46 protein-coding genes and 2 riboswitches (1 of these 48 running past the window's edge) are annotated in these 57,671 nt (G+C 37.4%); of the genes, 7 read left to right on the top strand and 39 right to left on the bottom strand.

All coding sequences use genetic code 11. The annotated features are described in order from the left end of the window. Positions 1-47, top strand: partial view of a tetratricopeptide repeat protein gene (locus tag ACWZFG_RS02370; protein ID WP_309320253.1) — the final stretch only. It extends 571 nt beyond the left edge of the window; the window shows 47 of its 618 coding nt (coding positions 572-618); its start codon lies off the left edge, out of view; it ends in the stop codon at positions 45-47. Positions 48-175: 128 nt separating this feature from the next. Continuing rightward, positions 176-937: an SDR family NAD(P)-dependent oxidoreductase gene (locus ACWZFG_RS02365; protein WP_147669873.1), complete on the top strand. Its 762-nt coding sequence runs from the start codon at positions 176-178 to the stop codon at positions 935-937. A gap of 72 nt (positions 938-1,009) precedes the next feature. Here the strand turns inward: ACWZFG_RS02365 and ACWZFG_RS02360 are convergent, their stop codons facing one another. The 29 genes from ACWZFG_RS02360 to ACWZFG_RS02220 form a co-directional block, all read right to left on the bottom strand. Continuing rightward, positions 1,010-1,738 carry a TIGR03915 family putative DNA repair protein gene (locus tag ACWZFG_RS02360; RefSeq protein ID WP_177504923.1) on the bottom strand — a complete coding sequence of 243 codons (729 nt, stop codon included), beginning with the start codon at positions 1,736-1,738 and terminating at the stop codon, positions 1,010-1,012. Then, positions 1,735-1,908 (bottom strand): hypothetical protein, encoded by a 174-nt coding sequence (locus tag ACWZFG_RS02355; RefSeq protein ID WP_455576983.1) that lies wholly within the window; start codon positions 1,906-1,908, stop codon positions 1,735-1,737. Before ACWZFG_RS02355 ends, ACWZFG_RS02360 begins: the two co-directional genes overlap by 4 nt. After that, complete coding sequence (locus ACWZFG_RS02350) at positions 1,896-3,053, bottom strand: putative DNA modification/repair radical SAM protein (RefSeq protein WP_455576982.1); 1,158 nt, start codon at positions 3,051-3,053, stop codon at positions 1,896-1,898. The genes ACWZFG_RS02355 and ACWZFG_RS02350 overlap by 13 nt, the downstream gene beginning before the upstream one ends. 112 nt (positions 3,054-3,165) lie before the next feature. Then, complete coding sequence (locus tag ACWZFG_RS02345; protein ID WP_177504921.1) at positions 3,166-3,909, bottom strand: ABC transporter permease; 744 nt, start codon at positions 3,907-3,909, stop codon at positions 3,166-3,168. After that, a complete protein-coding gene (locus tag ACWZFG_RS02340; protein WP_177504920.1) occupies positions 3,909-4,748 on the bottom strand; it encodes an ABC transporter ATP-binding protein in 840 nt (279 codons plus the stop codon). The genes ACWZFG_RS02345 and ACWZFG_RS02340 overlap by 1 nt, the downstream gene beginning before the upstream one ends. Positions 4,749-4,841: 93 nt before the next feature. Further along, a complete protein-coding gene (locus tag ACWZFG_RS02335) occupies positions 4,842-7,973 on the bottom strand; it encodes an efflux RND transporter permease subunit (RefSeq protein ID WP_455576981.1) in 3,132 nt (1,043 codons plus the stop codon). Then, entirely contained in the window at positions 7,973-9,115 is a 1,143-nt protein-coding gene (locus tag ACWZFG_RS02330; protein ID WP_455576980.1) for an efflux RND transporter periplasmic adaptor subunit, read from the bottom strand. Before ACWZFG_RS02330 ends, ACWZFG_RS02335 begins: the two co-directional genes overlap by 1 nt. Before the next feature lie 348 nt (positions 9,116-9,463). After that, positions 9,464-11,452 (bottom strand): TonB-dependent receptor plug domain-containing protein, encoded by a 1,989-nt coding sequence (locus ACWZFG_RS02325; RefSeq protein ID WP_455576979.1) that lies wholly within the window; start codon positions 11,450-11,452, stop codon positions 9,464-9,466. Beyond that, positions 11,449-12,900 carry an outer membrane protein assembly factor BamB family protein gene (locus ACWZFG_RS02320; RefSeq protein ID WP_455576978.1) on the bottom strand — a complete coding sequence of 484 codons (1,452 nt, stop codon included), beginning with the start codon at positions 12,898-12,900 and terminating at the stop codon, positions 11,449-11,451. Before ACWZFG_RS02320 ends, ACWZFG_RS02325 begins: the two co-directional genes overlap by 4 nt. Positions 12,901-12,910: 10 nt before the next feature. Continuing rightward, on the bottom strand, positions 12,911-13,795 hold the full coding sequence (locus ACWZFG_RS02315; RefSeq protein WP_177504915.1) for an energy-coupling factor transporter transmembrane component T family protein: 885 nt from the start codon (positions 13,793-13,795) through the stop codon (positions 12,911-12,913). Then, positions 13,743-15,446, bottom strand: a complete 1,704-nt coding sequence (locus tag ACWZFG_RS02310) for an ABC transporter ATP-binding protein (RefSeq protein ID WP_455576977.1) — start codon at positions 15,444-15,446, stop codon at positions 13,743-13,745. The genes ACWZFG_RS02315 and ACWZFG_RS02310 overlap by 53 nt, the downstream gene beginning before the upstream one ends. Beyond that, positions 15,446-17,107: a hypothetical protein gene (locus tag ACWZFG_RS02305; RefSeq protein ID WP_455576976.1), complete on the bottom strand. Its 1,662-nt coding sequence runs from the start codon at positions 17,105-17,107 to the stop codon at positions 15,446-15,448. Before ACWZFG_RS02305 ends, ACWZFG_RS02310 begins: the two co-directional genes overlap by 1 nt. Before the next feature lie 63 nt (positions 17,108-17,170). Next, the gene (locus tag ACWZFG_RS02300; RefSeq protein ID WP_455576975.1) at positions 17,171-21,007 is read right to left on the bottom strand and encodes a cobaltochelatase subunit CobN; all 3,837 of its coding nucleotides are present in this window, start codon (positions 21,005-21,007) and stop codon (positions 17,171-17,173) included. An 18-nt stretch (positions 21,008-21,025) separates the two neighbouring features. Next, positions 21,026-24,739 (bottom strand): cobaltochelatase subunit CobN, encoded by a 3,714-nt coding sequence (cobN, locus tag ACWZFG_RS02295; protein ID WP_455576974.1) that lies wholly within the window; start codon positions 24,737-24,739, stop codon positions 21,026-21,028. A gap of 33 nt (positions 24,740-24,772) precedes the next feature. After that, positions 24,773-25,543: a carbon-nitrogen hydrolase family protein gene (locus ACWZFG_RS02290; protein ID WP_455576973.1), complete on the bottom strand. Its 771-nt coding sequence runs from the start codon at positions 25,541-25,543 to the stop codon at positions 24,773-24,775. Between the two features lie 34 nt (positions 25,544-25,577). Next, a complete protein-coding gene (locus ACWZFG_RS02285; RefSeq protein ID WP_455576972.1) occupies positions 25,578-26,582 on the bottom strand; it encodes an ABC transporter substrate-binding protein in 1,005 nt (334 codons plus the stop codon). After that, entirely contained in the window at positions 26,572-30,291 is a 3,720-nt protein-coding gene (cobN, locus tag ACWZFG_RS02280; protein WP_455576971.1) for a cobaltochelatase subunit CobN, read from the bottom strand. The genes ACWZFG_RS02285 and cobN (ACWZFG_RS02280) overlap by 11 nt, the downstream gene beginning before the upstream one ends. A gap of 261 nt (positions 30,292-30,552) precedes the next feature. After that, positions 30,553-32,475, bottom strand: coding sequence for a TonB-dependent receptor plug domain-containing protein (locus ACWZFG_RS02275; protein ID WP_455576970.1), 1,923 nt, complete (start codon positions 32,473-32,475; stop codon positions 30,553-30,555). 130 nt (positions 32,476-32,605) lie between these two features. Next, positions 32,606-32,782, bottom strand: a riboswitch (cobalamin riboswitch). A 74-nt stretch (positions 32,783-32,856) separates the two neighbouring features. After that, positions 32,857-33,900, bottom strand: coding sequence for a radical SAM protein (locus tag ACWZFG_RS02270; protein WP_455576969.1), 1,044 nt, complete (start codon positions 33,898-33,900; stop codon positions 32,857-32,859). Beyond that, on the bottom strand, positions 33,878-35,134 hold the full coding sequence (locus ACWZFG_RS02265) for an ABC transporter ATP-binding protein (protein ID WP_455576968.1): 1,257 nt from the start codon (positions 35,132-35,134) through the stop codon (positions 33,878-33,880). The genes ACWZFG_RS02270 and ACWZFG_RS02265 overlap by 23 nt, the downstream gene beginning before the upstream one ends. Further along, entirely contained in the window at positions 35,134-36,171 is a 1,038-nt protein-coding gene (locus tag ACWZFG_RS02260) for an iron chelate uptake ABC transporter family permease subunit (protein ID WP_177504904.1), read from the bottom strand. The genes ACWZFG_RS02265 and ACWZFG_RS02260 overlap by 1 nt, the downstream gene beginning before the upstream one ends. A 15-nt stretch (positions 36,172-36,186) precedes the next feature. Then, entirely contained in the window at positions 36,187-37,146 is a 960-nt protein-coding gene (locus ACWZFG_RS02255) for a TIM barrel protein (RefSeq protein WP_177504903.1), read from the bottom strand. 62 nt (positions 37,147-37,208) lie between these two features. Beyond that, positions 37,209-37,970 (bottom strand): TonB family protein, encoded by a 762-nt coding sequence (locus ACWZFG_RS02250; RefSeq protein ID WP_177504902.1) that lies wholly within the window; start codon positions 37,968-37,970, stop codon positions 37,209-37,211. A gap of 2 nt (positions 37,971-37,972) precedes the next feature. After that, positions 37,973-38,383, bottom strand: a complete 411-nt coding sequence (locus ACWZFG_RS02245; RefSeq protein WP_177504901.1) for an ExbD/TolR family protein — start codon at positions 38,381-38,383, stop codon at positions 37,973-37,975. Beyond that, the gene (locus tag ACWZFG_RS02240) at positions 38,370-39,002 is read right to left on the bottom strand and encodes a MotA/TolQ/ExbB proton channel family protein (protein WP_177504900.1); all 633 of its coding nucleotides are present in this window, start codon (positions 39,000-39,002) and stop codon (positions 38,370-38,372) included. Before ACWZFG_RS02240 ends, ACWZFG_RS02245 begins: the two co-directional genes overlap by 14 nt. Before the next feature lie 241 nt (positions 39,003-39,243). Next, positions 39,244-40,374: a methylmalonyl Co-A mutase-associated GTPase MeaB gene (meaB, locus tag ACWZFG_RS02235; RefSeq protein WP_177504899.1), complete on the bottom strand. Its 1,131-nt coding sequence runs from the start codon at positions 40,372-40,374 to the stop codon at positions 39,244-39,246. After that, positions 40,367-42,550 (bottom strand): methylmalonyl-CoA mutase, encoded by a 2,184-nt coding sequence (scpA, locus tag ACWZFG_RS02230; RefSeq protein WP_177504898.1) that lies wholly within the window; start codon positions 42,548-42,550, stop codon positions 40,367-40,369. The genes meaB and scpA overlap by 8 nt, the downstream gene beginning before the upstream one ends. Continuing rightward, positions 42,550-44,718, bottom strand: a complete 2,169-nt coding sequence (locus ACWZFG_RS02225) for a methylmalonyl-CoA mutase family protein (protein ID WP_177504897.1) — start codon at positions 44,716-44,718, stop codon at positions 42,550-42,552. The genes scpA and ACWZFG_RS02225 overlap by 1 nt, the downstream gene beginning before the upstream one ends. A 345-nt stretch (positions 44,719-45,063) precedes the next feature. Further along, positions 45,064-45,241: riboswitch (cobalamin riboswitch) on the bottom strand. Positions 45,242-45,365: 124 nt separating this feature from the next. Continuing rightward, positions 45,366-45,683 (bottom strand): SLC13 family permease, encoded by a 318-nt coding sequence (locus ACWZFG_RS02220; protein ID WP_177504896.1) that lies wholly within the window; start codon positions 45,681-45,683, stop codon positions 45,366-45,368. A 633-nt stretch (positions 45,684-46,316) separates the two neighbouring features. Between ACWZFG_RS02220 and ACWZFG_RS02215 the strand changes: the two genes are divergently transcribed. From ACWZFG_RS02215 to ACWZFG_RS02200, 4 genes are all read left to right on the top strand, one after another. Continuing rightward, on the top strand, positions 46,317-46,505 hold the full coding sequence (locus tag ACWZFG_RS02215) for a ferritin family protein (RefSeq protein ID WP_177504894.1): 189 nt from the start codon (positions 46,317-46,319) through the stop codon (positions 46,503-46,505). Positions 46,506-46,680: 175 nt separating this feature from the next. Beyond that, on the top strand, positions 46,681-47,250 hold the full coding sequence (locus tag ACWZFG_RS02210) for an NUDIX hydrolase (RefSeq protein ID WP_177504893.1): 570 nt from the start codon (positions 46,681-46,683) through the stop codon (positions 47,248-47,250). Then, complete coding sequence (mutY, locus tag ACWZFG_RS02205; RefSeq protein ID WP_418626996.1) at positions 47,237-48,286, top strand: A/G-specific adenine glycosylase; 1,050 nt, start codon at positions 47,237-47,239, stop codon at positions 48,284-48,286. The genes ACWZFG_RS02210 and mutY overlap by 14 nt, the downstream gene beginning before the upstream one ends. 212 nt (positions 48,287-48,498) lie before the next feature. Next, positions 48,499-49,887: an amino acid permease gene (locus ACWZFG_RS02200; RefSeq protein WP_418626995.1), complete on the top strand. Its 1,389-nt coding sequence runs from the start codon at positions 48,499-48,501 to the stop codon at positions 49,885-49,887. Between the two features lie 322 nt (positions 49,888-50,209). Here ACWZFG_RS02200 and ACWZFG_RS02195 read toward each other — a convergent pair whose 3' ends face one another. Together ACWZFG_RS02195 and ACWZFG_RS02190 are read right to left on the bottom strand one after the other, a co-directional pair. Beyond that, complete coding sequence (locus tag ACWZFG_RS02195) at positions 50,210-50,881, bottom strand: NAD(P)/FAD-dependent oxidoreductase (protein ID WP_177504891.1); 672 nt, start codon at positions 50,879-50,881, stop codon at positions 50,210-50,212. A 108-nt stretch (positions 50,882-50,989) separates the two neighbouring features. Further along, a complete protein-coding gene (locus ACWZFG_RS02190) occupies positions 50,990-51,586 on the bottom strand; it encodes a DedA family protein (protein WP_177504890.1) in 597 nt (198 codons plus the stop codon). 303 nt (positions 51,587-51,889) lie between these two features. On the opposite strand from ACWZFG_RS02190, the gene ACWZFG_RS02185 reads away from it, so the two are divergent. Next, entirely contained in the window at positions 51,890-52,168 is a 279-nt protein-coding gene (locus tag ACWZFG_RS02185) for a hypothetical protein (protein WP_177504889.1), read from the top strand. 150 nt (positions 52,169-52,318) lie between these two features. On the opposite strand, the gene ACWZFG_RS02180 is transcribed toward ACWZFG_RS02185, so the two are convergent. From ACWZFG_RS02180 to ACWZFG_RS02145, 8 genes are all read right to left on the bottom strand, one after another. Beyond that, positions 52,319-52,720 carry a bacteriohemerythrin gene (locus ACWZFG_RS02180; protein WP_177504888.1) on the bottom strand — a complete coding sequence of 134 codons (402 nt, stop codon included), beginning with the start codon at positions 52,718-52,720 and terminating at the stop codon, positions 52,319-52,321. A gap of 57 nt (positions 52,721-52,777) precedes the next feature. After that, positions 52,778-53,005 (bottom strand): (2Fe-2S)-binding protein, encoded by a 228-nt coding sequence (locus tag ACWZFG_RS02175; RefSeq protein WP_177504887.1) that lies wholly within the window; start codon positions 53,003-53,005, stop codon positions 52,778-52,780. A gap of 722 nt (positions 53,006-53,727) precedes the next feature. Beyond that, entirely contained in the window at positions 53,728-54,216 is a 489-nt protein-coding gene (locus tag ACWZFG_RS02170) for a hypothetical protein (RefSeq protein WP_455576967.1), read from the bottom strand. Positions 54,217-54,435: 219 nt separating this feature from the next. Then, positions 54,436-55,032 carry a hypothetical protein gene (locus ACWZFG_RS02165; protein ID WP_455576966.1) on the bottom strand — a complete coding sequence of 199 codons (597 nt, stop codon included), beginning with the start codon at positions 55,030-55,032 and terminating at the stop codon, positions 54,436-54,438. A gap of 7 nt (positions 55,033-55,039) precedes the next feature. Continuing rightward, a complete protein-coding gene (locus ACWZFG_RS02160) occupies positions 55,040-55,360 on the bottom strand; it encodes a hypothetical protein (RefSeq protein ID WP_455576965.1) in 321 nt (106 codons plus the stop codon). Further along, the gene (locus tag ACWZFG_RS02155; RefSeq protein WP_455576964.1) at positions 55,344-56,645 is read right to left on the bottom strand and encodes a hypothetical protein; all 1,302 of its coding nucleotides are present in this window, start codon (positions 56,643-56,645) and stop codon (positions 55,344-55,346) included. The genes ACWZFG_RS02160 and ACWZFG_RS02155 overlap by 17 nt, the downstream gene beginning before the upstream one ends. 145 nt (positions 56,646-56,790) lie before the next feature. Further along, positions 56,791-57,030 carry a hypothetical protein gene (locus tag ACWZFG_RS02150; RefSeq protein WP_455576963.1) on the bottom strand — a complete coding sequence of 80 codons (240 nt, stop codon included), beginning with the start codon at positions 57,028-57,030 and terminating at the stop codon, positions 56,791-56,793. Positions 57,031-57,042: 12 nt separating this feature from the next. Then, a partial coding sequence (locus ACWZFG_RS02145) for a hypothetical protein (protein WP_455576962.1) occupies positions 57,043-57,671 on the bottom strand: 629 nt, incomplete at its 5' end.

Here is a 57,671-nt window from a genome sequence, read left to right as displayed (position 1 = left end):
CTGCAAAAGATATGTTAAAACGTCTCGGCATAGAGCCTGAAAAATAATTTAAAAATTTGCATTTTTATTCAGATTATAATAAGCTTTGTTCATTTTAAAATTCATAAACTCTTCTTATATAGACCATACTAATATAAAATAAAAATTTACATTTGCTATATTTAGGAGGCTATCTATGTCTGAGTTTACGAATAAAACAGTATTAATTACAGGTGGTGCACGTGGCCTTGGGTTTGGTATTGCAAGTGCATTTGCCGCCGAAGGAGCAAATCTTGTATTAACAGATATTATCCAAGATACTTTGGAAACTGCACAAAAAAACCTTATACAAAAATACAATGTCAAAGTATTCACAGCAAAGGCTGATGGCAGTGATGAAACTGCAGTAAAAACTACCATTGATAAAACAATTCAAGAATTTGGTTCACTTCATGTCCTCGTTAATAACGCCCAAGCTTCAAAGTCCGGCTTAAGCTTTGTCGATCACAGTAAAGAAGATTTTGATTTAGCTATTTATTCTGGACTTTATGCAACTTTTTTTTATATGAAATATGCATTTCCATATTTAAAAGAGACAAAAGGAGCTATTATCAATATGGCCTCTGGTGCCGGAATGCATGGAAGCCCTGGACAAACCTCTTATGCGGCAGCCAAAGAAGGTATTCGTGCATTATCACGCGTTGCAGCGAATGAATGGGGCGAATATGGAATTAACGTAAATGTCGTTTGTCCTTTAGCCATGACTGAACAACTGGCTAAATGGAAGGAAGAATTCCCTGAAGCCTATAATAAAAACATTAAAAATATCCCGATGAAAAGATTTGGTGATCCTCAAGAGGATATTGGAAGAACCTGTGTATTTCTTGCTAGTTCTGCCGCCAGTTATATCAGCGGCGAAACAATTTCTGTCCAAGGAGGTTCTGGACTCAGACCTTAAATAATTTTTTCTATACGCAAATACCCCTAAGTATGCAAGAGCAAAAGTAACCTTGCACACTTAGGGGTATTTTTATTGAAACTCTGTCATACAACCCCAATATCGTTTGGGCATCATTGTCATCTGGCACCGTGGATTGTGACGACCTTCAATTTCAATCGTTTTAAAAAACAGTTTCCATAATTCGCGCATTTTTTCTTCCTGTTCATCAATTTTGGGTAAATCTAATTTTTCAATCGGAATCAGCTCTACCTTATGCGGTTGGTAAATCAATCCCATCTTGTGTACTTTATCATAAATTAAAAATTTTTCTTCTGGATAACGTTCACAGAAGTGATTCGCTAACATAGGCAACACAAAATTTTTCGGTTCAATTTCACTAATTAAAACATTTCCATAAACTGAAAAGCGAATAAAGCCTTTAAACAAATGGCTTTCCCTCTCCAGATGCCGAACGGCTTTAAAGAGCGTATGAACAACCTCGTGTGTTAACATTTTCATCACGCTAGCACCATAACGATAACCCAACCGAAGAAATAATAAAATATAGCGTTCTTTGTGCGGCAAACAAGTAAGAAAGGCTTGCCGGATAAATCCGTTTGCTGCTTTGCCTAGCTTCGTCGGAATGGATTTTTCCACACGTTTTGCCTTCGCCAGTTCAGTTTTGACATAAGTCATTGGCAATAAAGGAATACAGGCTGCATCGGCTAAAATGATATCTTCCGGAATCTGTTTATCTTGATAGCTTTTAAATACACAACATAAAAATCCATCATAAGTGCCGTCATAACTATAAATCATCGGAGTAAGCCCGCCCCTTCAAATCCACCCGGCAACGCCGGCAAAGATTCAAACAAGGACAACTGCACTCGATCTCCTTGCAAAGGAAACTGTTGACGGTACTGCTGTAATACTTTTGTAGAAACTAAAGATTTCATCATCAGCTGAGGAGAAATCTTCACATCTTCCACTTTTTCCCTTTATACGAAATAAAATACTTTGCCCGTTTTAAAACAACCCCAAGTTTTTTTAATCCCTCAAAGGTAATTGCCGTCGTCTTACGCGCGGTAATAATTCGCTTTGCACTTACTACGCCAATTCCAGGGACTCTGATTAAATCATCTATCGACGCACGATTGATATCTACAGGAAAATGATCGAAATTCTGCAATGCCCAATGACTTTTCGGATCAAGATATGGATTAAAGTTCGGCTGCTCAACCGTTAGTAATTCCTTTGCTGAAAATCCATAAAAACGCAATAGCCAATCTGCTTGATATAAACGGTGTTCACGCCAGAGCGGTGGCTGGCTCTCCACTGCTGGAAGTAATCTGCTATGATTTACCGCTCGATAAGCAGAAAAATATACGCGTTTTAATTGATAAGATTTGTATAAACTCTCTGTTAATTGGACAATCTTCCAATCTGTATCTTGCGTTGCGCCGATGACCATTTGTGTACTTTGCCCTGCCGGTACGAAGTGCGGTACATGACGATACCTCACTAGCTCCCGTTTATGCTCACTCAGCCGTCCGGCAATATAGCCCATCGGCTTTAATATAGATTGCTTCGTTTTATCCGGCGCCATCAATGCTAAACTAGCTTGAGAGGGCATTTCGATATTTACACTGACACGATCTGCTAGCAATCCCAATTCTGCCAACAAAGCTTCATCCGCACCGGGGATTGCCTTTGCATGAATATAACCAGAAAACCGATATTCACTTCGCAAAATCTTCAGTGTCTCAATCAAGCGTTCACACGTATAATCAGGGCTTTTTATGATTCCGGAACTTAAAAATAAACCTTCAATATAATTCCGCCGATAAAACTGAATCGTTAAATCCGCCAATTCCCGCGGTGTAAAAGTTGCTCTTGGGATATCATTGGTTCGCCGATTGATGCAATATTGACAATTGTAAATGCAGGCATTGGTCATCAATACCTTAAGCAGAGAAATGCATCGTCCATCACCGGAAAAGCTGTGACAAATTCCACAAGCAGCTGCACTACCGATTTGCCCTTGCCCTGCTTTTCGATTCACACCGCTCGAGGTACAAGATGCATCATATTTTGCTGCATCTGATAGTATTTTCAACTTTTCAAAAACATCCAAAGCAACCACTCCTTTTTTCTTTTATTATAAAACAGAACATTTGTTCTTGTAAAGATGAAAAAAATAATGTAACAAGCGCGTAGCTTATCACATTATTTTTTCTTTTCAATTACTATTTTCGGATTCGATACATCGTCCATATGCCGATTCCTAATAAAACAATCATATACAAAAACAATACAAGAAGCGAGATTTCTGACACTTGTCCTTGCATTGCTAAACTGCGCAACGCTGAACTTGTATGGGTAAGCGGTAATAGCATTAAGAAGTAGTGAATCACTTCCGGCAATTTATCCGTTGCAAAAAAAGTTCCACATAAAAATGACATTGGCAGCAATACATACGTATTAAAGCTTCCCATATCTTCGTGTGAATCTATGAGCATTGCCGCAACAAAACCAAGGGCTGAAAAAATAATACAATTGATGGTAAGTACAGCAAGGAACATCCCTGTAATCTGAAAATGTGCGCCAAAGATATAAGCTAAGGCAATAATGATAACAGAAGAAATAAGTCCGCGTACGACGCCTGAAAGTACTTTCCCAATAACGAAAGCAATGGGCCGAATTGGTGCAACAAGATATTCTTCTAAACTTTTATGAAAGACACGACTCGTATGGAGCGGCGCGCCTACACCATTAAAACTGATATTCATAGAGTTTAATGCCAATATCCCGGGCACAAGAAAATCTAAGTAGCTCGCCCCTTGTGAAACTTGAATGCTTCTCCCCAGCCCCCAGCCAAAAGCAACTAAATAGAGCAGCGGTGCAATCATGCGCGAAAGAATAAATTTTCCTAACCGCCGCCTTAACACTACCCATTCGCGCCAAAATACAGTCACAATATCATATAACATCAGCCGCTTACCTTCCTTCCTGTAAGTTCTACAAACACATCTTCTAAATTCGACTTGCGAATAACCGCTGTTTCTGTTAAGCCACCTGCAAAAGCAGCAGCTTCTTCCCGCGAATTAAAAAATTTGTAGGTGCGTTCAAAAGCTTCTTCCCATTCCACTACATACGAACCAATGGTTTGGCAAAGCGAAGCCGGTTTATCCAGTGCAATTAATTTTCCCTTTTCCATAATTGCTACTCGATTACATAGATTTTCAGCTTCTTCGATGTAATGCGTCGTAACGATGACCGTAATATCGTCATGATGCATACGGCGAATCAAATCCCATAATCTACGTCTCACTTGCGGATCAAGACCTACGGTAGGTTCATCTAAAAGAAGTACCTTTGGTTGATGCATCAACGCCCGCGCAATCATCAAACGTCTTTTCATCCCACCAGATAATGTCTTGATATAATCATTTTTTCGATCACTTAACTCAACGTATTCTAATAAAGCTGCACTTCTTTGCTTACGTACATTTTTTTGCATATGATGCAATCTGCCATGCAAATCCAAATTTTCTTGAATCGTTAAATCAGGGTCAAGATTAAAATGCTGCGGTACAATCCCAATAAATTGTTTGATCTCTTGTTCATGTTCCGCCGTATCTAATCCATTGATTAAAATTTTTCCACTCGTCGGTCTAGCCAGCATCGTTACCATCCGAATAAACGTTGTTTTTCCGGCGCCATTCGGCCCTAGTAAACCAAAAACTTCCCCTTTTTCAATAGATAAATTCAATTTATGTATTGCAACGCGTTCACCAAATTTTTTTCCTAAATCAAGCGTTTTTATCATCTTTAACTACCTTTCTCTATTCTCTGCAAACTTAATAGGTAAAACCAATATTCAGCCATTTTACACTATTTCGCAAATCTTTGTCAAAAACAATTAACATTTTTTCGCTTTGCCAAATTCTTTTCTCACATAATTGAACCACGAACGCACTGGATATCGATCAAAAAATACAAAGATAATCGGGATCACAATCAAGGTAAAAATCGTCGAAGACAATAAGCCGCCAATGATTACCCACGCCATACTTACTCTCGTTTCTGAACCTTCCGTCATCGCTAATGCCGTAGGCAACATCCCGACAACCATCGTAAGCGTCGTCATAAAAATCGGTTTCATCCTGATTTTCCCAGCTTCGATAATTGCTTCATAAGCACTCTTACCATTTTCTTTTAGCGTAATCGCATAATCTAAAAGCAACGTTCCATTTTTCGCTACAAGCCCATCCATAACCAATATACCAATTAAGGAATAAATATTAATGGTTTGATTCATCATCAGTAAAAATAAGAGTGAACCAATCATTCCCAAAGGTAAAGAAAACATACGAATAAATGGGGTAAGCAGAGATTCATAAAGAAATGCTAAAATCATATACACTAAAATCAGTGCCAAGCCCAATGCTTGTAAAATTTCAATGAAAGCTTCATTTATACTGTCAGCTTGTCCCGTGAAACGATAATGCACTTGATTTCCCAAATCTTTTTTATTTAATAGCGCCTTTACTTCCTGCATAACTTCAACCAATGGACGATCCGTCAAATTGGCTTGGATATTGATTGACCGTTCTCTATCCACTCTACGTATCGTTACTGGGCCAACACCTTCTTTTATGTTAACAACATCGCCGAGAAAAACGATACGATTGTTTGCTAGAATCGGAATTTTTCCTATATCAGATACTTTATATCCATCACTGCCTTCAAAACGAACTTTGATACTCGTATCCTGTCCATCATTGAAAGGATTATTGACAAAATCGCCAGCTTTTTTACCGGCAATCGCAGCGGAAAAGGCATTTGTTATGTCGTTAACCGTAATATGATAAAAGTTCAATTTATCACGATTGATTTCAAGCTGCACTTCTGGCATCCCTTCACTATAAGAAGAACTGATATCTTTTACCCCGTCTACCTGTTTAAGTAAATCTTGTATATCATAAGAAGCAGCGACCAAAGCTTCATTGTCCGTACCTTTTAGCTCTAATTCCAGTACTGATTTCACCGGTTTTTTCCCCATACCTAAGCCGCCTCCGCCAGAAACACCAGCTACGGAAGATTGCGTTTCATTTACGCGCACAGATTGCGCGGTAAGAATATTTTTCTTTGCAAACTTACGAACCTCTTCAGTAATTTCCCAAATATCACGGGATCGTTCACTTCTATCACAAAGCGTAACTGAGATGGATCCACTATTGCTAAAATGGCGTCCAACTCCTGATAAATAGTAAGAGACCTCCGGAATCTCTTTTACATACTTCTCCAACTCTCTTATAACCGCATCCGTTTGATCAATCGTTTGACCTACCGGCATTTGAACACTAACCGTAAAACTTCCTTCATCGGTTTTCGGCATGTATTCCATTCCAATCCAGCCTAATGGAACAAACGATACCGTCAAAACAAAGAGCAAGAACATTGATCCCAATATTTTTTTTGGCTTGGCTAAACAATGCGTTAAAATTTCTTCATATCGTTCTGCTGCTTTTTTCTCTACAGCATCAATTTTTATCCAAATTTTTCCCTTGGGCGTTTTTAACCCCTTTGAAAAAAACTTTGCACTCAGCATTGGCGTCAGCGTAAACGATACAAAAAGTGAAAAAAGTGTTGCAAAAACAATCGTCATCCCAAATTGACAAAAGAAACGTCCTGTAAATCCCGACATAAAAGCAATTGGCATAAAAACAACAATGTCACATAACGTAATTGCAACCGCTGCCATACCAATTTCAGTTCGCCCTTCTTCAGCTGCAACCTCCGCCTTTTTTCCCATCATCATATGGCGATGAATATTTTCCAAAACGACAATGGAATCGTCGACTAATATCCCTATACACAATGCCATTCCCATTAAAGACATCATATTAAAGGTAAAGCCTGCAATATACATCATAAAGAAAGTAGAAATTAACGACGTAGGAATTGCAATCATAACCGCAACCATCGAACGCCAACCACGCAAAAAGAAATAAAGAACCAGACTCGTCGTCAGTAGTCCCTCGAATAATGTACCTAAAGTATTATGTAACGATTCCTTTACATATTTCCCTGAATTTACAACTGTAACAAAGCGATATTGTGGATAATCCAATTCTATATCTTTTATTTTTTCTAATACACCATCTGCCGTAGCTACGACATTGGCATCACTATTTTTGTAAATGGTCAGGGTAACGGCATCTTCGCCATTTACTCTCGCATAACGCGCCACTCTGGCATCCTGCTCTTTTATTGTCGCAAAAGCAGTAAGTGGAATTTCTACGCCATCCAAGTTTTTAAGTTTCAAGCGAGTGATTTCTTCTTTTGATTGATATTGTGCCAATAAACGTACATCACTCTGCTGCACATCTGTATAAATCGTTCCGGCTGGCAACAATTTATTTTCACTTTTAAGTAAATTTGTAACTTGCTCTAAACTCAGCCGATAAAAGGCCAATTTATCTTTATTTACTTCAATGGCAATTTCTCTATCTCTTCCACCATTTAATTCAACGTCTGCTACACCATCGACTTGCTGGATTCGATCAACAAAAGTATTCTCCGTTTTTGTATAAATTTCACCTAACGGCGTCGGAGCTAATACGGCAATTTCCAAAATAGGGGACGTATTCATATCCCATTTGGAGACAACAGGTTCATCAATATCATCCGGCAGCTTTTGCCGAATTGCATTTACTTTTTTAGAAGCATCAATTGCTGCATAATCTGCATTTGTCGATAGCTCCATTTCTAATAAAATGGACGCTTTTTCCGCATTCGCAGTTGAAGTCATCCGTTTAACACCTGAAACTGATGAAAGTGCATCTTCTAACGGCTTGATTACTTCTTGTTCTACTGACTCTGCACTTGCTCCTGCATATTTTACATTGATAGATACATAGGGTGTGTTAATTTCCGGTAAAAGTTCAACACCAATACGCCAATAACTATACAGTCCTAAGACAACAAAAAAGGCAACCACCATACAAATTCCAATCGGACGCTGAATAGAAAATTTCGTGATATTCATTATTCACCATCCCGCTTTTGCCCATTTTCTTCTCTTTGGACTTTAATTTTATCCTTCATTCTTGCTAAATTTGTAACAACAACAGTTTCACCTGCCTGTAAACCGCTACAAATTTCTACGCTTTCATCGTTGCGAAAACCAATCGTAACTTTCCGTTCCCGAACTTCATCTTTTTCATTCACAATATATAGATACTGCTGGCCATTTTTTTCAACTAAACTTTCTTTCGGAACAAATAAGGTATTTGTGCGCTGAATGATTTCAATCTCACTACTTACAAACATTCCCGATTTCAAAATCTCATCTGTTTTGTCTAGCTCAATGCGCATTGTATAAGCTTTCTTTTCTTTATCAACTGCCGGACTAACATAAATGATCGTTCCGAGATAATCCCTTTGTAATGCGTCTACATGCATGCTAATCTGCATTCCAGTCTGCACAGCTGCAATATCCCCTTCTGCTAATTCACAATCCACATAAAATTTATCATTGTTGATTACGGATAGTAATCGTTGCCCAACCTGTGCAAATGCACCTATTTCTGCATTACGAAACCCAATAATTCCGCTACAGGGAGCTCGCAAATATAAATCTTCTTTTTCCTTTGTTAATGCTTTATGTTTTTGGTTCAGCTTATTTAATGATGCTATCTTTGCCTCAACAACAGCTGGAACTTCACTATCCATCCATTGATTTTCTAATGTATCTAAAGCCGCTTTACAATTTACCATTGCCTGCTCTTTTTCATCTAAGTTTTGCTTGGAGATCGCACCTGTTTCATATAAGGTTTGATAGCGTTCATAATCAATTTTGCTTCGCTGATAATCCGCATACACTCTGTCATAGGATGCTTGGTAAAAAGATTTCTCTTCAGTAAGCTCTGCTTGTGCTTGGCGAATCTGTGCTTTGTTTTCATCAATGGAAATAGCCACGTCTTCATTATCTTGTAAAATTAAGAGTTCACCAGCTTCGACTCTTTGCCCTAAAGAAACATAAACAGCTTTGATTCTCCCAGAATATTTAGGTGAAATATCCACCTGGATATTAGCAACCGTCTCGCCATAAAAGCTTATCCGTTTTGACATATCACGCCGCTCTACTGTTTCTACAGCTACCACGGGCTTCGTCATCTCTCGGTTCATTTTTTTTTGCACAAATAAATTTTTTATAATAAAAATGCTACTGACTAGCAAAATAAAAATGATTAAAGCCAACCAAGGTCGTTGCTTTAATTTTAAAAAGGTCTGCTGCATCTCATTCACCTTCTTTTTCATCTTTCCAAATGAAATGATTTCAGCGAAAGCCTTCACTTGCCGCTGAAATCCAACTTAGTTTTAAATAAATTATAACGCCATTGTTCAAGGTTTTCCGCAGGAAAACTTACCACTCGGCGTTTCAACGAGGCGAAAGATTATGCTCATCGCCTGTTATTTAGAGCTGTTCCCTCCACCTATAGAAGTGGGGGAAATCTTGCTTAGAGTTATAATAGATTAAAAAGTCCGTTTATACTTAAGCATATAATTTGTAGGTGTCGCAAACGTTTCGCTTGCATGGCTGATAATATCTTTACGATTAAACAAGTTTTCAACACTTAAAGAAAGAGTACTTTCATCATCCACTTGATAATCCACATTAAGATTTGCCAATAAATATGGTTTGACTTTATAAGAATGTTCACTGCTTGGTGTAATCACACGATCAGCAAGATAATTCATCATTAAGCTCGCTGTCCATTGCTCTTTTTGATACGTAACACCACCATTTAATTGCCATCTGCCATAGTTTCTATCCCAATAAGTTTTCGCCCCTGGTTTATCTGTAGAAAATTTTGACTCTGGATTGTTATATACTACGCCATAATTATAAGACCAACCATTATTTTCTTTGACTTCTGCACTTAATTCAATCCCAGTATTTCTTAAATCTTCATTCATGTAATAATACCAAGTTTCACTACCAACTTTTTGCGCGCTAGAGCTGATATTATCTTTGATTGTATAATTAAAAAGTGCAACTCGCCATTTATGATCTTCATGATTTTTCTTCCAGCCAAGTTCATAATGCATACCTGTTTGTGGTCTTAAATCCGCATTACCAATAACAATACTACCCTCTTTAGAATACATCTGACCAAATGTAGGCATAACAAAGGATTGTCCAATGCTTGCATAAATGCTTTCATCTTCATTTATCTTATGTAAAAATTGTCCCTGTGCGCTAAAGTTATTAAAATTTTTATCTTCATCAGCACCAGTTGTCCAGCTTTCCCTACCACTCAATGTAAAAGTATCACTGTCATTTAATTCCGTTTCCCATTGTCCATAGACAGAAAAATTATTTCGCGATCGATTTTTATCTGCAGAACTACGCAAATTTGGTTTATATACCTCATTTTGATACGTTGTCCCAAAAAGAATTTTTCCATTTTCTTGTTCCCATACTTTTTGAATATCAAAGCCAGATGTTCGATTTTTTTCTAAAGTATTTGTAGAAAGTGTTGGCACTTTATTTTTCTTCCCTGCCGTCGTATAAAAGGTGTATGCCGTACTATCAAGTGAATTTGCATTATAGAAAACATTCCCCGTTACGTCATCAGATTTATAATTAAATTGCAAGAAATCTTTCGTGAATTTATGACGTCTTTGAATTTGATCCGTTCCACTTAAATCTTCCCATCCATCAGCAAAGGAGGTAGAACGACGATTTAAAGCTTCATCATGCATGTATACCATGTCCCATTTATCATCAAAAGAATAATTTAACGTAACATTATTCTTTTCAGAACTATTACAATTTGTTTCCATTGTTCTATTTTTTGTATCTTGCGTTTGACTTACACCATTTACTTCGCCCCACTTATCATAAGTGTAACTAAAGCCAACTTTATTTTCTTGTACATTTAAGTTGTAATTTTCTTGTCCATAATTTCCAAACCCTGTGGAAATCGAAGTGCGACTTACGCCTTTTGAAGATTTCTTCGTAATAATATTGATAACGCCACCAGTGGCTTCACTTCCATATAAAACAGAGCCGCCTCCTTTTACCACTTCAATTCTTTCAATACTTTCAAGTGGAATATCCTCCAAATTATATAAACCGCGTAAATTAAGTGGTGTTCCATTAATCAATACCAGCGTCCCTTTTTCTACCCCACGAATAATAATTTTACTTGTCATCGTACTATTGGTAACTCCACCTGGCCCTTTTGCTTCATAAACCAATCCTGTCGCCATAGATAATGCCTGCTGCACATTACGCGCCCCTGTGCGATGTAAATCCTCTGCCGTATATACATCAGTTGACGCTGCAACATCAATATCTTTCTTTTCATATCTTTGCGCAGTAACAACAACGGTATCAAGCTCGTATTCATCGACAACCTCATTCGCATACCCTAACGAAGATACAGCTAACGTAGATAATCCTATCGCTACAATTTTCTTTAACTGATTCTTTTTTCTTTGTCTGAATAAATTCAATTTTTTCTCTCCTCATTTCGTAACAAATGTAAAGTATAAGTTCCGACAACCGTGCCATCATTCTTTTTTAACGGTACTTCAACCGCTACGATATACGTGCCATTTTTGCTAATGGCCGCCGCAATATTCGGCCCTTTAGTCGGAATCTGCACTTCAATTTCACCAGTTTCTAAATTTAAAAGTCTTAATCCATGAACTTCGACATTTTTGGTTTTTGTATTTTTTCCTACTGCAATTGCCGCATAAGGATAGGCAAAGGCTACATCTTCTACAGCGCCGCCTGCCTTCCATTGGTAGAGGAACTCACCGGTTTTATTAAAAACATAAATACTATTGCTGCTTGGATGTTCTACCGGAGTTGGCAATTGCCAATTCGCACTATTATAGGTATTCAGCGTAGAAAAAACTACATAATCCTTAATAATAAAGGCATCTCTTCCTACTGCGTTTAAATAAACATCACCAAACTTTTTAGGTTCGCTTAACGTACGCTTCCATAGCAAAGTACCTTTTCCATCGTAGAGAAAAGCTCTCCCATCGCTCGCCATTGCGGACACAAAATTTCCATCAACACTAATGTTCGGACTGCCACGCATTGCAGTTTTTTCATAAGGAACGATGCCTGCAATCTGCACGCTATTTTTTATTTCTCCCGTCTTAGCATTTACATAATATAGCGAATCGGCAAATTCATACTGCATTCCTGAAACATTGGCCGTGCCAAATACCAAAGTATTCATTTTTTCATCTACGCTAATCCAATCCACCCATGCATCTAGATTACTTGCATTTGGCATTGCCCATTTTTTTTCGCCCTGCTCATCAAAGCAAAAAATCTTTGCTCGATAAACGATTTTCCCATTTTGATCATTTTCATAGCGTTTACTTAAAAAATACACATTTTTTTCTTGATCACAAATGATTTTCACCGTTCCCGGTAAGCTGCCATGCTTTAAATCTACGCCGATATCTTCAACCGTCTTATAATTCCAAGTTACTTTACCAGTCTGACTTTCCAGACAAATCATCCTGCCCTCCGGACTCGTTTCCCCCACGTAAATAGATTGTCCATCGGGCGAAAAAGCCAAAGCTGTAATTTTCCCAATACCAACTTGCTGTCGCCAAAGAATTTTCCCATCCTCTGTTTGCAAAAGAAGAATTTCGCCGCTGTCTGTTCCAATTGCCAATCTTTTTTCATCCGCTGAAAACTCCATATAGGCCCGAATACTTCCCATATGATTAAATCCTCTAATTTCAACTTCACCTAAATCTACATCGACAACAGACTTGCATTTGTGCTCCCAACTCTCTTGCCCTGATAATGTTTTTTCATCGGCAGAAAAGATTTTAGGTAGATTTTCAAAGTAAAGATGCATGCCAATCATAATGAAAGTAAAAATAAAAAGTCCAATCATCAGCACATTGCGCCATTTTTTTAAATTATTCATTTTTCCTGCCTCATAACCATATTTTCACTAAATCATAAACCGGCCGAAATGAAGGGAAATACAAAATCCCATTAAATTGCAGCCAATAGATAATCTTGACCCCAAAAAGAATGCAAATCAATATTCCAATTCCTGCTGCAAAAATTTTTTCTTTGCCGCCCCATGGGTTTAAGTTTTGCACGCGTAAGCTTCTGCCAAAACCTCTCGACTCTACAGAAAGAGCCAATGTAGCCGCTCGTTTAATCGTTCGCGCTAAGATTGGATATAAAATCTGATATAGCGTATGAATTAAACGATTGATTTTTAAAGACCGAAACGGTTTTGCCCCTCTTAGTTTCTGTGCTGTCATCACCGTCATTGTCTCCGTAACGATATCCGGTAAAAATCTTAAGCTTGTAATGCTCATGAACGCTAATTCATAAGGCATTTTCCAATAGATAAAGCCTTTTAATAAATCCCTTTGATCTGTCGTCCAACAAAGCAGCATCCCTGCACTTACCATTGTCGCCGCCCGCAAAGCTTGCAGCGCACCATATTGAATCCCCTCGCGATACAAATAAATGCCGTCGCTCATCATCAACCGACTTTCATCTATTGCCAATAAGCAAAGAATCGGCGTACGCGGCAATTGATTGTAAAACATCGCTTGACTTACGACAGAACCCCATACACCAATCAAAATAATCAACATTAATACCAGCCATTTTGAAAATGATGATTTCGCGATAAAGTGCATGAATAATACAAAGAGAAAGATAAAATACAAAGTCAGCGGACTGTCAATAAGTAAAACACCCATACTGACGGCTGCTGCAAATAACAATTTTGTGCGTGCATCCAGTCTATGAAACAGCGTGTTTTTTGCTGTGACTTCTAAAACTTGTTTGCTGAACATGTAAAACCACCTCCTCTACGGAGGTTATCTTCCCGATTCCAAGCTGCTGGCTCATTGCAATAATTGGCGGCTGTTTCAGCCCACTTGCAGCCAAAATATCTGCATTGCTAAAAACATCTTCCGGCTTTCCATCTGCAACAATCTTTCCTTCTGTCATTACAACAATTCTTTCAGCAAAACGCGCCGCAATTTCTGTATCATGCGTACAAAAAATTACAGTTCCCCCTTCATTTGCATAATGATGAATTGCTGCTAGAATATCTTCAATCCGAGAAATATCCTGACCGGTTGTCGGCTCATCAAGGAGAACAATTGCCGGCTTAAATCCTAGGATACTGGCAATCGCTACTCTAAGCCTTTGTCCGCGGCTAAGCGCTAAGGGGAATTCTTCCACAACTTCACTTAACGCCAAGGCACTGCACAAACTCTCACAATACCTTTGATTTGCTGCATCGTTTTTACCAAACTGCTCTGCTGCATAGGAAATCTCCTGCCGAACCGTTGGATTAAACAACATTAAATCTGGATTTTGCATCACCATTCCCACTGTGCCAATCGGCGAGCCTTTTACTCCATCAATGGAAATTCTGCCGGATTGCGGTGTAAAAATCCCCGCAATCAACTGAAGCAAAGTAGATTTCCCCGCCCCATTGGTTCCCATCAGTGCAATAATCTCACCGCGATGTACCGTTAAATTAAAATCGTTCAATATTGCCTGCGGATGATTTTCATAACCAAACCCAATATTCTCCACAGTGATTAATACTTTTTTCTTTAAAGAATCCGTTAGGTTCATTTCTTTTTTACGCGTATTTATTTCAGGATATTTTTTCAAAATTCCCTGTACTGCATCTGCAATATAATCTTTATGTATGGCAATTCCCAACTGCGAGCAAAGATCTATTGTCTGTGGTAATCTTAGCCCGTGCCCGCTAAATATTTGCGGATTTTCTAGTGCTTGCTTCATCGAACCATCCCAAACAATTTCCCCGGTTTCCATAATCAACATGCGATTGCAAACTCGAATCACTTCATGCAGCCGATGTTCAATTAAGACGATCGTGATTCCATGTTCTTTATTTAATTTTGTAAGTACTTGTAATAAGTTTTCTGCATTCACCGGATCAAGCTGACTAATCGGTTCATCCAGTGCTAAAACACTTGGTTTTGCCGCTAGAACGGATGCCACAGCCAGACGTTGTTTCTGCCCGCCAGACAATGCATGAATGCTATCCTTTTCCTTGCCCGATAGGCCAACTTCTTTCAATACCTCTTGCACACGTAGCTTAATTTGCTCCGTTTCTAACCCCATATTTTCTAAAACAAATGCAACTTCATCAAAAATCGTCGCCGAGAAAATTTGATCCTCCGGACTTTGAAAAACTAACCCAATCATTGAACTTAAATCAGCAATAGAAAAATCGCGGGTATTTTTCCCAGCAATATAGATATCACCGCTAAAACTGCCACCACTTTCATGAGGAATTAGCCCATTGAGCATTTTTAAAATTGTACTTTTTCCACAACCTGATTGCCCTGTAATTAAAATAAAGTCGCCTTTATTGATGGAAAAATTAATCTTGCATACTGTAGGCACTGTTTTATTTCCATAAGTAAAGGAAACATTTTTTGCCTCAACAATTCCTTGCATCAATCACCACCTACCTTTTTTAACTCTTTTCCTAAGTAAAATCCGCAAACTGCCCCGATTCCCGAATAGAGGAAACCACTAATAAACGTGCACAAGAGAATATACCATTGCGCGTAATACAATCTATATAAGAACGCCATGGCTTGCAAATTCACATAAGTTGAGATTGCGTCGGCTATTCCGCAAGCCAAAAAGAGTGAACATACAATCCGCTTTTCAGCGGAAAGATCTGCTCTTTCGCCCGTTGTTTTTTTTGTAATTCCCATTCCATAGAGAAAGCCTTCTAATAAAACTGCCTGTACACCGACAAGCAATAGCGAAATTGGCGAAATATGACCAAAAACAATCATATTAATTAACATCTTTACAAACAGCATCAAGGAAACAATCCCCATATGAGGAATCAAGATTACTAAACTACAAAGCAGCATATACATTAAAATTCCGCTAAACATTCCAGTAATCAAGAAACTAAACGGGCCTAAGATAATATGAAAAAAGTCACTAATAAACGTCGTCGGCAAACTAACTACCGCAAAAGCAGTAGCACCGAATAAAGCAGCAGTAATCAGCCAACGGCTCTTCATTTGCTTCAAGCGTTTTTTAGATAGGATAAATGGCAAAAGAAGCAGAACGAAAATAAACATAACTGACGTAATCCACGCCGCTGTTTCATCCCGATGAATCACTTTAATTGGCATTGCGTATTCAACAATTTTATTCTCTCCATCATATCCTTCTACTTTTAATATCACTTCGCCACTTTTAATCTCCGCTTCGTCTACATAAACAGGCATTCTCACTTTTTGTTCTTTTTCCCCATCTAATGCAATAAACGCCGATAATCCATGAATTTTATCGTATTCTTCATTAAGTTCCATATTATCTTCATCGGCAGTACTTCGAGGACTGATTAACCCAGGAATCCGCTCACCCGTTTTCTTATCAAGTAAATGCGCCCTTAAGAGCAGCAGTTTCTGCTGCCGAGCTGGATTAGCAACAGAAATTAGCATATTCGTCACTGGATGTACGCGTTCTGCTGCCGTATTGGTTGCACCTTTTCCGGTAAATAAATTTTTATAATAATCTAAGGTAGTATCACGAAGCAATAAAGTTGCTTGATCCATACGGTCATCATATTTTCCCTCTTCGTCAAAAGGTACAACAATTTTACTGATTTTCAAGTCACCTGCCGTGGCGGCTAAATTCTTTATTACTGTTAAAACTTTCTTTACTTCGATTGTTTTTTCTTCAGAAATCACTTTTATCGTAAAAGAATACTCGCCCTCTGCCCGCGCATGAAACCGCAAAAAATCAAACCAGTTTCCATACCCTTCCGAAAACTCCACTTCCTTTTGATAAATTTGCTCCTGCTGTTTTTCTTCGTACGTCCATATTTCATTCGCATCTACAAACTCAACGCCTTGCGGAACCTCAATCTGAACAGTCACGCGTTCCCGATTCGTTTGTGGATGAAATACCGTTATCCTCATCATAAAAATTTCATCCGGCATAACGGTCTGTTTTGCGATGCCTAGGGAATATGGAAGATCCACTTGTAAGTTAACTGCTTGATTTGCCGCAAAACTATGCCCCTGAGAAAAGAGCAAGGCTAAAACGACAGCTATACATAAAATTATGTTTTTTCCTTTTATTTTCATTCTCCGCCTTTCTTGCCTAACTAGAAGTATCATGATTTCGTCGCAAATCCACTTTGTCTGCGTCTACTTTAATAATCTAGCTTTCCACGCCGGAACATCCGCCGGTGTATAAAGATTCACTGCACTGCCCTGAAAATCTCCATCAATTTCACCAACGGACTCTTCCATCCAGCCTTCGACTTCTAAATGTGATCTTTTCAACGCTTCTAAAACCTCGTTTTCAGGCTTCCATAAATTTCTCTGCACGGCTTCAAGCATACGACGATTGATATCTTCCATTGCCCATGGGTTATGCTCTTTAAACCACATTTGCATAGCTTTATCCATAATATAAGTTTGGGCAATTGCATCAAATATCCAATCCCCTACTGCTCCACTTGTTGCATCCCATCCATAAACATTGGCGATGCGTTTCGCGATTTCTCCCGCACCCTTATAACCATTTTCTTTCATGCCTGCAATCCATTGAGGATTGCATAACCTCGTCTGCACCGTTTCGGCGATTTCTTCAGCTAAACTAGTAATTCTTATCTTTCGCTCATTGCGCGTATCGCCATAATACGTTTTGATTTCGCGATTTTTTTGCAAGAGCTTTGCCGTCGTCGCAAGACCGCCCATATAGCTAAAATGCGAAGCTGAACCCAATAAATCATGTGCATCATTCGACGATTTATTATAGACAAGGTCAACGGTTGCCAGCTGCTTTTTTAATTGTTGTAAGGAAGTTTTTGCACTACCATTGCTTCCATAGAGATGAGCGCTCCACGTTAAAAAAACATCTGCTAAATCTTGCTCATTTTGCCAAGCTGAAGCTAAAATTGCAAGGTTAATCCCCGTTCCATAGGTATTTTCCTGACCGCCAAAAATTCTCGTCGCCGCAATTTCCCAACTTTCTGGCGTATCTTCTGCTAAATTTTCCAAGGTATGCTTTCTCACAAAATTTTCTTGTATAGGTTCCGGTAGTCGTGCAACAGTCTGAATCACTTCATTAAGATATTCGGGAATATTGGGATAAGCATCTCGCAATACCCCACTGATTCTAAGCGTAACATCAATGCGCGGACGTTTTAGCTCATCGATCGGTTGCACTGTAAAGCCTTGAATTTCCCCACTTTCATTCCACTTTGGCACAACGCCAAGCAATGCGAGAATTTGCGCAACGACTTCCCCATCTGACCACATGCAATCCGAAGCCCATAAAACAATCGCACAATTTTCCGGATATCTTCCAGATTCTTTTTGATAACGAAGAATTAATCCTTCGGCTAAATTTTGACCTGTTTTCCAGGCTGCCTTCGTTGGAATCCCCGTAGGATCTGCACTATAGAAATTTCTTCCCGTCGGTAAAACATTACTGCGCCCACGGATAATAAGACCTGCCGGCCCCGTCGGTAAATACCCGCCCGTTAAGCCCTGCAAAATGCCCTGAATTTCATCAGATGCAGCTATATCCAACGACATTTTTTTAATTCGCTGTTGCCAGCAATCTAATTTTGAAATTTTTTCATAAGATTTTATTTTTTCCCCAAGAATAAACCGCGCCACTAATTCACTCTGTTCATTGCCTTGGGCGAACATAGCAATAAATTCTTTTTCATATCCTGCAATTGCGTCGAGCAGTTCGTCATAGGTCTTAGCAAAAGTTTGACTATAACTGTATGGTTTTTCTAACAATTCATCGTAATCTAAGCCTATAATTTCAGCAATCAACCTACTTAGATTTCCTGCTGCCCCGCCATCGTAAGCCAATACCATTCGTATGTATTCCATTTTTTCTTTGTCTTCCGGCGGCTTGCCTAAGGTATGCATTCCTTTGGGACACATGCGTTGTTTTAATCGCACTATTTTTTGATGCAACTGGCAGATTATCCGCTCTTCATCTTTTTCATTTTTCTCTTCTGCCAGATATTTTTCAGCAATTGCAAGGGAAAGAATCTTTTGTTTGAATGTATCAGCTCGGCATTTTTGCTCATGATTTAATCGTGCATAATCATTGAGCAACACCGCCAGTTTTTCCATTGCTCCATAAGGCGCAACATTTTGCATCATCATTTGCATATGTCCAATTAACGTTGCATAACTTTTACGCTTTGCAATCGCTCCCTCGGCAGGGTTATCCGTATTGTAGATATAAAGATTAGGCATTGTTCCTAAGGTAATTTCAGGGTAACAACTTTCTGTTAAACCAATTGATTTCCCCGGTAAAAACTCCAAACTTCCATGCGTTCCTACATGAACAACTGCATCAGCTCCCCACAACTCTTCAAAACAACGATACGTTGCTACATACTGATGCGTTGGCGGACAAAGTGGATTATGTAAAATCTTACAGACCTTTCCATCACATCGCGCTCCCGCACAGCCGCGCTTTGGCTGTACACAAACTAAAACATTGCCAAATTGAACCCCCGTAACTAAAATCTTCTGATCATATACCATCGCGGGCGGAACTTCCTCCTGCTCTTCGCCCGGCGGATTCCCCCAAGTTTCTTTCATTGCTTCTTGGACTGATTTGGGAAAGCGATTAAACCAGCTAAGATACTCATCAAGGCTGATACTTTTCCATACACCGCCCTTTTTCACAATCTCTTCTACCGGTGTCCAGCGAAAATCTGAGATTGCTTTCCGCTGCATAATCAGTTCAATCAGTTTTTCTCCTGAATCGGGAATGGAGTCTACTTGATACCCAGCCAATTTCATTTTTTTCATTAACTGGACTAAACTTTCCAATGCATTTAATCCATTTGCCGCTCCGACAGTGAGTTCCACCCCATGGCAAACACTATTATGTAAGATAAAAACGATTTTCTTCTCGCCATTATTTTTTTCACGAAGTGCCATCCACTTTTTAATTCTCCGACACAAAAACTGAATGCGTTCTAGGATAGGCACATGTGATGGAATTTCATCCCAATCGGCTTGTGTAGCCTCTTTTAAAGCCCCAATGACGATAGGTTCAATTACACCGCTACATTCTGGCATGGTAATCGAAGTTACAATAGATGTCGTTGGTATTCCAAACGGATTCTTTCGCCATTCCCCTTCTGTCTGGCTATTGATAATCACGCCTTTAAAAATCGGTACATTCAACTCTTGTAGCAGCGTGTAGCCGGGATGTTCTTCAATTTTCCCCTCGCGATTACGAGAAATCAGAAACAATACTTGTAAATCAATTAACGCCTCAATCAACGGCTGCTTATTTTTCATGAAGTAATTTTCAATGATAGAAATATTATCTTGCCGCCCATTTTTAGGATCATGACGGTCAACGCTAAACACCGGCAAAGCATTATAGCCACTTGCATGAATTTCTTTTATTAATGCATCTACAATCCCAGTATCATGATTTAGCCACATACTGCGGCTAAATAAAATCCCAATCGTTTTTCTTTCTTCCTGATAAAGCGTAGGATTCGTTAAATATGCTGCGAGATTTTCTAACACAATCGCTTTTTGCGAAACATAAATGCCCTGCCAAGCAACTGCCTGCGGTGCATCTACTTGCACTTTAGCTCCCAATATTTCCTTTAATAAAAAATACAATGCATTTTTTACGTTTTCTTTGCCGCCAATTGTTAAGTACGCTTGTACTATCGCGGGAAATTTCTCATTCACTGTAGTAAAAATAGAAAATTCCGGTCGATGTGAGGTCGACAACATTGGCTTATGCTGTCCGATTATTTTTAACTGCATTGAAATTTCTTCCCAAACGCCGTGCGTAGATGGAATCAAAAAAATTAAATCTGCTTGTTCGGCCAAATAAGCAAGATATTCTTTTCTAAATACAGGATCTGATAATCGATCGATGATTGCTAAATTGATTTCCACTTCTTTCATTTCTTGCTTTGCTTCCAAAAAAGACATCATTTGATGACTTTCCAGCAAAATTGCCAATTTCATTGCTATGCCTCCCGCAAATTAATCCTCACTTCGCTCTTCCAGATCACCTTCAATTGATAAGTAAAGTGATTTTAATTCCTCTAAAGTCTCCGATTTCGCTTGCCACATTTGACGTTGCTGTGCCTCTAAAAGTTTTTCCGCAATCCTCTGCAAAGCCCACGGATTCACCTTTTTCATCCAGTCCTGCATCTCTTTATTTAACGCATATTTTGCAGCAATTTTTTCATACATCCAATTTTCCATTACACAGCTAGTCGCATCCCAATCATAGCAACGAGCAATCGCCCCAGCTAAATCTGCCGCACCTTTATAGCCATGTTTTTTCATTCCTTCAATATGTTTCGGATTGATCACTTCCCCGCGAAAAATCCGTTTAAACTCTTCTCCTAAACTGCGCACAACAACTTTTTGCCGATCTGAGCTGTCTCCACAATATGAGCGCGGCGCAGACCCTTTAAAACTGCGAACAGCTGCAATTAATCCGCCATGAAATGCATTAAAATCATCTGAATCCAGCATCGTTGCCTCGCGGTTATCTTCATTTTTAATCGTAATATCCATGACCGATAATCGCTTTGTGAACAAGTTTGGCCTATACGTTCCATTTTGCTGTCCGCCATAAGCATGTGCGCCCCATTGCAAATAAATTTGCGCTAAATCGTCTACAGTTTCCCAATTTTTCGCTTCTAATGCATTACCAACCCCAGCACCATACGCACCGGGTTTACAGCCAAAAAGTCTACAGCCGACCTGTTGCCAAGCATCTTTTGGCGCAACGCCTTCTTTTTTCATTTCCTCAGCATCGCTAAGCATATGCTTGCGAACATAATTTGCTTCAATATCTTCATCAAGTTCACCGACGATACGCACTGCTTCATCTAACCATTTCATTGCCGCTGGCATTCCGTCTCTAAACAAACCGCTGATTCTTGCCGTTACATCGATACGCGGACGCTTTAATTCTTCTAAAGGAATAACTTCCAAGCCTACGACACGCATACTGCCTTTTTTCCACACAGGTTTAACCCCTAATAAATATAAAAACTCCGCCACGCATTGTCCACGACTTCTTAAATTTGCCCCACACCAAAGAATCATCCCAATGTTTTCGGGGTAGCACCCTTCTTCTGCCAAATAACGCGAAATAACACTATCCGCTAAAGACGTGCCTAAAGTCCAACCAATTGGCGAAGGTAATTTACTTGGATCAACCCCATAAAAATTTCTTCCGGTTGGCAAAACTTCGATTGCTCCGCTCGTCGGTGCTCCAGCCGGGCCAGGTTCAACATATTTCCCAGATAATCCAGACAAACAGTTTTCAATTTCTTGTGTTGTCTTTTCTAAATTACCGACTAACGTCTTACAAATAAATGCAGCAACACGCTGAATCTCGCATTTTGCTTCTTCTGCCAACCCTTTATACCAGTCCAAATACTGCAACTGCCCTAACCGCTCTACATCATAAGATGCATCAGCTAACAGACTGACGACTTCCTGACAATGGGTACGAATTTTATCTAAACCGACGCCATTACTCGTTATTCCATCGGCAGAAAGCTGTCCACTTTTTTCTAATAATAAGTAATAATCCTGATGAAACGCTTTTGCAATCGCTTTGGGAAGTGAAGGCAAATCATCGTGTTCAACTTTCGTTAATGCCAGCAGATAATCTTGTAGAAGTTGGTCCGCCGGCGCATTCCCTAAAATATGTAAACCCGTCCGAATTTGCAAATTTTTAATATCCGTAATATAGCAATGCAGTTCTTGTACATAGTCATCAAAATTTTCTGTTGGCTTCGTTTTCATATCCTCGCTTAGATTTAACGCTAAAACTTTTTCATTAATCTTCGCTTTTACCGCCTCAAGATTTGCCGGCTGATAAGCTTTAAAATGTATGTACTCTTCTAAATATTTTTCCAATTCAGCCATTTCTTCATAAGCGCCCGCATGGCTCATCGGCGGTGGCAAATGACCAATCAAACAAGCTGCGCCGCGTCTTTTTGCCTGCGTTCCTTCACCGACAATCGTAATCAAATACGGATAAAGGTTCGGCAAATCACCAAGTGCCAAATCCGGATAACAGGTATCTGATAATGCCGCGCTTTTCCCCGGCAGCCATTCTAGTGAACCATGCGTACCAATATGCATAACGGCATCCGCTTGCCATAGATCGCGAATCCAATGATAATACGCCAAATAATGATGGGGCGGCGGTGCATCAGGTGAATGTAGTATTTTCCCCGGGTCTTCACCAAATCCGCGCGGTGGCTGCACACTAATAAAAACATTCCCATTTAAAATCCCCGGGATGAGCAGTTCATCATCGTAACAAAACACATCGCCGGGCGCATCTCCCCAATGCGCATTCAGCTCCATTTGAGTCTCTTTCGGAAGCGTTGAAAAAAATTTCTGATACTCCTGTTTAGTGACTCTGGCTGGTGTATTTTCTATCTGTTTATCTGTCAAAAACCGCCGATCATTCGTTACGCCAGCTAACAATTCTTCGATAAAGATTTGACCATCTGGCGGAACATGGTCAACAAAGTAACCTTCTTCCTGCATTCTCTTTAATAAATTCCTAATGCTTGCCGGCGAATCTAATCCGGCAGCACTGCCAACATTTGAATTATTTGCCGGCACATTATGAAAAACTATTGCAACTTTTTTCTTTTCATTTGCTTTGTGACGCAAGTTTGCCCATTTTTTTGCTTTCTGTACCACGCGCCGCAATCTCTCATGATTCGGTACATATGAAATCGTTCCATCGTCAGCAATTTTTTTGTTGGCAACTGGCAGCGAATGAATGACACCATCAAATTCACTTAGCGCAAGAACACTAGAAATTTCTACCGGATCCATTCCCTCCGTACTGTTTCGCCACTCCTCATAATCCTTACGCAAAGTGTACGCTTGCAAAATTGGCACGTTTAAACGCTGCAAAAAATCCTTTTCGATTCTTTTACCAACGGTCAACGAAAATTTGAAGGTAGTAATTACCGCATCGACAATGACTTTACCCTGACGATAAAAATATTGTTTTACTGTGTCATCAATTCCTGGAACATCCTCCGCTTTATTTCCTGCCCATAAACAGAAAACCGCTATCGCATTCATGCCCTGTGCTTTTATTTCCTCTATTAAGGCTGTTTGATAATCAAGATCCTGCCATATCCACTCTTCCCTAGAAAACAATATTCCGATGGTCATCTTGTCTGTTGCGCAATCGTTATTCCAATAGGACTCAATATCTAAAATCGGCTCAACATGTGCTGGATGAAAGATTCCATTCCAATGCAGTTTTTTTGGCATCTGGTACGAGGTCTTCTCGCAAAATTTTTTTTCAACAGCATAAAGCCATAAATTCGTATAGTTTTCAATCCCGCCAAAATTCAAGTACCGTTCAATTTCAGCTTGAATTTCTAAACAAAATGCATCTGCGTTTTTTGCCTCTTGTGTATTCGCTAACAGACAATACTTTATTTTTTCTTGTTTTAAAAGTTTAAGTGCTTTCTGGAAGAAAGGATGGTCATCGCTCATTCCCATCCAGGAAAAAATAACGAAATCCGCCTTCATAAATTCTATCTGTGTATACGTACTCCAATTGGTATCATGATTCACGCGATAGACTTCATGTACGCTGGCTAGTCTTTTTTCTGCGACTAATAGATTCAATGCCTGTTGCATCATACTCCCTTGACGTTCTTTGTTCGTTACAAAAATTATTTTCTTCATCAAAATTCCTCCAAAAAACACTTATCCAAGCTCTTATGTAAATGAAATGATGTTAAACTGCGTACTAGTAAATACTTTTTCCTTTTTATTAAAGTCCATCATTAATATTGCAGCTTCCCCTTGATAGGAAAACTTCAGCTCTCCATCGATAATTGCCGCACTTTTCGCAATAAAACAATTCATTCCGCGTGTATTTCCCGTTTGGTTGCAAACAATCACAGGACGTCCACCACTCATTTTAGAGCAGCGTTCCCAAGCTTTTTCCGGAGGGCCGCCACAGCCTGGCGGCCAAGCAGCAATAACAAGAATTAATTCTGCTCCCATTTCACCAAGCTGCGCTCCGTTTTCTCCATACCATGCATCGGCACAAACCAACACTCCTATAGATACTCCCTCATAACGCAAACAAGTCAATTTTTTACCAGCAGTTGACCAACCCTCCGTTGTCGAACCTACAATTTTAAGTTTCCGATGTTTGTCGATAATTTCTCCTTTTGCATCAATAATCAGACAGCTATTGTATTTTTTCCCATCTTCATGATCGAGTTCACCACAACCAAGAAAAACTGTAACTTGTAATTCCTTTGCCAGATCTAAAACAGGCTGAATAATATTCGTGATCTCTTGCTCCCAAACATATTCTCGATCCAGTTGCGTAAAAAAGTATCCTTGCAATGCCATCTCTGGCGTAAGAATCCATTTCGCACCAGATTTTGCTGCCATTTTTATTGATTTACATAAAACCTTTAGATTTTTTTCTTGTGGCCCGCCACTTAAATTTAAATGTAATAATGCAATTTTCATCCCCATAAAAATCCTTTTTCTTTACAAATTCTTATTATTCACCTGAAAATGAAATATGCTGATTCGCAGGTTGTGCAAACGCATCTCCATAAACGGCATAAGCAATCTCCCTTACACCATAGACAAAATCTTGCGAAGCGTTATAAATATACCCTTCTCTAGGATAACGCAAGCCATTATTTTTAATTGCAGTAACCGTTTGAAGTGATGGATCATTTAAATATTCCTGATTAAATTCGCCAACATCGTAAGTTCCATGATCTTGATAGGAAGGCATTAAGAAAATATCCGGATTAATTCCTACGATCATTTCTTTTGTTAACACTTGTCCATTTTTTATTCCGGCTGCCGCTACGCCATTGATAACGCCTGCGTAATTACACATCGCATCAAAGGTACAGCCACTTCCGCCATAAGTCGTCATCAAAGAAACCAAGACAATTTTTTTTCGCTGATCGTCAGGGATTTGTTCAACTTTTGCTTGAATATCTGCAAGCTCCTCCTTCATTTTTGCTAAAATCAAATCGCCTTTTTCTTCCTCTTGTAATGATTGCGCAATTAGTTTAATCGTAGCTTGCGTATCAGCCAAGCTAGCAACAGTTGGCGTCACAATGACCGGAAATCCTAAATCCCTCAAGGAAGATACGGTATCGGCAGGTGTCCAACCACTGGCAATAATGATATCTGGTTTTAATGCAAAAACCTGCTCCGGCGAAGGGTCTTTGATTTTTACGGGAATCTTCTTCGCCTTTTCAACAATATTAGAGCTATAAGGATCATCTAATAAAGCATTAACCCCAACCATTTTATCTGTAGTCACCATGCCTAATGCAATAATGTCCGTATGCATAGACAAGGTTAAAATTTTATTTGGCTTATGCGGAATCTTTACCACGGTTCCTTGGCTATCCATGACCTCATAAGCATCTTGAGAAAGTTGGCTTTCTGTGCTTTTCCCACACCCACAGCATAAGAGGAATATAAAAATACTGCATAAAATCAAACCAATTTGATATTTTTGCTTCCATTTATTTTTCATCATTTATTTCTTCCAAATCTCCTTCTAAGGATAAAAATAATTTTTCCAATTCAGCTTTTGTCTCTGGTTTCGCATTCCATAATCCACGCTGATCGGCTTCTAATAACACCTCAGCAATTCTGTGCAATGCCCATGGATTCACTTCTTGCATCCATTTTTGCATCTCTTCATCAAATGCATATTTTTCTGCGTATTTTTCATACATCCAATCTTCCATAACATCGCTTGTCGCATCCCATTGATAACTGACAGCAACGTAAGTCGCTAAATCACCGGCGCCTTTATAGCCATGTTTTTTCATTCCTTCAATATATTTAGGATTCATGGCTTCGCCCCTAAACCACCGTTTTAACTCTTCCGCTAAACTTCGCAACTGAATTTTTTTTCGATCTGAGCTATCGCTTACATAGTTTCGTGGCATTTTACCGCTTACACTGCGGACAGCGGCTACCATACCACCGCGATAATTATTATAATCATCCCCCGCTAACATAGAAGACTCGCGATGATCTACATTCTGCAAGGTAATCTCCATCTTTTCTAAACGCTTTTTAAATAGCTTTGTCAAGTACGAACCTGCTGAACCCTCGCCATAGGCATGCGCTCCCCAACGAACGTACACATCGGCCAAGTCATCAATATTATCCCAATTTTTTGCTTCTAATACCGCCCCGACACCTGCACCATGCGCGCCTGGTGGATCACCAAAAATTCGATATGAAGCTTGCCGCCAAGCCTGTTCTTTCGCTGTGCCTTCTTGTACTAACTCATCAACTTCCGCTAAAATATGTTTGCGAACATAATTTAGTTCAAGACTTTCATCAAGCTGAGACACCATATCTACTGCTTTATTTAGCCAATCTATGGAAGCTAACATGCTATCACGAAACAGCCCGCTAATCCGTCCAGTTACATCGATTCGTGGTCTTTTTAGCTCTTCTAGCGGAATAATTTCTAAGTCAATCACCCGCTTGCTGCCGCTTTGCCAAACTGGTTTTAAGCCCATTAAGTATAAAAATTCTGCAACACATTGTCCATGATTACGCAAATTACTCGTTGCCCACAAAATAATACCTACGCTCTCGGGATAATGCCCCTCCTCATTAATAAAACGTTCGATTACATTATCCGCCATCGTCTTACCGATTTTCCAAGCCGCCTCTGTAGGGAGAGTTTTGGGATCAACACTATAAAAGTTTCTTCCTGTCGGTAATAAATCCGCACCACCGCTCGTTGGAGCTCCAGATGCACTTGGCTCAATATAAGCACCATTTAGTGCTCGCAGGGTATTTTCAATTTCTAACGTCGTCAAAAGTAGACTTGGTGCAATATGCTGACAAATATATCTAGCTACTTTTAACAATTCTGTACGCTCTTGCTCAGTTAATTTTTCCGTCCAGGATAAATGGAAGATTCGTTCTGCTTGTTCTACCTCAAACTGCTGTTGATACAAGAGCACAATAACTTCACGACACTTTTGCCGAATTTCATCTAATAAAATGCCATAAGTCTTACTTCCATCGGGAAGTAACGTACCGCTATTTTCTAACAAGACGTAATAATCGTATCCATAAATCACGGCCGCAATTGTTTTTGTCAGCGATGGAATCCCGCCATTTTCTAACCGTGTCAATTCTAACAAATACTCAATCAGTTCATCCCCCTCTGGAGGGCAACCCAAAATATGCAATCCATTATGAATCTGCATATTTTTTATATCCGTAATAAAAACGTGCAATTGCCCAAGATAATCATTAAAATCACCATGGTCAACAATTTCTTCAATCTTGCACTCAGCTGCTTTTTGCCTAATTAAATCTTCCAATATCGTTTTATTCTGCTCGGCAGCCATATCCTTTTGAAAATGAATATATTCTTCTAACAGTTTTTCTAGCTCTTCTAACTCTTCATACACTCCGGCAACGGTCATCGGTGCAGATAAATAACTGATTAAACATGCGGCACTACGCCTTTTTGCCTGAATTCCTTCGCCAACACAGGTAATCCAATAATGATAAATATTCGGCATATTTCCCGTAGCAATGTCAGGATAGCAAGCGTTTGACATCGCTACGCCTTTGCCCGGAAGCCATTCTAAATTTCCATGCGTCCCTACATGAATCATTGCATCCGCTTGCCAAATCTCTTGTATCCAATGATAAAAGGCTAGATAATGATGTGTTGGCGCACAATCCGGCGAATGATAAATTTTGGCCGGATCCTCGCCAAATCCACGTGGAGGTTGTACCGTAATATAAACATTCCCATTTTTCATCCCCGGAATCAGCAAAGTATCCTCATAATAAAATACTTCGCCTGGCACTTCTCCCCAATCATGAAGCAACTGTTTTTTTGTCTCTTGTGGCAGAGTTTCAAAATAAGCTTGATATTGTTCTTTTGTTAATTTCCCGTCAGCTTCTAAAATTTGTTTTTCTGAAATAAACCGCCGATCATTGGTGGCATGACTTGTTAGATCCGCAATAAATTCTTCGCGACTTACAGGCAAACGATCTACCTGATAGCCATCATCTTTCAACCTTTTTAATAACAGGCGAATACTTTCAATAGAATCAAGACTTGCTGCACTTCCGATGTTTGAATTTGTTGGCGGATAATTATGAAATATGATTGCAACTTTCTTTTCTTTGTTCTGCTTTTTATTTAATTTAGCCCATTTTCCAGCCTTTTGTATTAACCGCTCAATTCGTTCTCCTAATATGCATTTTGTATGTGTCCCATCCTCTAATTCTTCTTGTGTTGCGACTGGTACACTATGAATAATTCCATCAAATTCAGGCAATGCAATCGCATAGGATAATTCATTTGCCGACATTCCTACAAAGCTATTCTTCCACCATTGATACGTATTATATAAATGGTATGCTTGTAAGATTGGAACATTTAATTTTTTTAATGCTTCTAATGCAACAAATCCCGTAACCGTCAAAGAAAAAACAAAATTGTTAATTAACACGTCAATTATAGGGTGTCCATTTTGATAAAAAAACTTTTCTATATTGGTTTGTAAGTTAACCGCCCCTGTTTCTTCATTCGCCATTGTTGTCGTAAAAATCACAAGTGGAATAAATCCTTGCCTTTCAATTTCAGCAATTACTTGATTTGGATAAGCTAAGTTCTGCCATAACCAATCTTCCCGCGAAAAAATCATACCAATGATCGGCTTATTGAGTGATTGCTTCTTTTCCAAATACTCCTCAATACTTAAGGTTTCATCCGGATAATTAGGATGATATACCCCTGCCCATGGCATTTGTTTTGGTTCTTCTACTTGACAATTTTTTTTACAAAATGTTTTTGCAAGCCAAAGCCATAAATTCGAGAAATTCTCTAAGCCGCCATAACTAAAATATTTAAAAATTGTATTTTTTTCTTCGGGAGTTAAGCCTAAATCCAGTACATCGTCACCAGCATCCATGATGTGATAAAGATGGTAAATGTGGTTTTTCTGCATATAGATTGAAGATTTTTTTAAAAAGTCACAGCATAATCCCGTCCCCATCCATGACACTAAAACAAACTCACACGCGCAAAGCTTCTCTTCCCAGCGTTGATTCCAGATTTCACTATCTTTTATCTGCAATTGCTCAAAAGCATCATTTAACTGATTTGTTTTCTCAGCAAGAAGCTTAGCTGCTTTCATTCCCCTCTCATGATGTTCCATATTGGTGATAAATAATATTTTGCTCATATTCTTTTACTCCATTGCTCATTTATCGACGGCTACCGGGGTCATCTATCGAAATAAGCGATTCACACAAAATCGAAGATTTTGGTTCTCTGCTTATAATATCCTCGCTTCTTTAAGCGGAAGTAAAGACCTCGTAAGCCCCTGAATTACGCGTCTGATTTCAGTGGGAGTTGAGCCTCCTACTGAAACAGCCTTGTTTATATTAGAAAAATAGGGCTGTTATCAGCCCTATTGCTTTCATCATAAAGTGCGAATTGATGATTAGAATGAATATTGAACTCCAACTTGGAAGTTACGCCCTGGTGCTGAATACCAACTACCATCTGGATCCATATCATAACATTGATCTGTATAGAATTTATCAAAGATATTATTCACACGAATAAACGCTTTTGCATTGTCTTCGAATTGATAATTGATTGCTGCATCCCAAATCCAGAAAGAGGTAAATTCATCGGCTATATTTTTCCCTTTGCGCCCTTCTCTATCAATAATGCCTCTGCCGTTAAGCTGCATATCAAATTGATCCTTTTCGTATTTCATCCCGAGGTTCCAAGCACCGCGCGGTAAATATCCATTCCGATTTGGATTTGAAGATGCATTTTCCGGATCAATATACAAATGCGTATAGCCTACATTGGCACTAAAATTATCATTAAATTGCTTTGTTAACTGAACATCCCAGCCACGGGCACTTTCTTCCCCAACATTGTAATATTTATAGGTGTCCGAATTAAATCCGATCATATTTTCTGCTTCTCGCTTAAATATATTGAAACTACCCGTGAAGGTTTTATCAAATTTGTGATTCACACCAAATTCTATTGTTTTTCCTGTTTCCGGTTCTAAATTTAAACTTCCGTAAGAGGAATATAACTGATATTGATTTGGCGATATAAAGAATTCCTTATAACTCATATAGTAATTTGTATTGTCACTCGCTTCATAACCTAATACAACACTTGGCGTATTGTGGTGTCCATATACGGAATGATTGTCTGTCCGAATCCCCGTCGTTAATGTCCATTCATTATTCATATGCCAAGCATCTTGCAAATAAAAGGCACGATTTGTAATCGTTCGATCTCGCCAAGCATCTGTATAACCATAACTTGTACTAGAATAATTCTTGATCTTATCTTGATAAAAATCAAAGCCGCCTACTAAGGTGTGATTCTCTGTTGTATAAGTTACCTGGTCACTGATCCCAGAAGTCTCTAAATCCATTAACCATACGTTCATTGGATCATTATAGTTATCGTTAAGATAGTTTTTATTTTGATATAACGAAATCTGATTTACTGCTTTTTCAGAAATACGATTTGTGGATAAAATACTCAATCTCTTTTGGTCTTTTTCACCTTCACTAATTTTCGTTTCATGAAGACCGCCATTTTTCGGGCGTAAATAATCCGATTGATAAGATTCGTAAGTAAATACTAGCGAAGTATCTTCATCAAAATCTTTGCCGATTTTAAAATTAAAATCGTTTGCATTTACTTCATTTTGAATTGTATTGCTGCGCCCATCCTTAAAATCACCACTAATATCTTTTTGCGCAGCAAGCATCCAATAAACATTGTCATCCGTTCTTCCCGTATTCAAAAAACTATATTGTTCCTTACCAAAACTGCCACCTGTAATTTCTAAGGAAGTTTTATTATCACCTGCAGAGACTTTGCGTGTAATAATATTAATTACACCGCCAGAGGCATCTGAACCATAAAGTGTTGATGCTGAACCTTTTAATATTTCAATTCGTTCAATGGTATCCATATCTACTACTTCTGAAGCATTAAATTTTGAGAAAGTACTACCATTTGTATTTACTCTCATTCCATCAATAAGAACTACAATATTTTTTGTTCCATTAATATAAATACTGTTTGAAGTATAATTTCCGCCACCGTTTCCATAGTTTTGAATAGTAACACCTGGAACATCTCTAAGCACATCCGTTAAGTTTGCATAATGATTTTTTTCTAACATTTCACGCGTAACAACATTGATATTTGCAGGTGCTTTAAAAGCACTCTGTTCCATTTTAGATGCTGTAACAACAACATTGTCTAGCGTATATTCATCTAAGGTAGCGGCTTCTACACTTGGCAATGCTAACGAAACAAATGTAGTACAAGCAATCGCGGCTAAAATTGTTCTTTTTCGTAAAAAATCCCTTTTCATTGTAGATTCCTCCAAAAATAATTAATAGAAAATAATAAAAAACTCTGTCACGCGATTTGCGTACAGAGTTTTCATGCAAAATAAACAGTATTCACTGTATATCTCCCATCCCTGTCGCTCGCAGGTCTAACGGTATGATCATGCAACGGCAGTTCTTCTGACTCAGATTCATCACTTCTCCAGCCTTCCCAAGATTTCTCTCAGTGACATATTTGGAGTTGCTCCTCTTTACAGCGGCGGGACCGTACCGGATTTACACCGATTTCCCTATTAAGCCCTTTTGGCACCTATTGCGCGATTATGAAATTCGTTTTTCATCATAAACTATATAGTGGCTATATAGTCAAGCTTTTAAAAGCATAAATTTATATTTTTCTCCAATTAACTACAATGAATTGCTGTCCGCTTCAAACTACATTCCGAAGGATATGCCATTTTTGTTTTGCTACCATACCATCTAGCAAAACAACCCCCGCCACACAACGAAAAATCATTGCACTCTAAGCAAAAATGCAAACTATTTTTTATTAACTCTGCAACCTTGGCTTGTTTTTGTCTATCCACACCCGTTTTAATATTTCCAATATAAAAGTCAGGATTACCAACCAATGAAGCACAAGCATAGATATCTCCAGTTGCATCAACATAAATTGCAGCACCATTCATCGCATGGCAATGCGCAAAGGTCGTTAAGCTGCCTTTTTTTAATTTTTCCACGCGCTCTAACTGCGCAAACAATATTTTACGTCCTGTTAGTTCTTCAAGCTTTTCAGCTAAGGTAAACGCTTTCTCTAATCCAGCTTTTACGTCTTGAGGTTCTGCCGCTTTTATCTCTGCACCGCGTCCTTGTCCTCTTAGTAAATCAAACCCAATTCGCCTTACATTTCCAAGGTAATAGGCAAGCTCTACAATCCCTGTTAATTTATTTACATTTTGAGCTGTCACAACACAAGTCACACCGATTTGGATAGAATGATGTTTCAAAATTTCAATTCCATTTAAAATCGCCTGCATACATCCACTACCATTTGGAAAACATCTCTGCCTATCATTTTCCTGTGTTCTCCCATCTATGCTAACGCCAATTGCAACTTTTCCTTTTTTTAAGATTTTCGCGATTTTCTCAGTAATTAACGTTCCATTTGTTTGCACCTGCATTAATGCAGGAATTTTATTTTCCTGAACATATTCAATCACCGCTTGAATGACTGGAAAATTCAGCAGCGGTTCTCCACCACTAAATTGAAGGATAAACTTCTCCTTACTTCTTGCAGCAATATCTACTGCTTGAATCGCTGTCTCAACTGACATAAAATCAGCAGCATGTTCATTTGCATAGCAATACTTACATGATAAATTACAAGTACCGGTTAAACTAAGTAATAGCATCTTTGTCGATGTTTCAAATTGATTTAAAAACCCCATTTTTCTGCTCCATTAAATGCATAAATTCATTTGTTGTCATTACTTTTACTTGTGATTGCCGTATTAATACATCGTATAAGCGTTTTGCTTCCCCATTTGTATAATCACGTTCTTCAATCGGTGTATCCTCCAAAACAATCAATTGTTTTGCAATAAATGCATCTTTTAAGTTCATTAAATTATTTATTCCATAGGCAATATTACAAAGTACTGTAAAGGTTGCATGACCAATTAACACGCGATTTTCCTCACTATTTGATTCATCGATAGGAGCAAAAGCTTCCTTATAAATCACCTTTGCATTAAATGCAGACGCTACAATTGCGTCTCCATCTCCAGTTGATAATACCCCCGTACTAATCTTATAGTGCTGTTCATATAACTTTCTTATTAAATCCGAAGCAATCCCGCCTCCACTAATAATGTGAATCCGTTGCTTGCTATCATTTCTGTTCTCTTTATGATAAGTATAGATATCAAGCAATCCCGATACATAATTATTAAACACTGCTGCATTCATCTGATACGCTTGATGTAAATTACCAGTAGTGATTACTTCTTCTGGTAATCCATCCGCTAAAACGTTACCTTTATTCAGTAAAATTAATCGAGAACAAAATTTTGCCGCCAAGCGAATGTCATGAACAACAATCAAAATAGTTTTTCCCTGACGACAAAGCTCTTTGCACTGACGAAAAATCTCTTCTTGATACGTTAAATCGAGACTAGCCGTAGGCTCATCAAGAAAAATCAAATCCGTTTCTTGTGTAAGAACCTTTGCTAATAATACACGCTGTTTTTCCCCACCTGACATATGATTAATATCCTTATCCGCTAAATGAGAGACGCCTGTAAATTTCATATATTTTCCAGCAATTGCATAGTCCTCTTCACTTTCATTCTGCCACCATTCCAAATAAGGATATCGTCCTGCTAAAACAACCTGTTTTGCTGAAAATCCGAATCCTGTATTAATTTCCTGCTGCATATAAGCAACTTTACGCGCAATCTGCTTTTCAGATAATGTATGCAGATTTTCCCCAAATATTTCGATGGTTCCTATTGCTGAATGAATTCCCCGTAAACTTTTTAGCAACGTACTTTTACCTGCGCCATTGGGTCCAATAATACCAACAAACTCTCCCGGATTTACTGTAAAATTAATGTCCTGTAATATAGTATAATTGTCTATCGCTAATCCAACATTTTCTGCAATCAGTATAGGTTGTTTCATTATAGCTGCCCCTTCCGCTGCGCCCGTCTAAGTAAAAACAAAAAGTATGGTGCACCCATTAAAGCAGTCATTACACCCACGCGAATCTCCGCTGGCTGCGCAATCAATCTTCCCACCGTATCACACCCTAATAGAAAAGTCCCTCCAGCTAAGGCACAGGCTGGTAATAAAATCCGGTGTTCTGCTCCTAAGATAATCCTCATAATATGTGGCACTACTAACCCAACAAAGCTTATACTACCACTGACACATACTGCAGTAGCTGTCGTTAGTGAAGCAATGAATAATAAAAGCATTCTCAATTTGGCTACCGACATACCGACAGAGCGCGCTTCTTCCTCACCAAGAACAAGAATATTCAAATGTCTAGCTAATAAACATAAAATAATAATACCAAGCACAATTGGACCAACTGCCAAATACACATGTTCCCAGCGTCTATAATCTAATCCGCCAACCGTCCAAAATAAAAATTCCCGCAATTTATATTCATTCATAAAAGTTAAGATTCCCGAAGTCAACGCTCCTAAAAAAATGCTGACAGCAACACCGGCCAGCAATAATACCATAACGGGAATTTTTCCATTGCGCATTGCAAGAAAAATCGTTAAAGCAACGGTTGCCAAAGATCCGATAAATGCAAAAAGAGGCATATAAAACATGCCTACAGCAGTCAGTCCTGTAGAAATAGCTAATACAGCTCCCAGTGCAGCTCCACTCGACACACCAATAATCCCTGGCTCTGCCAATGGATTTCCAAAAACGCCCTGCATTACTGCACCCGTTACAGCTAACGCCGCCCCGACTAAAATGCCAACAAGCGTTCTAGGCATTCTAATATGCCAAACAACAGCGGTATCCTCAGCTGTTGGAACGGCATTCGTTAGTATTGGCAAATTTAATTGGTCAGTAAGAATATTTACGATAGATAAAAAAGGAATCTGAATTTGCCCAAAACTTAAGGACATTGCAAAAGTAAGCAAAAATAAAGCGACTAAAACAATTAAAATGATAATTTTTTTATTCAAAGCGTTCATAGCATATCCTTTTATTTAAAATTTTCTCAACGCACGTTGCTGTGTTCTTACTTTAGTTTGCCAATCCAAAGTTGATGTCTGCATAAATTCATGCACAAGATATTTAGGCTGTATCTTTTCCACAATTTTTTGCACCGTTTGTGTAGTAAACGGAAGATGTTCATCAATCTTTAGTACATGTTCCATAATATTGCCTATAGAATAATCACGAGTAATGTTTTCTTGTCTAATCTTTTTGACATACTCTCCCGATAATGAATAATGTAGATGAATTCCTTTTATATATCTGCTTTCTGCTCCCAAATTATTCAGAACTTGCAAAATATACTCTACACCATCTTCTTGCGTCACTAGGTTTTGATTTGTGTTCATCAAGTGTCCCGTATCCAGCATAATCCCTTTATTTTTATGCTGAATTCCAGCCATTAGTTTTTCTACGATATTTCTATCTAACAAAGTTAAGCCCGGCCACCATAAATTCTCAAATAACAAAGTTACACCTTCTGGAATCACATCTGAAAGATCATTCACAAGTTCAATGATCGCTTCAATAACCATATTATCTTTATAATGAAACTTCCAATGATAAAGTTCCTCTTTTCTTGCCTGACTAACATGAAAAACAAGATATTTAGGATTCATTTTTATTGCTGCTGAAATATTCTCTTTATATAAAGCTAACCAATCATTTCGCGTCAAACCACCAAAACAAGATTTAATCGCATCCGTATTTGGGAAACTTAATTTCAAGCCTTGTGAATTTCCTAGCCAAAAATCTAACCAATCACTCCAAAACCGTAAATGCACACCATAAATAAATTTTTCCGGATGCAAATTAGAATCCCACGGTTCCCAAAGCATCATTTCAATACCATCTAAGCTATTTTTTTTCAGAAATTTTTCTAACGCCTTCGCATCGTTTTGAATCAAATTATTATCCATGGAGTAATTTGATAAGTTCACTAATTCAATCATAGTAACCTCTTTCAACCAATCCCTTTCAATCTATCAAGAAAAGGTTTCTTCTTTAGCATACTTTAAGTAATCGTAAAACTAAATTTTCTATAAATATAACACCGAACGGCATCACCATAGACATTTTTTGCTGGTGAAAATGATAAGCGATATGCTGTTTTTACTGCTTCGTTATCAAATGCTTCATATCCTGAGGAAGAAGCAACCTCTACACTTTCCGCATTTCCATCCGCTCCAACTAGAATTTTAACCTTTACCGCTCCTTCAATTCCTTGTCGTTGTAGCTTTTTCGGATAATTCGGCGCAGCATCTGAAATTAATTGTGGTGGTGTTTTGGGTTTTAATGCGTCCCCATTACCGTCACCATTGCCATTTTCACTGCCACTTCCCGTTCCATTATCATTTCCGCTTCCCGTTCCTTGTCCATTTCCAGAACCTTCACCATTGCTTCCCTGTCCATTTCCAACAGTTGAACCGCTCGTATTATTTCCATGGTTCGTAATTGCTTGATTTGTCGTACTTTTTTCAATATGTTGTTTTCTTTCTTCTATATACTGTTTTGTCACTGGTGGAATATTTGTATCATTTTTTAACACGATGTCTTCTACTGCTGGTTCAGCAACCTCTGACGCTGCAGCTCCATCATCACCGCCGCCAGATTCACCGCCGCCAACATCTTCATAAACAGTTACATCAACGATCTTAGCTGCGCTGCTATCCATGCGCATAAAAAGTCCCGTGGATGCAACGAAAACAAATACAATAATATGTAAAAACAGCGATATTCCTAAGGACAAACGTTCTTCTTTGGATTGTTTATGCATGATTAGCTCCTCCCAGATTCAGCGGCCAGACCAAATCGTGTTAATCCTGCACCTTTCAATTGATCTAAAAATACAATAACTTTTCCATAATCAATATCCTGATCAGCGCGCAGCACCACTGCAAACTTAGGATTTTTCTTATTTTCTGCCTTCGCTTGTGCAATCAATGTCTTTTCATCAATTTGTTGATCTTCAAGCCACAAAGAACCATCTTTTTTCATCGTAACTAAATAATTCACATTTGTTTGCATTTCTGCGTGCTGCGCTTTTGGCATATTTACTGCTACAGTTTTTAAATCGACCATATATAATGTACTCAGCATAAAAAATACTAATAAAAAGAACATAATATCGATCATTGGAATAATCATAACTTCTGGTTTCGCAAAAGAACGTCGATCACGCAGTCGCACGATGTATCACCTGCTCTTTATATGCCTCTACTACTGAAAAGCATTGCTCCATATCCGTTACAACATTTTCTAAACGTTGCGCGAAATAAGAATGTACAGCTAAAGCAATAATCGCCACACATAGCCCCATAGCTGTAGCAATCAAGGCTTCACCAACACCACCTGTAATTGCCATGGCTTGCCCAGATTCAAGATTAAAAATACTAAATGCTGAAATCATCCCACTAATTGTACCCAATAATCCCAAAAGTGGTGCCATCGTAACAATTACATTTAAATAATATAAACGCTTACGCATTTTCGATAATGCAATTCCAGATTGAATTTCTAAATAGGAAGCTATTTTTTCCTGATTTTTGGTTTGTTTCCCCATCGCTTGATATAAAATATCTGCTAAATCCCCATTTGTAGCATCTGCTAATTTCTTTGCTTCTGAAGAATTATCTTCTGACATGAGCTCACAAAACTCAATTGCAAATTTGCGTCCTGAATCTGATCTCCTAAAATAAAAACCCCTTTCAACCCCGATCGTCACAACAAAAATAGAGCAAATTAAGAGTATATACATAACGAATCCACCTTTGTGGAAAAACTCTACCCCTTGTACAATAAAATCCATGTTAATCCTCCTTAGCTCATTTATAAAATATCAAGTATTTTCCTTTACCTATTAAACACAAACTATGGTGATGCGAAAATCGCATCACCATTGATGGGAATTTAATAGTTATATAGATAACGCAAACCGACGTGTGTGCACCTAATGATGAGCAATCACTAAAAGAGAGTCAAATACTTATAAAGTAACTTTTAGGGTTATGATATAGGAAGCCGGTTTGCGGATATCTCTTTTCTGCCACTTATTCTTCATAAGCGGCAAGCAACCGCTGCATTGCCATAGTTGCTGAAATTTTACCTTCAGCCACTTGTTTGTCAATGTGACTGCGGCATTCTCTTACCCGCTCATTTTGATAAAAGCGATTATGCAAATTTTCTTCAACCATTGAATATACCCATGCTAAAGTTTGTTCCTTACGGCGTGAAGTAAAGATTCCACTCGTGGTCACCGTTTCTTTAAACTTATCGATAACATGCCACAAATCGTCAATCCCCTCTCCCGTAAGTGAGGAACAAGTGTGTGCACGTGTTTGCCAGCCTTCGGTAGCCTGTCGTAAATAATGAAGAATACGCTCATACTCCACTTTGACCATTTGGGCTTTCTGCTTATTATCGCCATCAGCCTTATTAATCAAAATTGCATCGGCAATTTCCATGACACCTTTTTTCATCCCCTGTAATTCATCTCCTGCCCCTGTTAAAACAACAAGTAAGAAGAAATCAACCATAGAGCGGACAGTGATTTCACTTTGTCCAACTCCAACGGTTTCTACCAAAATAATATCATAGCCAGCGGCCTCACATAAAAGTAAAGTTTCTCTACTTTTTTTCGTAACTCCGCCTAATGTGCAACTCGACGGTGATGGTCTAATAAATGCATTTGGTTCCTTTGACAAATTCTCCATCCGCGTTTTATCACCTAAAATACTGCCCTTTGTAATACTGCTACTTGGGTCAACCGCCAGTACTGCGACTTTATGTCCGCACCCACACAATTTTGAACCAAGCGCTTCAATAAATGTACTCTTCCCAGCACCAGGCACACCAGTAATTCCAACACGAATTGAGTTCCCTGTATGCGGTAATAATTTTTGCAATACTTGCTGCGCTAGCACCATATGCTTGAGCGAATTGCTTTCGATTAGAGTAATCGCCCTTGATAATAACATTCTGTCACCAGCTAAAACACCTTGCACATAATCATCGACTGTGAGCCTTGGACGTTTCACCCCACTTGCAGCTGTTTTTTCTAACGGGGCAGTCTTCTTTGTCATTCCGTCGTGCCCACCATTAACCCCAGTCATCACACGGCAGGCAAATTCACTGCCGGCACACTCAGGTTGCCAATCAGGTCGATAAGTTGAATTACTCATGATCCCAATTCAAGCGTTTTTTCAATTCTTCAAGGACTTTTCCGGCTGCAATCGGAATAATTGTCCCCGGTCCAAATATTGCTGCGGCACCATGTTCACGCAAGAAATCATAATCTTGAGCTGGAATAACACCGCCAATAACTACCATAATATCTTCACGTCCACGTTTTTTTAATTCCTCTATCAATTGTGGCAATAGAGTTTTATGCCCTGCGGCGAGCGAACTCATTCCCACAACATGGACATCGTTATCCACCGCATCTTGTGCAGTTTCCTCTGGTGTTTGGAATAATGGTCCGATATCAACATCAAATCCTAAATCCGCAAAGGCTGTTGCAATTACTTTTGCTCCACGGTCATGGCCATCTTGCCCCATTTTTGCAATCATGATTCTCGGACGACGACCTTCTGCATCTTCAAATTCATCTGTCATTTTGCGAACGCGTTTAATTTCATCTTCATCAGCAAATTCACTGCTATATACTCCAGAAATTGAACGAATAATGGCTTTATGCCGTCCAGAAACTTTTTCTACTGCATCGGAAATTTCACCAAGGCTCGCTCTTGCGCGAGCTGCATCTACTGCCAATGCTAATAAGTTTCCTTCCCCTGTTTCTACGGATTTTGTAATTGCTTCTAAACAAGATTGTACTTTATCATTATCACGATTTGATCGTAATTTTTCTAAACGACGAATCTGTGCCTGACGTACTGCTACATTATCAACATCAAGAATATCCAATGGATCTTCTTTATCTAAACGATATTTATTTACGCCAACAATCATTTCATCGCGCGAATCAATATGCGCCTGTCTACGTGCTGCCGCTTCTTCGATTCTCATTTTTGGCAAACCTGTATCAATTGCTTTTGCCATACCACCAAGTGCTTCAACTTCTTGAATATGTGCCCAAGCGCTTTTTACCAGTTCTTGTGTTAATGCCTCTACATAATAGGAACCGCCCCACGGATCCACAACTTTACAAATTTTTGTTTCATCTTGTAAATATAATTGTGTGTTACGAGCAATACGTGCCGAGAAATCTGTTGGTAAGGCAATTGCTTCATCAAGTGCATTCGTATGCAATGATTGTGTATGTCCAAGTGCTGCTGCCATCGCCTCAATACATGTCCGAACAACATTATTAAATGGATCTTGCTCAGTTAAGCTCCAACCAGAAGTTTGCGAATGTGTTCTAAGTGCCATGGATTTTGTTTTTTGCGGATTAAATTGTTTAATAATCTTTGCCCATAGCAAACGTCCAGCACGCATCTTAGCAACTTCCATAAAGTAATTTTTTCCCATTGCCCAAAAGAAGGATAAGCGTGGTGCAAATGCATCCACACTTAATCCAGCATTTACTCCTGTTCTAATATATTCAAGCCCATCGGCAAGCGTATAACCAAGTTCAATATCCGCTGTCGCTCCAGCCTCCTGCATGTGATAACCCGAGATACTAATACTGTTAAACTTCGGCATAAATTGCGAAGTATAAGCAAAAATATCGCCGATAATCCGCATCGATGCTGCTGGCGGATAAATGTACGTATTACGCACCATGAATTCTTTTAATATATCATTTTGGATTGTACCAGCTAAAACTTCTTGTTTTACCCCTTGTTCTTCTGCTGCAACAATATAGAATGCTAGTACCGGAAGCACCGCTCCATTCATTGTCATTGATACTGACATTTTATCTAATGGAATTCCCGAAAATAAAATTTCCATGTCAAGGATTGAATCAACAGCAACCCCTGCTTTACCAACATCACCAACAACGCGTGGATGATCGGAATCATAGCCACGATGTGTTGCCAAGTCAAAAGCGATAGACAAACCTTTCTGCCCAGCTGCTAAGTTACGACGATAAAACGCATTACTTTCTTCCGCCGTAGAAAACCCTGCATATTGGCGAACTGTCCACGGACGAGTTACATACATTGTTGGATAAGGGCCACGCAGAAATGGTGGAATCCCTGCGACATAATGTAAATGATTCATCCCTGCTAAATCACTTCTCGTATATAGCGGTTTTAAATCAATTTGTTCCATCGTCCGTTGATACAATTCTTTAACACTACACCCCGTTTGTGCTTCTAATCTATCTTTCCATTCAGCAAAACTCTCTTGTTTTGCCTGTCCTTGAAAAGCCATTTTTGTAAAATCAGGTTGCATTATTTTATCCCTCCTTGTTGTTGTAGCCAAGTCAAGATATTATAGCAATTTGCCCGAACATGAATAAATTCCTCAACTCCTGCTTCACGATAAGATGCTTCATATTCTGGTGCTGGTGCGCCAGCAAGCATAACAATCATTTCTGGCTTTTCAGCTTTTATTTTTTTCGCAACTGGTGGAACAAGTTCTGGATACGTATCATCGGTTGAACAGATAATTGCAACCAACGCACCTGATTTTACCGCTGCCTCGGCAGCCTCATCGGTTGTCATAAATCCATCATTTTTAAGTACCTCAAAGCCACCTACTTCGAAGAACCCCGTACTAAAGTCAGCTCTAGGTTTATGTTGCGGTATTTTCCCCATGTTCGCTAAAAAGATTTTTAATTTTTCGCCATGCTCGGCTTCATATGCTTTTGCTTTATCACGTAACTGTTCAAACTGCTCTGTAAAACGATGTTTCTCTACCATACAAGCAATGCTTTCACCATCGCTATTTTCATATAAAATATTTCTTGCATCCTCAAGCGTTGCTCCCGCACTAAATGCAGCTTCTAATACATTGATGAAATCATCTGACTTGTTTTGTATGCTTTGTCTTAACTGTAATAATTTTTCATCACGGAATTTTTCATCAACATCATTAACAAAATCGTTAATTTGCTTTGTCCGTGTTTCTTTTATCGCAGCTACATCAAGTTCATTTTTCTCTAGCAATTCTTCTAGCACATTCGCATACATATTTACACCAACAGCACGGTCTGCACGTTGTGCTAATTTTTTGAAGCGCTGCATCAACACATCTTTTACATCGCCTTGTACTTTTCCAGCCTTTAACGCTGCAATCATGCCACCGTCAACTTCAACCTGTTGCATTACTTGCCATGACTTCTCAGCTACTTGTTTTGTTAAAGACTCGATATACCAGGATCCACCTGCCGGATCGACCGGTTGACATAAATTACATTCGTTTTGTAACATAATCTGCGTGTTTCTTGCAATACGTCTAGAAAACTCATCACCTAAACGAATCGCTGAATCAAAAGGCTGTACTTCTAAACTATCAATCCCACCAACAACCGCAGAGAAGGCTTCTGTTGTTGTTCTAAGCATATTTACATATGGATCATATACTGTTTTATTAAAGTTCGCAGTACATGCATGAATAATCATTTTTTGTGCTTCTTTATCACCGCCAAAACTTTCAACAACTTTAGACCATAACTGTCTTGCTGCTCTAAGTTTTGCAATTTCCATAAAGAACATTGCACCTAAGGAAAAAGTAAATTGCATTTGTTTTGCAATTGTATTTATCTCTAGTCCACGTTTTTGTAATTCACGAATATAAGTAATCGCCGTAGCCAAAACATAACCTAATTCTTGAACAGCACTAGCTCCACCATCGCTATACACTTGCCCATCCAAGATAATCGTTCTTAACTCTGGCACATTTTTTTCTGTCCATTTCACTGTTTTTGCAAGTTCATCGAATAAATCATCTAACGATGCAGATAACTCCCCTTTTGCTACCAATACACCAATTGGATCAGCACCAATACAGCCATGTACATCAGTAAGTTTCTGAGAATTCGCTTTTAACATTGCACTGAGCATACTAATCATCAAGCTATTATTTGCACCACAATTGACATATAATTGATACTTTCTCAAATCCAATCCAGCAAAAACTTCGTACATATCTTGAATCGTACTGATTGATACACCACCCTTTTGAATTTGCTTGTCAATCTTATCACCATTTTGTCCTTGTTTTGTAAGTGCATCAAGTTTAATATTGATGGCAGTTGCACCTTTTTCCAACTCATGTTTAATTAATTTGTTTAATTTTGCTGGAATAACATCATCCATTTGTTGCGCAATAAGCCAAGGCTTTGTTATATAGCCCCCCTCATGTGTTCCCCGCATATAATTTTCCATGCCAGGCAAGTTTGATAATTCTTCAGGATTCGGTGCCATTTCCATCGTATACATTGGCTCTAAAGTGATGCCCTCATAGGTTTTCGTAAACAATTTTTTCTCGAAACTGCCACCTTTTAGCGTTGCAATTGCTTCTTGTTTCCACTCCTCATAATCAGGAGCAACAAACTCATCAAGGCTAACCATAGGAAGCTCGGTTTCTTGTAGCTCTTTTTCTTCTGCTTGTTTCATATTCCTAATCCTTTCCCTCAGTGCACTGATAACTTATTAAAGAGTTTTTATTAAAAAAGAGAAGACAAGAGTGCCTTCCCTTGTTTGAAAAAGGATGTCTCCTAACGGAAACATCGGGCATACGCCCAGTACAATAAAAAATAAAATATATGAGCAATGTTCTCCGCCAAAGCTAAGAAGCGGAGAAAACTTTTTGACTAAAATAAAAAATCCTTCTTTGCCTACAATTGCAAAGAAGGATTTAAAGTTAATATATATTTACTAAATAAAAAATCTCGACAAATATAAGTCGAGATAAATAGATTTAGCAATCTATAAATCTCCTTCCCATCGCTCGCAGGTCAAACGGTGATTGTTAATTAGGCAGTTCTCCTGGCTCTAGTTCATCGCTCGCTCAGTCTTCCCAGAATTTTTCCAGTGACATTTGTTGAGTTCGCTCCCTAATACAGTGGCGGGACCGCGTTGGCATTTAACCAAACTTCCCTATTAAGTCCTTTCGGACACCTAATTCTATATATGAAATTTTATTTACTCTCATAAACAAGGCTTATCTTATCACTATGATTTATTTATGTCAATAGTGTTTGCATATATTTTTTTACAAAAATTCTTATTTTACCAACAACTTTATGCAAACTAACATAAAGTTATTTAAAAATCTGAATTTGCCCGCACCACTTTTTCCATTCCAACGCCCCAGTAACAATAATATTAGGTGGCGTTCCAATCATCGTCATAATCCCACCAAACCCAGCAGCAAATGCTAGTGGCATCAACCACCTAGATACAGGGATTTTCGCAACTGAACAAATGCCAATAATAACATCAGTCGTTCCTTTATTAGAACTAATAGAGGACAATATCGCGGCAACTAACATAATTGCAATCATTAACTTATTTTCACTTTTTCCAGAGCCTTTTACGACGATATTGCCAATTTTCTGTGTGAATGAATCGAAACACATAGCCAAGAAACCATAACACAAAAAATATAATGGACATGTTGACTGCTATATTTAAAAACGGATTTGTCGTCACTGGTTGCATATTACTTTCACCTCAATAATCATTTTAAAATTGCATAAAAAAACATATCTCTGCTAATCATTGAGATTGCCAAAAGCATCTATCCCATTATACAGTGGTGTGGATGATGGTGGAAAAGCATATGCTGTCAAAATGGAAAGGATCCATAGAGGTAACACACATAAAAAGTTGATGACGATTTTTTTTATTTTTCTTTTCATAGTTTCCCCCTTTTCACTTTTTCGTAGATTTGCATTATCTTCTGCTCTGTTTTTGTATACAAATAAGTACTTCTTGCAGAAATAAACTACCTTATTATAATTTATGAAAAGAAGAATAAATTGGAAACAATCATTTTTAGGTTCTTCATCCTTTATCCGATAATTAACCTGCTCTAAGACTCCCATCTTCTACAAGCGGGAGTTATATCCATTGAGCACAGGCGAGCGATTAAATCCCTGGATAACGATTTATAAAATTCAGATGGAGTTAAAACTCCATCTGAATTAAGAACTCTATTTATAAATATTGCTTTTATAGATGGTTATAACTATCTATAGGAGGTGATTTGATTGAGTCATATTGATATCAAAAAAACAATGGAGCAAACACTTTGTCAAAAGCAAGAGGAAGTTAGAAACTACCAACGATTTGCACATGCATTTGATGACCCAGAAGCTGCAAAAATGTTTGCACATTTTGCAGAAGCAGAAATGCTTCACGCAACGCAACTTATTGATATGCTAAAAAAATTTAATTAAAAAGCATAGCAAAATACGCCCGAGAGTTTATTCTCTTAGGGCGTATTTTTATACGGCGGGACTATGGGTCTCGGTAAGAGCTAGCGCTCTTACTGAGATATCTTTGTTTATCATTTGTCGTTTCAGTACGAACATGCTACAATGATATTCATCTACAAAGAAAAGAGGTTTAGCTGTGCAATTTCTTAAAGAACTCTATCATTATCTACCAATAAACGAACAAGAAATCTCAGATAAAAAAGCGATGAGTCTAATGATTGAAAAATTTCCCGATACAATTTTATTACGTGACAACACAATTGCTCATATAGCTGTTTCTGGTTTTATTGTCAATCAAACTTATGATAAAACCTTGATGATTCATCATAATATCTATCAATCCTGGGGATGGACTGGTGGACACGCGGATGGCGATAGTAATTTATTGCAGGTTGCAATAAAAGAAGCAAAAGAAGAAACGGGAATCTCACAAGCTGCACCACTTACTAATTCACTTGCCGGAATTGATATTCTCCCTGTATTCAGTCATATGAAACAAGGGAAATTCGTCAATACACATTTACATCTTTGTTTTTCTTATCTGCTTATTGCTGATGAGTCAGAAACATTACAATACAAACCTGATGAAAACAGCGGAGTAAAATGGCTACCCTTTAGTCAAATTTCTAACTATTGTTCAGAAGCTCATATGATCCCTGTATATGAAAAATTAATTCAAAAGGTAAAATACTATGCAAACAAATAGTACAACAATGATGCTTAAAGAAATCGTTACACCCTTACTCCGTTGGTATCATAGCCATGCACGCATTTTACCTTGGCGTGAAAATCCTAATCCTTACTTCGTCTGGATATCCGAAATCATGCTCCAACAAACACGCGTCGAAGCAGTGAAACCATATTTTGATCGTTTTATTTCCGCCTTGCCAACCGTTGAGTCATTAGCTGAAGTTCCCGAAAATGAATTATTAAAACTTTGGGAAGGATTAGGCTATTATAACCGTGCCCGAAATTTACAAAAAGCAGCACAAGAAATTGTTATAAATTATGACGGAAAGCTTCCTGCAAACTATAAAAAACTTCTTGCATTGCCCGGGATTGGTCCTTATACAGCTGGAGCCATTTCCTCTATCGCTTATCAAATTCCCGTTCCAGCAGTTGATGGAAATGTTTTAAGAGTGATTACACGTTTACTAGCAAGCCGCGATGATATTATGAAAGAAAAAACTCGCAAAAAAATTGAATCGTACCTTGCGCAAGTTATCCCCGCAAATGAAGCGGGTAATTTTAATCAATCCTTAATGGAGCTCGGTGCAACGGTTTGTTTACCGAAAGGAGCCGTAAAATGCTATAGCTGCCCGCTCAAGCAAATTTGTTTGAGTTTCGCTGAAGATTGCATAAGTGAAATCCCTGTAAAAGCACCTAAAAAAACTAAACGTATAGAAAGTTATACGATGCTTCGCTTACAATATGAAAATAAAATTGCTTTGCAAAAAAGACCATCCACCGGCTTACTTGCAAGCCTATGGGAATTACCTCACTTAGATGATCACATGGGGCAAGCACAAATAATTCATTATCTCCAAGAAAAAAACTATAAAGTAAAAAATATTACTCCGCTTCCGCCTTCCAAACACATTTTCACCCATATTGAATGGCATATGATAGGATATTACATTGAGTTAGAACAAATTCCTGTCAAAAGCAATTATCATTGGATTTCACCACAAAACCTTATAGATGATTATGCCATTCCAACGGCTTTTAAAGGTTATCTCTAAATTTTAAAAATAGATTTTCTGTTAATAATGCTTTTATAAACTTTAAATATGTTTATAAAAGCATTATATTTCCCCTAATATATTTATTTTTATCTAGCAAATTAATATTATGCCTTCATTATTTAGCTGGCTTTACTTTGACAATAACACATCATTTCTACTATACTCTTATTTATGACATTTTAAGAATAATAGGAAAAGGTGTGATTTTTTTGAATCTATTCCGAACAAAAAGCATAGAAGATATGCGTGCCATGGCTAAAAATTCTGGTATGGTAAAAAATTTAGGAGCAATTGATTTGGTTTTGCTCGGCATCGGCTGTGTTATCGGAACGGGAATTTTTGTGTTGACTGGCGTTGCTGCTGCAAAATATGCGGGACCTGCCGTAATGATTTCTTTTATTATTTCTGGTTTAGCCTGTGCTTTTGCTGGCCTTGCCTATGCAGAATTTGCTTCTATCGTTCCTTCATCAGGTAGTGCCTATACATACACTTATGCATCCTTAGGTGAATTTATCGCGTTTCTCGTTGGTTGGAATCTAATTTTAGAGTATACTGTAACTTCTAGTGCCGTTGCTTCTGGCTGGTCGGGTTATGTTGTTGGATTACTAAAGTCGACTGGGATAGAATTGCCACATGCATTCACTTTAGTTCCTGCTGATGGTGGCATTGTAAATATTCCAGCCATTTTAATTACAATGTTTTTAAGCTTATTGCTAATTCGCGGTACACAAGAAAGTGCCAAATTAAATAAAATTTTAGTATTTATTAAATTAGTAGCCGTATTTATCTTTCTTGCTCTTGCCGGTCCTAAAGTAAATCCTGTAAACTGGGAGCCATTTATGCCTTTCGGATTTTCTGGCATTGCGAGTGGTGCCGCTATTGTTTTCTTTGCTTACATTGGATTTGATGCTGTTGCGACCTCAGCAGAAGAATGTCGCAATCCATCTCGTGATTTACCAATTGGTATTATTGGGTCTTTACTGGTTTGTACAGTATTGTATGTTGTTGTTGCTGGAGTCTTAACAGGTGTTGTTCCTTATACTGAATTAAATAATCCCGAACCTGTAGCTTTTGCGCTGCGCTATATCGGGTACAATATCGGCTCTGCATTAGTTGCAGTAGGTGCAATTGCTGGTATTACTACAGTGTTACTCGTTCTTCTTTACGGACAAGCACGTATTTTCTTCGCGATGTCTCGTGACGGAATGGTTCCTGCAAAAGTATGTAAAATTCATTCCCGTTACAAAACACCATACCTTGTTACAATTCTTGGTGCAATCTTGGTATCGTTAATTGCAGGCTTTGCTCCTATCGGCTTGATTGCTGAAATGGCGAATATCGGTACATTAAGTGCATTTCTAATTGCTGCAATAGGTGTCTTGGTTCTGAGATTTACGAAACCTGATTTACCACGTAATTTTAAATGTCCATTTATTTACCTTGTATCACCACTTGCTGTAATTGCATGTGGGTACCTCATGTATAATCTTCCCTTCGATACTTGGGTACGTTTCTTCGTTTGGTGCGCAATTGGCATATTCGTTTATTTTAGTTATAGCTACAAACACAGTGCAATCGCGGACCATGATGAAAATTAAAACAACTTTATAATTTATTAAAAAGCCCCTTAAATGTTTTCAAAACATTTAAGGGGCTTTTTAGTAGGATAGAAAATGAATATCTCAAGATTATATTAGTAGTAAATACAATCTTTACTTTTATTGAAAAGTACCATTATAAATTAACCTTTGTCACTATCGACACATTATCCGCAGCAATAATTATTTTCGATACTAATTTTCTATTCCAGTGAGAGTATTTCTCGTATGTATTAGTATTATTATCGCAATTATAGTAAATAAGCTACTATATAACCAAATCTCACCATACAAATTAGTATAGTAAAAATAATATTTTCTATTATCCTAAAAGATCATCTTTCACTTTTTCAATGCCAATTCGCTCAATCATACGACCAAACCGCTCATATTTTCTTGCATTTTCCTTATAATATTTTATTACTTTTTCAACTAAAGGCACTACTTCTTCTCTAGTAATATTTTCTGTCAATTTATCCGCTATTCTAGGTAAAACACCGGCACTACCGCCAATCACAATTGTATAACCTTTATTATTTCCCATAACCCCTAAATCTCTAACTGCATTTTCTGAACAGGAATTCGGGCAACCCGATACGGCAATTTTAAATTTCGCTGGAAGATCCATGCCGTGATACATTTTATCAATTTCTAATCCTAATGATACAGTGTCTTGTTGCGCCCGTTTACAAAAAGTTTGGGCAGGACAAATTCTAACACTACGTACACAGCTACCAATCGGACAACCTTTTTCCATTCCTAATTCGTTCCAAACAGCATCTAAATCATCTTCCTGAATACCTATAAGCGCTAATCGTTGCGAAGATGTAACTTTAATCGCAGCTGCATTATATTTATCAAGAACATCTGCCATTTTCCGTAATATATTACTATCGGTAATAATGCCGCCCGGAATATGCGGAGCAACTGCATATGTTTTTTTATCTCGTTGAAGAATCGCACCTTGTTCTAAAATATCTTTTTTTATTTCCATAAAATATTTCTCCCCATAAAAAGTTATGTAAACTACATAATTAAAGAGGCAAGTATGATTTTCCTGCTTATTTTTTTAAATGAAGTAAGTGAAAAATCTAAAACTTGTTTATCTCTTCTGTTTACGTCGAAAATATAAAATACCAACAACTATTACCATCAATATAATAAAAACAATACTTACTTCATGTCCTATCGTTCGTAATACCTGCCAATTTTCACCTAATGCCATACCTATATAAAGAATTAACGCAGTCCATGGTAATGAACCTAAAATCGTATAAAATACAAATTTATATAGATTCACCCCTGCGAATCCAGCTGGCAATGAAATAAATGTACGAATAACAGGCAACATTCTACTAAAAAACACCGCACTAATTCCATACGTATCAAACCAATGCTGTGCACTATCTACATGCGATTTTTTCATTAAAAAATATTTTCCATACTGATCTACAAACGGTCGTCCACCATATTTCCCTACATAATAGGCAAAGAGCGAACCAACTAAACCACCAACCATTCCCCAAAACAAAGCTCCGCTAAAAGACATCTTTCCAATAAAAATTAAATACCCTCCAAACCCTAGAATTAGCTCACTAGGGATTGGAATACAAGCATTTTCTAATGCCATTAAAAAAGCGACTGCAAAATATCCCCATGAGTTAATAAACTCTAAAAAAACTTCCGTAAACTGTTCCATATAAATCTCCATTCCTGTCCTATTTATCAAATTATTTTATACTCTATTTTGAAAACAGACCATTATTATTATAAAACCAATAAAAATAATCGTCCAGTTATATCTCTATATTTTGCCTAAAGGCATAATTAATGTAAAAAAATTAATTAAACAATAATAACAACCACCCCATAGAGTTTTCAAGTTAAAGTTATTTTAAATCCTATTTGATTGAAAATATTTGGAATCCATTGTATAATTATTGTCATACATAGGAAATTATTATTTCTTTTTGTAAATTAATGCTGAAAAGGTGGGATTCTTATGGCAACGGTAAGAAATATCAATGGAACTTCTGACAGAAAGCCCGATGAATTTGATTCATGGAAAGATTTTTGGGAGTCTCGTACAGGGAAAAGTTTTGATAATTGCTCGTGCATCGGATGTTCAAACAAAGCCGAAATAGGTGGACATGTACAGAAGGAATCCGCTAACTCAAGAGATTTTTGGTATATAGCTCCTTTATGCCAAAGCTGTAATCACAAAACAGAACCATTCAGTGTTGTAGATTATAATTTAGAAAGAGTAAATCCATACGATTAATAGAATTAACAAGCCCACTAAGAAATAAATCTTAGTGGGTTTTTTATTGTGTAAAAAACTTTTAGATTTTCTTAAAAATATGAAAATCTAAAAAAATTCTATTATGAATGTCTTATTATAAAGATAAATCTAGCCATGAAATTTTTATAATTATTTAAATACTTTTTTATCTTCAATAACAATATGTTCAAATAACCACCTTTTTAAGAAGTCTCTAATTTCAACTAATATTTCATTAGGAGATTTTTTCAATTTATCATTATTAAGAGATAAAATAATATTTCTAAATTTTTTGTGCTTTTCTTGATGTTCTTTCAAATATTGAGGATCCATTTGTCTAATGAACAATTCTTCAAAATAAAAATGATATGTCGTATATTCTCTAAGTTTCGCTAAAACTTGGATGACCATTTCGCTAGTTATACCATAACATCTTATTAAAAGCATCTGCTCGATATCTCGTGCTATTTTAAAAAGTTCCTTATGTTGCTCATCAATTTCCTCTACCCCAACACTGATAGACTCATCCCAATCAAATTTGAAATCAAACATTAAGCCTCACCGCCTTTCACTTTCAACCATTTATCTCATAATGATTTTATACGAGGCTTAGCCTTTTGATTTTGGGTCCATCTGATCAAGAAGTTCTTGAATCTTTGGGGTGCAACGACGACCATGGCAAGACCCAGAACCCACACCCGTGACTTTTTGCACTTCAGCTATCGTTCTTGCGCCATTGTCAATCGCTTTTTTTATACTAGTACGATTAATTCCTTTGCATAGACATACTTTTGTAAGTTTATCTAGAATGTTCTGAGGTAAAGTCTCATTATCCATGATTTGTCTCCTTTATGATTCGGATATAATTAAATCTTGATATAGTATACTATATAATCTAGGAGTAAAATAAGTTATATAGTGCTGAACCACACAGCTTATTTTATATTTTAAAAGCATTTTTTATGCAAACCTGTTTCGAAGTGCATTAACTGTTAATATAAAACTCTATTCTTTCTTAATTTGTTGAGCGCAAAATAAATTATAGAGCAACGGATTTTTATAGATATTTCCTCCATCTAAACTTATAAAAAAGTCATAATTTATATTTCCACACGTAAATATCCTATTAATTTTTAGAAAATCTTTGTTAAAAATAATTGCAAATGCAAAAGTAGAAGGAAAGAAATTTCACGGTGTCCGTCATAATCATTCAATACCAAGCCATAATGAAATAATTGTAGATGCTATAAAATATCTATATGAAAATCGAAATGGTATCAACAACGCTTTATTTAAAAGCATTGTTGATACCATTTCGTTACCGTGATATACGGTTCATATTGTTACCAATCTTCCGACGGTTGTATTCACTGGTGCGCCTGGCACGATTCGAACGTGCGACACACGGCTTAGAAGTGCGAAAAAACGATGTTATAAACGCGCATGGATACAGTAAAATGAACGTTTTGTTTCTCGTAAATTATCATAAAACATATAAAAACAGGTCGTTTTTCCATGTCGCTGCACACCTGTTGCACACTATTTTGAAATAACTTAATTTAAAAATTAACTTTAAGCAGATTATCATATACTGGTTGTTTTTCTCTTTCCCAAATAGAAAAACCAATCCGCATTTTTTCACAAAAATCTGAAACATTTATGTCTATTACATTACCAGATTCATTACATCTAAGTTGATAGGCGAAATAAATATTACCTGGACTACTAAATGTGTATTTTGTTAAAAGTTCGTGTGCACGTTGTTTTTCAAGATCACTACTAAATTCATGCATTAATGCACATCTTATTGCATAACAATCACTTCCTGATATTGCTACTGAATCACGTCCAGGTTCAATATTTTTCTGTAAAAGATAATATTTATGTGAAACATATTGATCAAACCACCGCACGTATCTTTTACTTGAATATGAATTAGGGGTATCTATACACCCACAGATATCTGGAATAATTAATGCAATAGTTAACGCCCCATACCAATTTTTATCCTCCAATGATTTCATCATTGCATTTACTAGACCCTTCATTTACATCATCTCCAACTAATTTTATATAAAAATTCTCCATAAAACACAAAAAGCCTGCAGTTCAAATTAACGATGCAGGATTTAACTTTAAGTTTACCACTAATGTTACAATGGCTATTATTTTGTTTTATGTTAAAGCCCCAGGCATTTCTGTACCAATGCCTGGGGGCTTTTGCGTGTCATTGCGCACTATTTTGGGGCATATCTAAAAGAAATAAATTAACAAAATATTTCTCCTTTTTTATACAACACTCTAATCACTTCTTGTTTTTGGTTATGTACTAATTTATACAAATCCAGCTCCATCGAGTTACCATCTATAATATATTCTGTTAAACAATCCAAAAATTCATCTTGGAACTTTTCAAATAAATTATTTAATTCACTACCTAACTCACGATCTATTTCATTCGCGAGATCAATAAATTCATTATTGATTTTCATTCTACTATCTGTATATAATCCAAAAAGAGGAGTAACTGCTGTATTTTGATTTTCCCCATTGTCTATATCCTGTTTACTTTTTTGTGCTTGTAATATTATTTTTTTATTGTTCGAAAAAAAATCATTAACAAAAGATAAATCTTTCAATAAAAATTCTTTAAACCAATAAATTTTATAATTTTTTTTAGCCTCTGAAATCCTATATTTCTTATCTTTCAAATAAAATATAATAATTATTATCAAATTAGATAACGATGCAATTGCCATAACTATATCCGATATATTACCGAAATTCATTTTTTTAACCACATCCATTAAGTCATTTAAATTAGTTTGCGAAATAATAAAATAAATTCCCTCAAAAAACAGCATAGACATATCATCGTTTTAATGGATTAGAGGTTTTTAAAGCTCTAGAAATTCCATCCTCTATATTTTTTAAAATTATAGATCCACAATTAAATACGTATTTTTTCCGAAATCCATCTTCACCTAGCTTACGCACGCTAGGTCCAAAGCATCCTAAAAAAAATGATGAATTAATTGACCAAATTTCTTCTGGAATAAAAACATTCACAATCTCATCTTCTTTTAAATCTAACTTATCTAAATTAAAATTTTTCCTAGCATTTTCCCCTTTATCCCTGCCTGAAAAAATTTTTATATTCCCTTTTATTAATTTACTAAAATCTATTTCCATTATGATTTTCTCCTTCATTAACATGCTGAGAAAGATATTCTTTATCGAGATAGAACCTCATAGAAATAATTGTTCCCGGAAAGAAATTTTTTAAAATTTGCACATATTTTTTATCAGGTTTTTTATATAAATCATTTTCTTCATTAAAAGCTATTATTTGTCTTTTTTCTCCATTAAAATCTTTTTCTTTTAATCTATATTTCCCGTCCAAAACTATGTGTACGTGACCAGATGTAATGCTCATGATAGGTTTTCGACCATTTGCAGTACCACCAATTGATTGAAAGCTTTCAATCAGCTTAATTGTCCCTGTTCCCCTATCTGGGTCTTTATCTGTTCTCAACCTACTAATACCATCTTGCAACGCATATAAAGTCCATAGAGCTTCTTTTGTCCAATGTCGAGATATCAATGATTTATGTTTTTTATATAAATCTTCTAAAGATTGCTTAATACGAAGTTTATCTGTATCATCTCTAATTGCCGATAACCCTTCGTAAATAGTACGCCCAAAATTAAATATTACAAGATGACATTCTCCGTATTTATTTAATTTATCTTGCTGTTTAAAATAATGTCCTAGCGTAAACCATCTACCATATTCCCCAGAATGCAACTTACAATTATTTATTACTTCTCCAACCATCTCACCCATAACACTTTTTCCTTCAAGCTTTAAAGTAAACCCTTGAGTAGCTAAACACTTTAAAAAATATTGAACAACTCTTGTACCTATGACATCGCAATCTAAAGATCTTTGTAATTCCAATTTTAGTATTCTATTATTCTTAGGTTCTTCAAATCCTAAATGCTTTAACATTCCACTGGCTTCTAATATTTCTCTAACAACATCGTTCTCTGGCATCATTCCAGACAGACTAAAACGTCGATTCCCTCGACGTCTTTTATTTCGAATTTCCAACAATATGACATCCATAACAGTTGATGCACAAATACCTAAATTATCACAAGATGAATGGTCAAACTTTAATTGTCGAGTATGTTTTCCCATTCCACAATAATACATATGTTTTAAAATCTCAATACATTCATCGGGATTAGAGTTAAATGAAAAATCTTTAGGTATTTTTATTGTTAGAGTTCTCTTTTCTTCTCTTTTTATGCTAACTTTTCCAAATTCAACTTTATCTAAAAACTTTATAATTTTATTTTCAGTATATTCCCTTTTAATTTTTTTAACTCTTCTATGTAATCTCCGTAGCAACTTTTCAACTTTATTTTTTAAAAAAAAATATTTTTTTCTGTTTTTTTTGGAGTTTGCCATTGTCGCACCAACTTCTCTGTAGGCTTTTATAATATTACTTTTCTACATAAAGATACAAACTCCTGTAAGATATTAATTACAAAAGTAAATCATTTTAAATAAAAAGCCTGAATCAAGTAAAAATACTAGATTCTGGCTTCATTCATTACGCTTTAACAGCAGTTTCAATTTTAGAAAACAAACAGTCGCTATAATGACCTTTATGGAATCGTTTATCACCCTGCAGTTCTTTCATGGTATTATATTCAGAAGTTTCAACACCGCCGCATAAAGGGCATACACTAAAAGGAGAACTAACACTTCCTGTTGTAAAATCACAGCGCTGTTCCACTCTACGCCATTCTAACTTTATAGCAATTTCTTTTAATATTTTATTATCATTCACCTAAAACACATCCTAGAAGTTAATTTTTACTCCTGCTGTTTCAACATCACTATCTTTATACGCCCATCCACCAATATAATCATTCTTCCAGATTGGAAAATCAATCAAATACGCAGTTCCGTTTGTACCATATCCAATTCCAATTGCCCAGCGCTTTGTTTTATCAACTATTTGGGGCGTCACGGTGGCATCAAATGTAATTGTGCTGGTTTGATTTAATGCAACTTTATTTTTATCAAACAGAAATTGCTCATCATCGGATTTGCTGAATTGTACATCTTTTCCGTTTAACTTCACATTGAACTCCGTTTTTCCGATCGTTGCATCGAGATCGGTTTTTTCAAGCGATTCTTTCGTAACTTCTTTGCCTGTTTCCGCATCGATATATCGTTCAATGATGGTTTCTTTCGGTACATATGCAATCTGCGTTTCTGTTTCACCCGTGATTTTTCCTTCTATATAAATAGGCTTTTCAATTTCTACAGTATGTACTTCTGTTTTTGTATCGATGCGCGGATAATATTGTGTACCTACATAGAATCCTAGAAAAACTCCAACGCATAAAATACAAAGATGAACTACTGCAGTTCTTATTTTATCACTCATGTTCTCATTTTCTCCTTTTATAATTTTGATGATAA

It is taken from the genome of Anaerosinus sp. (genome assembly GCF_965318445.1).
The sequence above is the reverse complement of the archived record's forward strand: the minus strand, read 5'-3'. Positions and strand labels throughout refer to the sequence as shown.

Bases quoted from the DNA above. Each gene is read 5' to 3' on its own strand.
- ACWZFG_RS02365 (WP_147669873.1), top strand. From the start codon at position 176: ATGTCTGAGTTTACGAATAAAACAGTATTAATTACAGGTGGTGCACGT.
- ACWZFG_RS02360 (WP_177504923.1), bottom strand. From the start codon at position 1,738: ATGATTTATAGTTATGACGGCACTTATGATGGATTTTTATGTTGTGTA.
- ACWZFG_RS02345 (WP_177504921.1), bottom strand. From the start codon at position 3,909: ATGTTATATGATATTGTGACTGTATTTTGGCGCGAATGGGTAGTGTTA.
- ACWZFG_RS02340 (WP_177504920.1), bottom strand. From the start codon at position 4,748: ATGATAAAAACGCTTGATTTAGGAAAAAAATTTGGTGAACGCGTTGCA.
- ACWZFG_RS02335 (WP_455576981.1), bottom strand. From the start codon at position 7,973: ATGAATATCACGAAATTTTCTATTCAGCGTCCGATTGGAATTTGTATG.
- ACWZFG_RS02330 (WP_455576980.1), bottom strand. From the start codon at position 9,115: ATGAACCGAGAGATGACGAAGCCCGTGGTAGCTGTAGAAACAGTAGAG.
- ACWZFG_RS02320 (WP_455576978.1), bottom strand. From the start codon at position 12,900: ATGAATAATTTAAAAAAATGGCGCAATGTGCTGATGATTGGACTTTTT.
- ACWZFG_RS02315 (WP_177504915.1), bottom strand. From the start codon at position 13,795: ATGTTCAGCAAACAAGTTTTAGAAGTCACAGCAAAAAACACGCTGTTT.
- ACWZFG_RS02310 (WP_455576977.1), bottom strand. From the start codon at position 15,446: ATGCAAGGAATTGTTGAGGCAAAAAATGTTTCCTTTACTTATGGAAAT.
- ACWZFG_RS02305 (WP_455576976.1), bottom strand. From the start codon at position 17,107: ATGAAAATAAAAGGAAAAAACATAATTTTATGTATAGCTGTCGTTTTA.
- ACWZFG_RS02300 (WP_455576975.1), bottom strand. From the start codon at position 21,007: ATGAAATTGGCAATTTTGCTGGAAAGTCATCAAATGATGTCTTTTTTG.
- cobN (WP_455576974.1), bottom strand. From the start codon at position 24,739: ATGAAGAAAATAATTTTTGTAACGAACAAAGAACGTCAAGGGAGTATG.
- ACWZFG_RS02290 (WP_455576973.1), bottom strand. From the start codon at position 25,543: ATGAAAATTGCATTATTACATTTAAATTTAAGTGGCGGGCCACAAGAA.
- ACWZFG_RS02285 (WP_455576972.1), bottom strand. From the start codon at position 26,582: ATGAAAAATAAATGGAAGCAAAAATATCAAATTGGTTTGATTTTATGC.
- cobN (WP_455576971.1), bottom strand. From the start codon at position 30,291: ATGAGCAAAATATTATTTATCACCAATATGGAACATCATGAGAGGGGA.
- ACWZFG_RS02275 (WP_455576970.1), bottom strand. From the start codon at position 32,475: ATGAAAAGGGATTTTTTACGAAAAAGAACAATTTTAGCCGCGATTGCT.
- ACWZFG_RS02270 (WP_455576969.1), bottom strand. From the start codon at position 33,900: ATGGGGTTTTTAAATCAATTTGAAACATCGACAAAGATGCTATTACTT.
- ACWZFG_RS02265 (WP_455576968.1), bottom strand. From the start codon at position 35,134: ATGAAACAACCTATACTGATTGCAGAAAATGTTGGATTAGCGATAGAC.
- ACWZFG_RS02260 (WP_177504904.1), bottom strand. From the start codon at position 36,171: ATGAACGCTTTGAATAAAAAAATTATCATTTTAATTGTTTTAGTCGCT.
- ACWZFG_RS02255 (WP_177504903.1), bottom strand. From the start codon at position 37,146: ATGATTGAATTAGTGAACTTATCAAATTACTCCATGGATAATAATTTG.
- ACWZFG_RS02250 (WP_177504902.1), bottom strand. From the start codon at position 37,970: ATGCATAAACAATCCAAAGAAGAACGTTTGTCCTTAGGAATATCGCTG.
- ACWZFG_RS02240 (WP_177504900.1), bottom strand. From the start codon at position 39,002: ATGGATTTTATTGTACAAGGGGTAGAGTTTTTCCACAAAGGTGGATTC.
- meaB (WP_177504899.1), bottom strand. From the start codon at position 40,374: ATGAGTAATTCAACTTATCGACCTGATTGGCAACCTGAGTGTGCCGGC.
- scpA (WP_177504898.1), bottom strand. From the start codon at position 42,550: ATGCAACCTGATTTTACAAAAATGGCTTTTCAAGGACAGGCAAAACAA.
- ACWZFG_RS02225 (WP_177504897.1), bottom strand. From the start codon at position 44,718: ATGAAACAAGCAGAAGAAAAAGAGCTACAAGAAACCGAGCTTCCTATG.
- ACWZFG_RS02220 (WP_177504896.1), bottom strand. From the start codon at position 45,683: ATGTGTTTCGATTCATTCACACAGAAAATTGGCAATATCGTCGTAAAA.
- mutY (WP_418626996.1), top strand. From the start codon at position 47,237: ATGCAAACAAATAGTACAACAATGATGCTTAAAGAAATCGTTACACCC.
- ACWZFG_RS02195 (WP_177504891.1), bottom strand. From the start codon at position 50,881: ATGGAAATAAAAAAAGATATTTTAGAACAAGGTGCGATTCTTCAACGA.
- ACWZFG_RS02190 (WP_177504890.1), bottom strand. From the start codon at position 51,586: ATGGAACAGTTTACGGAAGTTTTTTTAGAGTTTATTAACTCATGGGGA.
- ACWZFG_RS02185 (WP_177504889.1), top strand. From the start codon at position 51,890: ATGGCAACGGTAAGAAATATCAATGGAACTTCTGACAGAAAGCCCGAT.
- ACWZFG_RS02180 (WP_177504888.1), bottom strand. From the start codon at position 52,720: ATGTTTGATTTCAAATTTGATTGGGATGAGTCTATCAGTGTTGGGGTA.
- ACWZFG_RS02175 (WP_177504887.1), bottom strand. From the start codon at position 53,005: ATGGATAATGAGACTTTACCTCAGAACATTCTAGATAAACTTACAAAA.
- ACWZFG_RS02170 (WP_455576967.1), bottom strand. From the start codon at position 54,216: ATGAAGGGTCTAGTAAATGCAATGATGAAATCATTGGAGGATAAAAAT.
- ACWZFG_RS02165 (WP_455576966.1), bottom strand. From the start codon at position 55,032: ATGCTGTTTTTTGAGGGAATTTATTTTATTATTTCGCAAACTAATTTA.
- ACWZFG_RS02160 (WP_455576965.1), bottom strand. From the start codon at position 55,360: ATGGAAATAGATTTTAGTAAATTAATAAAAGGGAATATAAAAATTTTT.
- ACWZFG_RS02155 (WP_455576964.1), bottom strand. From the start codon at position 56,645: ATGGCAAACTCCAAAAAAAACAGAAAAAAATATTTTTTTTTAAAAAAT.